At 71.9% G+C, this 56,126-nt stretch carries 54 protein-coding genes, 1 tRNA gene and 2 pseudogenes (2 of these 57 cut by a window edge); 25 read left to right on the top strand and 32 right to left on the bottom strand.

The features are described 5' to 3' along the window. A protein-coding gene (locus ACZ3ZD_RS17400) for a hypothetical protein (protein WP_467397836.1) crosses the window boundary here: on the bottom strand, positions 1-133 show its start. 137 nt of this gene lie to the left of the window's left edge; 133 of the gene's 270 nt are visible here — the first part of the coding sequence; its start codon is at positions 131-133; its stop codon lies beyond the left edge, outside the window. A 160-nt stretch (positions 134-293) separates the two neighbouring features. Here ACZ3ZD_RS17400 and ACZ3ZD_RS17395 point away from each other — a divergent pair. The 13 genes and pseudogenes from ACZ3ZD_RS17395 (at position 294) to ACZ3ZD_RS17335 (ending at position 12,153) form a co-directional block, all read left to right on the top strand. Then, positions 294-1,283 (top strand): annotated as a pseudogene (locus tag ACZ3ZD_RS17395) (IS630 family transposase). Between the two features lie 47 nt (positions 1,284-1,330). Beyond that, positions 1,331-1,753, top strand: coding sequence for a hypothetical protein (locus tag ACZ3ZD_RS17390; RefSeq protein ID WP_467397833.1), 423 nt, complete (start codon positions 1,331-1,333; stop codon positions 1,751-1,753). An 88-nt stretch (positions 1,754-1,841) separates the two neighbouring features. Beyond that, positions 1,842-2,441, top strand: a complete 600-nt coding sequence (locus ACZ3ZD_RS17385) for a hypothetical protein (protein ID WP_467397831.1) — start codon at positions 1,842-1,844, stop codon at positions 2,439-2,441. Positions 2,442-2,484: 43 nt separating this feature from the next. Continuing rightward, entirely contained in the window at positions 2,485-3,585 is a 1,101-nt protein-coding gene (locus ACZ3ZD_RS17380; protein WP_467397829.1) for a hypothetical protein, read from the top strand. Between the two features lie 107 nt (positions 3,586-3,692). Next, on the top strand, positions 3,693-4,529 hold the full coding sequence (locus ACZ3ZD_RS17375) for a hypothetical protein (protein ID WP_467397826.1): 837 nt from the start codon (positions 3,693-3,695) through the stop codon (positions 4,527-4,529). Continuing rightward, positions 4,516-6,927, top strand: coding sequence for a hypothetical protein (locus tag ACZ3ZD_RS17370; protein ID WP_467397824.1), 2,412 nt, complete (start codon positions 4,516-4,518; stop codon positions 6,925-6,927). The genes ACZ3ZD_RS17375 and ACZ3ZD_RS17370 overlap by 14 nt, the downstream gene beginning before the upstream one ends. Then, a complete protein-coding gene (locus ACZ3ZD_RS17365) occupies positions 6,920-7,171 on the top strand; it encodes a hypothetical protein (protein ID WP_467397821.1) in 252 nt (83 codons plus the stop codon). Before ACZ3ZD_RS17370 ends, ACZ3ZD_RS17365 begins: the two co-directional genes overlap by 8 nt. Further along, the gene (locus tag ACZ3ZD_RS17360) at positions 7,168-7,824 is read left to right on the top strand and encodes a hypothetical protein (RefSeq protein WP_467397819.1); all 657 of its coding nucleotides are present in this window, start codon (positions 7,168-7,170) and stop codon (positions 7,822-7,824) included. Before ACZ3ZD_RS17365 ends, ACZ3ZD_RS17360 begins: the two co-directional genes overlap by 4 nt. 107 nt (positions 7,825-7,931) lie before the next feature. Next, positions 7,932-8,777, top strand: coding sequence for a peptidoglycan-binding protein (locus tag ACZ3ZD_RS17355; protein WP_467397817.1), 846 nt, complete (start codon positions 7,932-7,934; stop codon positions 8,775-8,777). Between the two features lie 71 nt (positions 8,778-8,848). After that, a complete protein-coding gene (locus ACZ3ZD_RS17350; RefSeq protein WP_030342342.1) occupies positions 8,849-9,070 on the top strand; it encodes a hypothetical protein in 222 nt (73 codons plus the stop codon). Then, on the top strand, positions 9,067-9,321 hold the full coding sequence (locus ACZ3ZD_RS17345; RefSeq protein WP_030342341.1) for a hypothetical protein: 255 nt from the start codon (positions 9,067-9,069) through the stop codon (positions 9,319-9,321). Before ACZ3ZD_RS17350 ends, ACZ3ZD_RS17345 begins: the two co-directional genes overlap by 4 nt. Before the next feature lie 237 nt (positions 9,322-9,558). Further along, positions 9,559-11,040, top strand: coding sequence for an FG-GAP and VCBS repeat-containing protein (locus tag ACZ3ZD_RS17340; protein ID WP_467397814.1), 1,482 nt, complete (start codon positions 9,559-9,561; stop codon positions 11,038-11,040). A gap of 57 nt (positions 11,041-11,097) precedes the next feature. Continuing rightward, a complete protein-coding gene (locus ACZ3ZD_RS17335) occupies positions 11,098-12,153 on the top strand; it encodes a Yip1 family protein (protein WP_467397811.1) in 1,056 nt (351 codons plus the stop codon). Between the two features lie 82 nt (positions 12,154-12,235). Here ACZ3ZD_RS17335 and ACZ3ZD_RS17330 read toward each other — a convergent pair whose 3' ends face one another. The 3 genes from ACZ3ZD_RS17330 to ACZ3ZD_RS17320 form a co-directional block, all read right to left on the bottom strand. Next, positions 12,236-12,739, bottom strand: coding sequence for a phosphoribosyltransferase (locus ACZ3ZD_RS17330; protein ID WP_467397809.1), 504 nt, complete (start codon positions 12,737-12,739; stop codon positions 12,236-12,238). 13 nt (positions 12,740-12,752) lie between these two features. Further along, a complete protein-coding gene (gene dcd / locus ACZ3ZD_RS17325) occupies positions 12,753-13,328 on the bottom strand; it encodes a dCTP deaminase (protein ID WP_384464285.1) in 576 nt (191 codons plus the stop codon). 99 nt (positions 13,329-13,427) lie between these two features. Continuing rightward, positions 13,428-13,586 carry a hypothetical protein gene (locus ACZ3ZD_RS17320; RefSeq protein ID WP_467397806.1) on the bottom strand — a complete coding sequence of 53 codons (159 nt, stop codon included), beginning with the start codon at positions 13,584-13,586 and terminating at the stop codon, positions 13,428-13,430. A gap of 259 nt (positions 13,587-13,845) precedes the next feature. Between ACZ3ZD_RS17320 and ACZ3ZD_RS17315 the strand changes: the two genes are divergently transcribed. Both ACZ3ZD_RS17315 and ACZ3ZD_RS17310 read left to right on the top strand, forming a co-directional pair. Next, positions 13,846-13,919 (top strand) — tRNA-Gly (locus ACZ3ZD_RS17315). Between the two features lie 151 nt (positions 13,920-14,070). After that, positions 14,071-14,871, top strand: coding sequence for an inositol monophosphatase family protein (locus ACZ3ZD_RS17310; protein ID WP_467397804.1), 801 nt, complete (start codon positions 14,071-14,073; stop codon positions 14,869-14,871). 32 nt (positions 14,872-14,903) lie between these two features. Here the strand turns inward: ACZ3ZD_RS17310 and ACZ3ZD_RS17305 are convergent. The 8 genes and pseudogenes from ACZ3ZD_RS17305 to ACZ3ZD_RS17270 all read right to left on the bottom strand — a co-directional run. Then, positions 14,904-15,139 (bottom strand): annotated as a pseudogene (locus ACZ3ZD_RS17305) (IS630 family transposase); the annotation flags it as partial. Positions 15,140-15,476: 337 nt separating this feature from the next. After that, entirely contained in the window at positions 15,477-16,274 is a 798-nt protein-coding gene (locus ACZ3ZD_RS17300; protein WP_467397802.1) for a DUF1963 domain-containing protein, read from the bottom strand. A gap of 43 nt (positions 16,275-16,317) precedes the next feature. Continuing rightward, a complete protein-coding gene (locus ACZ3ZD_RS17295) occupies positions 16,318-16,665 on the bottom strand; it encodes a YidH family protein (protein ID WP_467397797.1) in 348 nt (115 codons plus the stop codon). A gap of 3 nt (positions 16,666-16,668) precedes the next feature. Then, positions 16,669-18,006, bottom strand: coding sequence for a DUF1254 domain-containing protein (locus ACZ3ZD_RS17290; protein ID WP_467397795.1), 1,338 nt, complete (start codon positions 18,004-18,006; stop codon positions 16,669-16,671). A gap of 346 nt (positions 18,007-18,352) precedes the next feature. Further along, positions 18,353-18,709 (bottom strand): MmcQ/YjbR family DNA-binding protein, encoded by a 357-nt coding sequence (locus tag ACZ3ZD_RS17285; RefSeq protein WP_467397793.1) that lies wholly within the window; start codon positions 18,707-18,709, stop codon positions 18,353-18,355. Next, on the bottom strand, positions 18,706-19,140 hold the full coding sequence (locus ACZ3ZD_RS17280) for a VOC family protein (RefSeq protein ID WP_467397791.1): 435 nt from the start codon (positions 19,138-19,140) through the stop codon (positions 18,706-18,708). Before ACZ3ZD_RS17280 ends, ACZ3ZD_RS17285 begins: the two co-directional genes overlap by 4 nt. Next, complete coding sequence (locus ACZ3ZD_RS17275) at positions 19,137-19,823, bottom strand: hypothetical protein (RefSeq protein WP_467397788.1); 687 nt, start codon at positions 19,821-19,823, stop codon at positions 19,137-19,139. Before ACZ3ZD_RS17275 ends, ACZ3ZD_RS17280 begins: the two co-directional genes overlap by 4 nt. Continuing rightward, positions 19,820-21,115 (bottom strand): APC family permease, encoded by a 1,296-nt coding sequence (locus ACZ3ZD_RS17270; RefSeq protein WP_467397786.1) that lies wholly within the window; start codon positions 21,113-21,115, stop codon positions 19,820-19,822. Before ACZ3ZD_RS17270 ends, ACZ3ZD_RS17275 begins: the two co-directional genes overlap by 4 nt. A gap of 129 nt (positions 21,116-21,244) precedes the next feature. Here ACZ3ZD_RS17270 and ACZ3ZD_RS17265 point away from each other — a divergent pair, with 129 nt between their 5' ends. The 3 genes from ACZ3ZD_RS17265 to ACZ3ZD_RS17255 all read left to right on the top strand — a co-directional run bounded on the left by ACZ3ZD_RS17265 (position 21,245) and on the right by ACZ3ZD_RS17255 (position 23,938). Next, entirely contained in the window at positions 21,245-22,252 is a 1,008-nt protein-coding gene (locus ACZ3ZD_RS17265) for a GlxA family transcriptional regulator (RefSeq protein ID WP_467397783.1), read from the top strand. Between the two features lie 79 nt (positions 22,253-22,331). Further along, on the top strand, positions 22,332-23,561 hold the full coding sequence (locus ACZ3ZD_RS17260) for a metal-dependent hydrolase family protein (RefSeq protein ID WP_467397781.1): 1,230 nt from the start codon (positions 22,332-22,334) through the stop codon (positions 23,559-23,561). 17 nt (positions 23,562-23,578) lie between these two features. Next, the gene (locus ACZ3ZD_RS17255; protein ID WP_467397778.1) at positions 23,579-23,938 is read left to right on the top strand and encodes a hypothetical protein; all 360 of its coding nucleotides are present in this window, start codon (positions 23,579-23,581) and stop codon (positions 23,936-23,938) included. Between the two features lie 67 nt (positions 23,939-24,005). Here the strand turns inward: ACZ3ZD_RS17255 and ACZ3ZD_RS17250 are convergent, their stop codons facing one another. The 16 genes from ACZ3ZD_RS17250 to ACZ3ZD_RS17175 form a co-directional block, all read right to left on the bottom strand. Then, the gene (locus tag ACZ3ZD_RS17250; protein ID WP_467397776.1) at positions 24,006-25,277 is read right to left on the bottom strand and encodes an MFS transporter; all 1,272 of its coding nucleotides are present in this window, start codon (positions 25,275-25,277) and stop codon (positions 24,006-24,008) included. Between the two features lie 6 nt (positions 25,278-25,283). Continuing rightward, positions 25,284-26,573 (bottom strand): ATP-grasp domain-containing protein, encoded by a 1,290-nt coding sequence (locus ACZ3ZD_RS17245; protein ID WP_467397774.1) that lies wholly within the window; start codon positions 26,571-26,573, stop codon positions 25,284-25,286. A 118-nt stretch (positions 26,574-26,691) separates the two neighbouring features. Further along, entirely contained in the window at positions 26,692-28,020 is a 1,329-nt protein-coding gene (locus ACZ3ZD_RS17240) for a cation:proton antiporter (RefSeq protein ID WP_467397771.1), read from the bottom strand. 1 nt (position 28,021) lies between these two features. Continuing rightward, complete coding sequence (locus ACZ3ZD_RS17235; RefSeq protein WP_467397769.1) at positions 28,022-29,794, bottom strand: ABC transporter substrate-binding protein; 1,773 nt, start codon at positions 29,792-29,794, stop codon at positions 28,022-28,024. Next, positions 29,794-30,120, bottom strand: a complete 327-nt coding sequence (locus tag ACZ3ZD_RS17230) for an avidin-fold protein (RefSeq protein WP_467397767.1) — start codon at positions 30,118-30,120, stop codon at positions 29,794-29,796. Before ACZ3ZD_RS17230 ends, ACZ3ZD_RS17235 begins: the two co-directional genes overlap by 1 nt. Then, positions 30,117-30,911 carry a dimethylargininase gene (gene ddaH / locus ACZ3ZD_RS17225; RefSeq protein ID WP_467397882.1) on the bottom strand — a complete coding sequence of 265 codons (795 nt, stop codon included), beginning with the start codon at positions 30,909-30,911 and terminating at the stop codon, positions 30,117-30,119. Before ddaH ends, ACZ3ZD_RS17230 begins: the two co-directional genes overlap by 4 nt. Positions 30,912-31,065: 154 nt before the next feature. After that, positions 31,066-32,340, bottom strand: a complete 1,275-nt coding sequence (locus ACZ3ZD_RS17220) for an ATP-grasp domain-containing protein (RefSeq protein WP_467397764.1) — start codon at positions 32,338-32,340, stop codon at positions 31,066-31,068. Then, positions 32,337-33,953: a class I tRNA ligase family protein gene (locus ACZ3ZD_RS17215; protein WP_467397762.1), complete on the bottom strand. Its 1,617-nt coding sequence runs from the start codon at positions 33,951-33,953 to the stop codon at positions 32,337-32,339. Before ACZ3ZD_RS17215 ends, ACZ3ZD_RS17220 begins: the two co-directional genes overlap by 4 nt. After that, entirely contained in the window at positions 33,950-34,318 is a 369-nt protein-coding gene (locus ACZ3ZD_RS17210; RefSeq protein ID WP_467397759.1) for a cupin domain-containing protein, read from the bottom strand. The genes ACZ3ZD_RS17215 and ACZ3ZD_RS17210 overlap by 4 nt, the downstream gene beginning before the upstream one ends. Positions 34,319-34,379: 61 nt before the next feature. After that, the gene (locus ACZ3ZD_RS17205) at positions 34,380-35,675 is read right to left on the bottom strand and encodes a SidA/IucD/PvdA family monooxygenase (protein WP_467397757.1); all 1,296 of its coding nucleotides are present in this window, start codon (positions 35,673-35,675) and stop codon (positions 34,380-34,382) included. A 110-nt stretch (positions 35,676-35,785) separates the two neighbouring features. Further along, a complete protein-coding gene (locus ACZ3ZD_RS17200; protein WP_467397754.1) occupies positions 35,786-36,046 on the bottom strand; it encodes an acyl carrier protein in 261 nt (86 codons plus the stop codon). After that, positions 36,039-37,922 (bottom strand): HAD-IIIC family phosphatase, encoded by a 1,884-nt coding sequence (locus ACZ3ZD_RS17195; protein WP_467397752.1) that lies wholly within the window; start codon positions 37,920-37,922, stop codon positions 36,039-36,041. The genes ACZ3ZD_RS17200 and ACZ3ZD_RS17195 overlap by 8 nt, the downstream gene beginning before the upstream one ends. A 27-nt stretch (positions 37,923-37,949) precedes the next feature. Further along, positions 37,950-38,978: a 3-oxoacyl-[acyl-carrier-protein] synthase III C-terminal domain-containing protein gene (locus ACZ3ZD_RS17190; RefSeq protein WP_467397750.1), complete on the bottom strand. Its 1,029-nt coding sequence runs from the start codon at positions 38,976-38,978 to the stop codon at positions 37,950-37,952. 219 nt (positions 38,979-39,197) lie between these two features. Then, on the bottom strand, positions 39,198-40,247 hold the full coding sequence (locus ACZ3ZD_RS17185; protein ID WP_467397747.1) for an NAD(P)/FAD-dependent oxidoreductase: 1,050 nt from the start codon (positions 40,245-40,247) through the stop codon (positions 39,198-39,200). Further along, on the bottom strand, positions 40,244-42,736 hold the full coding sequence (gene pepN / locus ACZ3ZD_RS17180; RefSeq protein ID WP_467397745.1) for an aminopeptidase N: 2,493 nt from the start codon (positions 42,734-42,736) through the stop codon (positions 40,244-40,246). Before pepN ends, ACZ3ZD_RS17185 begins: the two co-directional genes overlap by 4 nt. Positions 42,737-42,865: 129 nt before the next feature. Beyond that, positions 42,866-43,963, bottom strand: coding sequence for a ParB/RepB/Spo0J family partition protein (locus ACZ3ZD_RS17175; RefSeq protein WP_467397742.1), 1,098 nt, complete (start codon positions 43,961-43,963; stop codon positions 42,866-42,868). Between the two features lie 288 nt (positions 43,964-44,251). On the opposite strand from ACZ3ZD_RS17175, the gene ACZ3ZD_RS17170 reads away from it, so the two are divergent. Beyond that, positions 44,252-47,302: an FG-GAP-like repeat-containing protein gene (locus ACZ3ZD_RS17170; RefSeq protein WP_467397740.1), complete on the top strand. Its 3,051-nt coding sequence runs from the start codon at positions 44,252-44,254 to the stop codon at positions 47,300-47,302. A gap of 8 nt (positions 47,303-47,310) precedes the next feature. Here the strand turns inward: ACZ3ZD_RS17170 and ACZ3ZD_RS17165 are convergent, their stop codons facing one another. Then, positions 47,311-48,030 carry a DUF4232 domain-containing protein gene (locus ACZ3ZD_RS17165; RefSeq protein WP_467397738.1) on the bottom strand — a complete coding sequence of 240 codons (720 nt, stop codon included), beginning with the start codon at positions 48,028-48,030 and terminating at the stop codon, positions 47,311-47,313. A gap of 185 nt (positions 48,031-48,215) precedes the next feature. Here ACZ3ZD_RS17165 and ACZ3ZD_RS17160 point away from each other — a divergent pair, with 185 nt between their 5' ends. Continuing rightward, positions 48,216-49,577 carry a helix-turn-helix domain-containing protein gene (locus ACZ3ZD_RS17160; protein ID WP_467397736.1) on the top strand — a complete coding sequence of 454 codons (1,362 nt, stop codon included), beginning with the start codon at positions 48,216-48,218 and terminating at the stop codon, positions 49,575-49,577. Positions 49,578-49,600: 23 nt separating this feature from the next. Here the strand turns inward: ACZ3ZD_RS17160 and ACZ3ZD_RS17155 are convergent, their stop codons facing one another. Then, complete coding sequence (locus tag ACZ3ZD_RS17155; RefSeq protein WP_467397733.1) at positions 49,601-50,245, bottom strand: response regulator; 645 nt, start codon at positions 50,243-50,245, stop codon at positions 49,601-49,603. After that, positions 50,233-51,483 carry a sensor histidine kinase gene (locus ACZ3ZD_RS17150; protein WP_467397731.1) on the bottom strand — a complete coding sequence of 417 codons (1,251 nt, stop codon included), beginning with the start codon at positions 51,481-51,483 and terminating at the stop codon, positions 50,233-50,235. The genes ACZ3ZD_RS17155 and ACZ3ZD_RS17150 overlap by 13 nt, the downstream gene beginning before the upstream one ends. 175 nt (positions 51,484-51,658) lie before the next feature. Here ACZ3ZD_RS17150 and ACZ3ZD_RS17145 point away from each other — a divergent pair, with 175 nt between their 5' ends. The 3 genes from ACZ3ZD_RS17145 to ACZ3ZD_RS17135 all read left to right on the top strand — a co-directional run bounded on the left by ACZ3ZD_RS17145 (position 51,659) and on the right by ACZ3ZD_RS17135 (position 54,307). Beyond that, entirely contained in the window at positions 51,659-52,375 is a 717-nt protein-coding gene (locus ACZ3ZD_RS17145) for a hypothetical protein (RefSeq protein WP_467397729.1), read from the top strand. 143 nt (positions 52,376-52,518) lie between these two features. Continuing rightward, complete coding sequence (locus ACZ3ZD_RS17140; RefSeq protein WP_266518316.1) at positions 52,519-52,722, top strand: cold-shock protein; 204 nt, start codon at positions 52,519-52,521, stop codon at positions 52,720-52,722. Between the two features lie 181 nt (positions 52,723-52,903). Beyond that, positions 52,904-54,307: a DEAD/DEAH box helicase gene (locus ACZ3ZD_RS17135; RefSeq protein ID WP_467397727.1), complete on the top strand. Its 1,404-nt coding sequence runs from the start codon at positions 52,904-52,906 to the stop codon at positions 54,305-54,307. A 125-nt stretch (positions 54,308-54,432) separates the two neighbouring features. Here ACZ3ZD_RS17135 and ACZ3ZD_RS17130 read toward each other — a convergent pair whose 3' ends face one another. Continuing rightward, on the bottom strand, positions 54,433-54,807 hold the full coding sequence (locus tag ACZ3ZD_RS17130; RefSeq protein WP_467397725.1) for a hypothetical protein: 375 nt from the start codon (positions 54,805-54,807) through the stop codon (positions 54,433-54,435). Between the two features lie 306 nt (positions 54,808-55,113). Between ACZ3ZD_RS17130 and ACZ3ZD_RS17125 the strand changes: the two genes are divergently transcribed. Then, positions 55,114-55,452, top strand: coding sequence for a MerR family transcriptional regulator (locus ACZ3ZD_RS17125; protein ID WP_467397722.1), 339 nt, complete (start codon positions 55,114-55,116; stop codon positions 55,450-55,452). Between the two features lie 132 nt (positions 55,453-55,584). Then, positions 55,585-56,126 carry the beginning of an MFS transporter gene (locus tag ACZ3ZD_RS17120; protein ID WP_467397720.1) on the top strand. It continues 925 nt past the right edge of the window, so the window shows 542 of its 1,467 coding nt (coding positions 1-542); it begins with the start codon at positions 55,585-55,587; its stop codon lies off the right edge, out of view.

The following is a 56,126-nucleotide window of genomic DNA, read 5'->3' as shown; positions in this document are numbered from 1 at the left end:
AGACCACCTCGACCGAGCCACCGACCGAGACGGGAGGCCACTTGAACGGACCCACCGCGACCCGCATGGACCCTCCCTCGACGGAGAACTGCACCAACAACTCGGTCAGGCCGTTCTCATTCCGGGTCCCCACACATCTCGCCCGCGTCCGAATCCCGCGCGTCCGTAAGGCGCGCCCCCGCCAATAGATCCCCCACGAGAAGAAGAGTACAAACGCCGCAATCACGGCAACAGGAATCGCCGGCCCGCCCATACCGCCGCCCTCACTCACCCACGCCATGGCGCGTTGATTCGTGACCTGTTACGACCGAGGTCGGTTCCCGGCAAAGGCTACAGTGCCCGGCCCGGTGTCACGCAGGCTGCGGGTCACTCCGGACACGGTCCGCACCTGGCGGAGGCGCTTCCTCGAACGGGGCCTGGACGGCCTGTCCGACGAGCCGCGGCCCGGCGTCCCCGGAAGATCACCGACGCGGACGTCGAGCGGGCCATCGTCAAAACGCTGGAGGAGAAGCCGAAGAACGCGACCCACTGGTCGACCAAGTCGATGGCGGCGGCCACGGGCATGTCGAAGTCCGCGGTCTCCGCGGATCTGGCGGGCGTTCGCACTGGCGCCGCACCGGTCGCAGACGTTCAAGCTGTCCACGGACCCGCTGTTCATCGACAAGGTCCGCGATGTCGTGGGCCTGTATCTCGACCCGCCGGAGAAGGCTCTGGTCCTCTGCGTGGACGAGAAGTCCCAGATCCAGGCTCTCGATCGGTCCCAGCCCGTGCTGCCGATGGTTCCCGGCGTTCCCGAACGCCACAGCCACGACTAGGTCCGCGCCGGCACCACCACCCTGTTCGCCGCACTGGAAGTCGCCACCGGAAAGGTGATCGGCTCCCTGCACCGGCGCCACCGGGTCGTCGAATTCAAGAAGTTCCTGACCAAGCTCGACAAGGAAGTCCCCGCCGACCTCGATGTCCATCTGATCCTGGACAACTACGTCACCCACAAGACGCCCGCCGTCAAGCAGTGGCTGCTGGCGCACCCGCGCTTCCATCTCCACTTCACGCCGACGAGTTCGTCCTGGCTGAACCTGGTGGAGCGGTGGTTCGCCGAGCTCACGCAGAAGAAGCTCAAGCGAGGCGTCCACCGCTCCGTCCAGGCCCTTGAACGGGACATCCGCAGCTGGCTCGCCGACTGGAACGAACACCCCAGGCCGTTCATCTGGACGAAAACCGCCGACGAGAGCCTCGACAAAGTAGCCGCCTACTGCCGACGAATCTCCGACTCAGGTCACTAGCATGGCTTCGCCCGATGCACCGGCGTCGGACTGGAGGGGGAACGTCGATGGACAAACTGCCCGGCCTGGGGGCCCTGACGCTGATTCCTGCCGTGTTCTGCGTGGTCCTCGTCCACACGTACCGCAAGTACCGGGCAGCCCGGCTGCTCCAGGCCTCGGGGATCGAGACCACCGGTCTGTGCACGTTCTTGTCCTGGAACGAGGGCGAGGCCTCGGTGTCCTTCTCCTACACGCTGCCCGACGGTACGGAATACAGCGCGGACTCGGTCCACGTACGAAACGTGTCCGTAAGTCCCGGAGACACGGTCAGGGTCGTTTACGACGCCGCGTCCCCGGAGAAGGCGGAACTCGTGAGTCTGCTCGACACCGCCCTCCGCATCTACCGCAAAGCACTGATCGCTCTGGTGCCGACCACGCTCATCTTCCTGGGTGTGTTCCTGGCCGCCGTCGTCACCGTCATCACCGCATAGACGACGGACCACTGCCCACCCCTGTCCGGCTCCGGGCAGGGGTTTTTCCATCCGCCATCCGTCATGGCACGGATCACGAGGAGGTTCGATGGTTACGAATGCCACACCCTACGACCCTGGTCAAGCGCGCGCCGTGGCCGCACAGCAGGCACAGACGACCGCAACCGCCGTCATCAATGACTGGTTTCCCCGGCTGAAGGGGGAATGGATCAAAGACATCCAGGTCCAGGCCGTCTCCATGGGCAGCCAGTTTCTGAAGATCGACCACTCGCTCTTCAAGTGGGACGAGAAGGGGATCACCTTCGCAGGAAAGCCGGTGGGCCCCAGCTGGTTGGGCGCTAACGGCATCATCTACGGTCGAGAGAACGCAGCCAAGAAGGCCGCGGAAGCACAGTGGAAGAAGGACAGGGAAGAAGCGGAACTAATCTTCCGTACAACTCTGGATACCGTGCAGGAAAGCGCCCAGACGCTTGAACAGGAACTCACCCGACAGGTCAACCGCGCCAAGTCCACTTCCCGCGAGGCGCAGGAAACCGCCCGCAAGGCGCAGGTCGACGCCAAACGGGCCGACAACCTGTTGCAGAGCGCCAACAACAGCGCCCGGCTGGCAGCGAACAACGCGTCCCGCGCCAGTAAGAGCTTGGCATCGCTCGAACAACGGGTCAAAGCACTCGAAGGGGTCATGTGACCGTGTCCCGTTCCCCCGTGATCACTGAAGGAGATGATGAACCGTGGGTCTCGCAAGCGCACTGAATCAGGCGACCTCCAGCATCGGGCGTTTCCGCACAGCGCTGGGCCAGGCAGCCGGAAGCGTCGGCGGCCTGCGGCAGGCGACGGCCACCGCCGACACCGCCGTAGGCCGTATCAGATCGACCGCCGGCCAGGTCACCCCGGCTCTCGGCACAGTCAAGGCCGGCGCCGACCACCTGCACACCTCCCTCGGTAAGCTCAAGACCGCCGCGACCCAGGGTGGTGGTGGGCTCGACAAGGTGAAGTCGGCCTCGCGGGACGCCGACGGCGGGCTCGGCAAGGCGCGGACCGGTACCGACAAGCTCAAGTCGTCCTTCGACAAGCTCAAGGCCGCCGCCAAGGGGGCCCATGGTGAGCTGAAGAGCGTCAAGCAGCAGTCGGACGCCGTCGAGAAGTCCGTCGGCAAGGCCGCGAAGAACGCCGACCGGGGCGGCAAGTCCATGGGCGGCCTCGGCAAGGGGCTCAAGGGCGCCTCGCTGGCGCAGAAGGGGCTGAACCTGGCGATGGCCGCCAACCCCTTCGGCCTGGTGATGACGCTGCTGACCCCGCTCATCGCGCAGTTCATCAACATGGACAAGATCACCAAGCTGCTGCAGAAGGGCGTCTCGTACGCCATGAAGGCCATCGGCTCCGCGGTGGGCGGCCTGGTGCACAACGCCGGCCCCCTGCTGCGCGGCCTCGGCAACGCGATGCTCGCCCCGATGACCGGCCTCGCCAACGCGCTGAACGGCCTGCTCGGCGCGCTCGCCGGCATCCACATCAGCATCCCGGACTGGGTCCCGAAGTTCGGCGGCCGCTCCTTCGGCTTCCCCCGCCTGCACGTGCCGGTCCCGCACCTGGCCACCGGCGGTGTCGTCCAGGCCCGCCCCGGCGGCACGCTCGCCCTGCTCGGCGAGGCCGGCGAGAACGAGGCCGTCATCCCGCTGTCCAAGCTGGAGCGGATGCTCGGGCACGGCGGCGGCCTGCGCACCCTCGCCGCCGCGGTGGAACGGCTGGCCGACCGGCCCGTCGTCGTCCGGGTCGACTCGCAGGAGATCGCCCGCGCCGTGTTCCTCGGACAGCGGCAGCTTTCCCGGCGGTAGCACCGCCCCGCAGAAGTACGCCTCCGGTCGACGGCTCACGCCCGTCGGCCTTTTTTCATGCCCGCATGCCCGCATGCCTGCACGCCCTCATGCCCTCAGGAGTCCTCATGGGAAATCTCTGGATCGGCCCGCCCGGGGCGATGACCGAGATCGACCAGGCCGCCAAGTCCTTCGACCGCAGCGCCGACCTCGGCGTCACCGAGTTCAAGTCGCTCGGCGGCCGGGTCACCGTCACCCGCAACCAGACCCCCGTCCGTCGGCTGAAGCTGTCCTGGGACCTGCTCGCCCCGGCGCACGCGCGCGCCCTGGACCGCATCGCCCGCCGCGTCGACGGCCCCGGTCCGGTGTACGTCGTCGACCCCGCCGCCGGCAACGTGCTCGGCGCGTCCCAGGCCGCCGGCACCGGCGTCCCCGGCGCGGCGGACGTCACCGGCCTCGCACAGTGGTTCAAGACCTCCACGACCGGCACGGTCGCCGAGAGCACCACCGCGCCCGGCACCTTCGTCTTCACCGCCGCCGACGCCAACAGCGCGGTTGGCTGGCGCCACACCAGCACCTTCGGCAACTTCCCCGTCTCCCCCGGCCTCCAGGTGTCCTTCCGGGCCCCGGCCGCCCTGGCCGCGCTCGGCACGCTGAGCGTGGGCATCGACTTCAAGAAGGCCGACGGCAGCTGGCTCGCCTCCGCGACGGCCACCGGTCCCTACGTCACCGGCACCGTCCCGGCGGGCGCCGTGTACGCCACCCCCACCGCCAAGCCGGGCACCGCCGGCACCTACGCGCTCGCCGGTGCCTGCTTCACCTACGGCGGCACGGCGGAGGCCGGTGTCCCCGGCGACGGTCTGCCGCCGATGTCGGTCACCGGCTACAGCGACACCCCGGGCCGCCCGCTGCCCTACCGCAGCATCGGCCTCGACCTCGTGGAGGTGTCCGGTGCAGCCGGCTGACAACACCACGGCAGCCGCCCTGTCCGCCGGCGAGCGGACCACCCGGCACCGCACCCGGCTCGGCGGCAAGGACGTCTCCGCGCAGGTGCAGTCCTGGCAGCTGGAGCGGTCGTACGCCACCGACCTGCCGGCCGCGATGCGCGCCTTCTCCGGCTCCTCGGCGGCCCAGCTGCAACTGCAGCTGTCGGGCGCCGGCGGACGGACGGCTCCGCAGATGTACTCGCCGTGGGCCGACCGCGCCACCGGCGACGTCGTGCGGCCCGGGCAGTCCGTGGTCCACGAGGGCGGGGTCGGTGGCGCCACGCTGCCCGCGTTCCGCGGCACGGTCCGTTCCCGCTCCGCCGCCTCCGGCAGCGACGCCGTCCAGGTCACCGCGCTCGACGGGGCGGAGCGGCTGCGCGGCCCGGCCTGGCTGCCGAAGCCGTACGCCGGTTTCTACTCGAACCGGCCCGTCTCCTCGGCCACCTGGTGCGTCTCCGAACTGCTGCGCCAGGGCGGCATGTACGCCTGCCCGCCGGCCCGTTACCCGGACTTCGCCGACGGCAAGCCGCTGACCCTGGTGTACGCCTCCCTGCACGGCGGGTTCAGCACCCCCTACGGCCAGCCGGAGGTGCTGCCCGACCCGGAGACGTACACCTTCAGCCGGCAGGGGGCCCCACACGAGATGGCGCTGGTGCCCAAGCAGCCGCAGCTGCGGGCGACCTGGTTCCCGCGCAGCCGGGTCACCGTCCCCGGCAGCAAGCTGTTCGCCGAGGTGTGGGTCGACAACTCCGTCCGCTACGACAGCGACAGCGGCGACGACGGGATCGGCAACGGCGACAAGGTCGTCCTCCAGCTGGACCTGAACCGCAACGGCTCGGACGTCGGCTTCCTGAAGCTCATCGTGAACTTCGCGGAGCGCTGGGTGCGCATCGTCTCCAACGACCTCGACTCCGTCTGGTACTTCGAGTGGACCTGGTCCGCGCTCAACCAGCGGGGCGTCTGGCACCTCGGTTTCTGGGTCGACACCACGAGCGGCACCAGCAGCGTCTACCCGACCGTGCAGCCCCGGCTCACCGCGCCGGACGGCTCCCAGCTCCTCGGCAGCGAGGCGACCTTCTCCAACGCGAGCGCCCTGCAGTACGCCTCCGAGCTGTACCAGGTGTCCCTGTTCACCGACCTGCCGACCGAGTGCCTGCAGGTCACCAGCGGGCTGCCGGCCATCCCGACGACCGCCGAGTTCTCGCACACCGGCGCCTGGGCGTGGACGAAGAGCGTCGAACTGGACTACGTGGTGCTCCCGTTGTACGCGCTGCCCCGGATCAGCGGCTCCCAGTGGGAGGTGCTCTCGCAGATCGCCAAGGCCAGCATGTCCACGGCGGAGATCGACGAGCGGGGCGTGTTCCGGTGGCGCAACCACACCCGGTTCGCCACCCGGCCCACCACCCCCGATCTCACCCTCACCAGCACCCGGGAGATCGCCTCGCTGACCGCCACCGAGGAGATCGACGCGTGCCGCAACTACTGCGTGCAGCCGTACCGGGACTGGCGGGGCGTGGGGTACGACACGGGCGTGCGGACCCAGGACAGCGTGATCCGCACCCTGCCGGCCCGCTCGACGACCACGGTCAAGTACCTGCTGTCGAACGACGAGTACGACATCAGTCCGCCCACCACCGACGACGACTCCGTCGTCACCAGCGGCAGCAACGTCCGGTTCGGCACGGCGCCGACGGGCGGCACCGCCGTCAAGGGCATGGTGGACATGCTCATCCGCCGGGAGGACGGCTACCTGGTCGTCCGGTACACCAACCGCGACACCCGGACGCTCTACACCGTCACCACCGACGGAAAGCCGTCCCTCGTCCTGGTCACGCTCAAGCCGAAGTTCGACGCCGTCGACCGGGTGGCCGTCGCCATGCTGGACGACCCGGCGAACGACCCCAACGGCGTCGCGAGCGAGAAGTACTACGGCCGGCAGGAGTACACCGCCGACAGCACCGACTGGATGCAGGACGCCGCTTCCGCCGCGGCCCTGGCGAAGGCGATGCGCAACGCGGGCGTGCTGCCCGTACCGGTCATCGGGGACGTCGACGTGCTGTACGACCCGCGCATCCAGCTCGGGGACGTCGTCCGCGTCGTCGACGGCACCGGTGCCGCCCTCGACACCCTCGCCTGGGTCGTCGGCATCCGCACCGCGGCCACCGCGGACGGCGGCGTGCAGCAGACCCTGACCCTGCGCGGGGTCGATCCGGGCGCCCTGCCGGCCGACGCCGGGCTGACCCCGGACGCGCCGAGCAGCCCGGCGCCGGTGCCCTCGGTGACGTACGCGGCGGTCACCGCCGCCTACCCGAAGCTGTCCGATCTCACCGCGTCCGGCCTGACCTGGGCCGCGGTCAAGGGGGGAGCACGTGTCTGAGCCCGCAGCGGAACCGGTGCCGGCCGCCCCGGACGGCACGTCCGACGACCCCGTCGTGATCCTGACGCCCGTCGAGGTCACCGTCACGCAGCTGCCGTCCGAGGAGCCGCCCGCGCCCCCGGAGACCGACGAGGGCGCCGTACTCGCCGAAGCGCAGCCGGGCCCCGCCCCGTCCGTACCCGCCCCACCGCCGGACGGGGACCCGTCCGACCCCGACCTCAGTGAGGAGCCGAGCCCCGCATGACCGCCTACACCCCGCTCAGCGGCATCCCCTACCCCCAGCCCACCGACCCGGCGAACCTGCCCCAGCACCTGCAGAGCCTCGCCGAGACCGTCGACGCCCGCACGATCCTGCGCTACGCGACCGCCGCCGCCCGCGACGCGGCCGTCACCACCCCGGCCGCCGGCATGGTCGCCTGGCTGTCCAGCCCCGGCCAGCTGACGTACTACACCGGCACGGCCTGGCTGCCGGTGGCGGCGACGCCGGTGTTCCTCTACAACAACGACGCCGGTACGACCACCTCGACCACCCCGGCCGAGACCCTCTCGGGCGCGACCGGCGACCCGCTGGTCGGCGCGTTCACCGCCCCGCCCGGCGGCAAAGTGATCATCACGGTGGGCGCCTGGATCAACTGCTCCATGGCCGCGTCCGGCTTCATGGGCGCCACCGTGAAGAAGCTCTCGGACAACTCGGTGTTCCTGGCGTCCTCCATCGACCGCGCCTGCTCGGTCTACAACACCGACCGCATCTCCGCGTCGAGCCAGTTCGTCGTCACCGGTCTCACCCCGGGCACGGCGTACTCGGCCACCCCGACGTACTGGTCCTCCGTGCCCTCCTCGGGCACCAACACGGTCGGCTACGACAACCGGTTCATCCGCGTCGACCCCGTCCTCTGACCCGCCGTACCGAACACCCGCCGTACCGAACACCCCGGAGCCCCGGTGTGCCGTGCCCGTCACGGCCGCCGGGGCTCCGGCGTTCCCGCCCCACGAGAGGAACCCCCATGGCGACACCCCTGTCCGCCTCCGCCTTCCGCGCCGCGCTGCGCGCCGAGGGCGTCCGGACCACCGAGCACGGCACCTGGTCCACCCACAACCGCAACGCCATCGGCGCCTGGGGCCCGATGGCGGGCGTCATGCTGCACCACACGGTCGGCGCGGCCAGCGTCGACATCTGCCGTACCGGCCGCCCCGATCTGCCGGGCCCGCTGTGCATCGCGGTCATCGCCAAGGACGGCACGGCCCACCTGGTCGGCTACGGCCGCACCAACCACGCCGGCCGCGGCTCGCAGGCCGTCTACGACGCCGTCCGCACCGGCACCGCGCTCCCGGCCCGGCCGGGCCCGGACGCGGTCGACGGCAACGCCCACTTCTACGGCTTCGAGATCGAGAACTGGGGCAACGGACGCGACCCCTACCCCGAGGCCCAGCTGCTGGCCGTGGAGAGGATCGCGGCGGCGATCTGCCGGGCGCACGGCTGGGGCGCCGACCGCGTGATCGGCCACAAGGAGTGGACGACCCGCAAGATCGACCCCAGCTTCTCCATGCCGTCGATGCGCACCCGGATCGCCGGGCGGCTCGGCACGGGCACCGGCCCGGACCCGTACGAGCCGTTCCCGGGCCCGGCGTTCTTCACGGCCGGCCGGCACAGCGCGGTGATCACCGCGATGGGTCGGCGCCTGGTGGCGGAGGGCTGCGGCCGCTACGACCGGGGACCGGGCCCCGACTGGACGGAGGCGGACCGCCGCTCCTACGCGGCCTGGCAGCGCAAGCTCGGCTACACCGGCGCCGACGCCGACGGCGTCCCCGGCCGCACGAGCTGGACGAAGCTGCGCGTCCCGCGGGTGTGAGCGAGCCGACGACACCCGTGTGCGAGACCGACGAGAACCGATGAGAACCGACGAGAACGGAGCCGGCTGACATGACGGACTCGACCCGCAGGACCGTCCGTACGGCGGTCCAGACCCTGCTGGCGGTCGCGGCGGCCCTCCCGCTGCTGGCCGACGACCCCCGGCTGGCCGACCTGCCCGCGTTCGGTGCGCTGGTGACCGTGGCGGCGGCGGTCAGCCGGCTGATGTCGGCGCCCGCCGTGGAGAAGGCCCTGCCGCGGTGGCTGCGCAAGGGGGAGGAGGACGCACCGTGACGGGCCACCCGGGCGAAGGAGTCGCCCTGGAGCTGGAGCGGCTGCGCCGCTCGGTGGACGTCGGCTTCGCCACCACCCGCGGTGACCTGGCCCTCCTCCTGCAGCGCGCCGACCAGACCGACAAGACCCTCGGCGACCACGAGGACCGCCTCGACGCCCTGGAGCGCACCCGCTGGCCCCTGCCGTCACTGGCCGCGGTCGTCTCCTGCACGGCCCTGGCGGTGACCCTGTGGGAGGCGGCCGGCAGATGACCCGGCCGGGGGCTCCCCGCCCGCCGTCCGGGCGGCGGAGCCCCGCCCCGCGGCACACCGGCGACCGCGCACGGCACGGCACGGCAGCCCCGGGAACCCGTCGAACGCGCGTACAACCCTTCCCCGCCCCCGCGGGTCTCCTGATCGCCGGCCGCGCCGCCGTACAGGCGAGCGGCCCGCCCCCATCGTCTGCGGACGCCCCGCCCGGGGCGTCCCCCGCATGCAGCAGGAGACCGCATGCACGCGTACTCCCGACTCGCCCTCGCGACGGCCGCGGCCGCCGCTGTGACGGGCGCTCTGCTCACCTTCGCCGCGGCGCCGGCCACCGCCGCCGACTCCACCCGGGTCGCCAGGGCCGACTTCAACGGCGACGGCATCGGCGACATCGCCACCTCGGCCGCCACCGCCTACGTCGGCGGCCACAAGGACGCCGGCCAGGTCGTCGTCCTGTACGGCACCTCCACCGGCGTCTCCGCCGCCAAGCGCACCACCCTCAGCCAGAACTCCGCCGGCGTGCCCGGCACCGCCGAGACCGGCGACCAGTTCGGCTACGACCTGGCGTACGCCGACTTCAACCACGACGGCTTCGACGACCTCGCCGTCGGCACCCCGCACGAGAAGGTCGGCACCGACACCAACGGCGGGGCCGTCACCCTCCTGTGGGGCTCCAGAAGCGGTCTGACCGGCAAGGGCGTGGAGATCCCCGACCCGGCCGCCGGCTCCCACGACTACTGGGGCCTGAACCTGGCCGCCGGCGACTTCGACGGCGACGGCAAGGCCGACCTGGTCGTCGGCAGCTCCGCCGCCACCCTCTACCTCTACAAGGGCGGCTTCACCGGCACCGGCACCCCGGGCAGCCGCACCACCGTCAAGCCGCCCATCGAGCCGGGCACCAACGACTACCCGTACGGGCCGATGAACCTCACCGCCGGCGACGTCAACGGCGACGGCCGCACCGACCTCGTCGTCGACGGCTACGAGACGAAGACCTCGTCCCACTGGAACACCAACTACTGGCTGCCGGGCACCGCGAACGGCCTGAGCACCGCCTCCGCGAAGGCCCTCAAGTCCGGCATCGTCACCGGCATCGGCGACATCAACCACGACGGCTTCGGCGACATCGTCACCGGCGCCTCCTGGGACAACAGGACCAGCGACGGCCACACCGTCCCGGACTCCGCGAAGGGCGGCCGCATCAGCGTCACCTACGGGTCCGCCGCCGGCCCCGCCGGCGTCAAGCTCATCAACCAGGACACCGGCAACGTGCCCGGCAGCTCCGAGACGGGCGACGGCTTCGGCTGGGACCTCGACCTCGGCGACGTCAACGGCGACGGCTGCCAGGACATCGTCGTCAGCTCCCCCAACGAGGACATCGGCGGCGTCACCAACACCGGCCAGGTCACCGTCCTGTACGGCTCCCGCACCGGTGTGAACACCACCTCCGGCGCCCAGGCCTTCGCCCAGTCCACCGCGGGCGTCCCGGGCGGCGACGAGAAGAACGACCTCTTCGGCGCCGACGTCAAGCTCGACGACGTCACCGGCGACGGGAAGGCCGACCTGGTGATCGGCTCGTACGAGAACGGCGGCGACGGCGCGATCACCTTCCTGCCGTCCGACGGCAGGAAGATCACCACGTCCGGCTCGCGCGCCTTCGGCGTGGACACCGTGGGCGTCTCGGCCTCGGGCAGCCCGCAGCTCGGGGCGGTCTTCGCGGACTGAGCACGGGGGGGGATCCCCGAGGAACCCCGAGGCCGGCCGCTGAGGGCCCCTTAGGGGATGTCACAGGTCGGCAGCAAAGCCGGGCCCGGACCACCGGGCCCGGCGCATCGGCCGCCAGGACCAGGTACGTTCGATGACGTGGCTGGATTCAGGATCGGACGCGGGGGCCGGGACAACCGCACCCCCCAGGGACAACAGGCGCAGCACGGACCGTCGTACGGGCGTGGGCACGGCCCGGCTCAGCCCGGAGGACCGTCGTACGGTCAGCCGCCGTACGGCCGGCCGGGCGCCCCGGGCCACTCGGGCGCTCCGGGCCCCTCGTACGGCTACCCGTCGGCGCCGCAGCCGCCGTACCCGCAGCAGGGACGGTCGTACGGGCACCCCGGGCCCGGCGACGACGGACCGGAGTACTTCGGCGACGGCGGCTACCCGGGACCGGGGCCCGGCGCGCGCGACCCGTACGCGGCCGACAACCCGGGCCACACCCAGGCCTTCTCCGTCGACGAGGCCGCCGGTTACACCCAGGGCTCGACCTACCAGGCCGGTGCCGCCGCGCCCGCCGCGCCGCTCGGGCCGCCCCTGCACTGGAAGGAACTGCTCAAGGGGATCGTCCTGTCCCCGAACGAGACGTTCCTGCGCATGCGGGACTACACGATGTGGGTCCCCGCCGTCGTCGTGACGTTCCTCTACGGCCTGCTCGCGGTCTTCGGCTTCGACGGCGCCCGCCAGGACGCGATCAGCGCGACGCTGGCCAACGCGGTGCCGATCGTGCTGATCACGGCTGTCGTGATGGTGCTCGGCCTGTTCGTCCTGGGCGTCGTCACGCACACCCTGGCCCGCCAGCTCGGCGGTGACGGGGCCTGGCAGCCGACGGTGGGTCTGTCCATGCTGATCACGGCCCTCACGGACGCGCCCCGCCTGATCGTCGCCATGTTCTTCGGCGGCGACGCCGGCTTCGTCCAGCTCCTCGGCTGGGCCACCTGGATCGGCGCGGGCGCCCTGCTGACCCTGATGGTCTCCCGCTCCCACGACCTGCCCTGGCCGAAGGCCCTGGGCGCGTCGGCGATCCAACTGATCGCCCTGCTGTCGATCGTGAAGCTGGGGACGTTCTGATCTCCCGGAGAGAGAGGAAGGGGCCCCGCCGGGCCCCTTCTCTTTATCTCCGTACCGGGTGTCCGGTCTCCGCGCGCCCGGTTCAGGCGTCGAGAACCTGGCCGGTCCGCTGCACGACGGGCGGTTCGACACTCCACGGGAAGTTGATCCAGTCGTCGGTCCGCTTCCACACGTACTCGCATTTCACGAGGGAGTGGGACTTCTCGTAGACCACCGCGGAGCGCACCTCGGCGACGGTGTCGAGGCAGAAGTCGCGCACCAGCTTGAGCGTCTTGCCGGTGTCGGCGACGTCGTCGGTGATCAGCACCTTCTTGTCCGAGAAGTCGATCACGTTGGGTACGGGGGCGAGCATGACCGGCATTTCGAGGGTCGTTCCCACACCGGTGTAGAACTCCACGTTGACGAGGTGGATGTTCTTGCAGTCGAGGGCGTAGGCGAGTCCGCCCGCGACGAAGACCCCGCCCCGGGCGATGCTCAGCACGATGTCGGGCTCGTACCCGTCGTCGGCGATGGTCTGCGCCAACTCGCGGATGGCGGTCCCGAACCGCTCGTAGGTCAGGTTCTCCCGCACGTCTGCGCTGCTCATGCTGTCGTCGCCCTCACACCTGGGTCCGATGGAAATTGAGGAAGGACCGCGAGGCGGTCGGCCCGCGCTGCCCCTGGTACCGGGAGCCGTAGCGCTCACTGCCGTACGGGTGCTCGGCGGGCGAGGTCAGCCGGAACATGCACAGCTGCCCGATCTTCATCCCCGGCCACAGCTTGATCGGAAGCGTGGCGAGGTTGGACAGCTCCAGGGTGACGTGCCCGCTGAAGCCGGGGTCGATGAACCCGGCGGTGGAGTGCGTGACCAGCCCGAGCCGCCCGAGCGAGCTCTTGCCTTCGAGACGGGAGGCGAGGTCGTCTGGGAGGGTGATCACCTCGTACGTGGAGGCGAGCACGAACTCCCCTGGGTGCAGGATGAACGGCTCGTCGCCCTCGGGCTCGACCAGCCGGGTCAGATCGGCCTGCTCGATGGAGGGGTCGATGTGCGGGTACCGGTGGTTCTCGAACACCCGGAAGTACCGGTCCAGCCGTACGTCGATGCTCGACGGCTGCACCATGGATTCGTCGTAGGGATCGATCCGTACCCGCCCGGCGTCGATCTCGGCCCGGATGTCCTTGTCTGAGAGAAGCACGTAGCGAGGATACGCAAGGCGCGCGGAGCCGTGGCAATCACGACAACTCCGCGCGCTCGCTGTGACAGTCCGGCTACGGCCGGTTCCCTTGCTCCCTGGTCACCGCTTCGCCATGACGACAGGCACGGCACTGCGCAGCCGGGCACAGCGCGGGCACCGGACCAGCCGGCCGGGGCCGAGCCGCTCGGCCTGCTGCATCGGGAACGAAGTGGTGCTGAAGACGTGCCCGTCCGCGCATCGGACGACGGTGCGTTCCATCAAGTCCCTCAAGTCCCTTCCCCAAGAGCCGCGTCCGGCGCTGCCAGCCGGACGACAAAAGCCACATTACGGGATCAAAGAGACGAGTCTCCAGGCGGCACTCCGGCCCTCTCCCGGGCCTCCCCCGGCCCTCCACGGTACGCCCCAACTCCGGCCCCACCCGCAGCCGGATCCCACTCGGTCCGACCATCGGGGCCCTGCGATGATGTAGAGTGAGCACCGTCCGGACCGGCCCCTCGGGGACCGCTTCCGTACTTACGCGGGTGTAGTTTAATGGTAGAACATCAGCTTCCCAAGCTGAGAGCGCGAGTTCGATTCTCGTCACCCGCTCCATGAGAAACCCCCAGGTCAGCGGCCTGGGGGTTGTTTGTTGTCTGGGCCTGTGGGTGGGCTTCGCACCACAACCGCACCGTAAAGGCGCGGCTGGTGCTCTGACCGGGAGGGTTCGCCGGGGCGGTAGCTCCGCGTCGATAGTCTGCTCGGCGTGATCGACTCATACGCGCGTTCCGACGATGCCGCAGTCGCGATAGCCGGGGCGCGGGCTGGCGCGGACGTGGTCCGCACCATGTACGGCCGGCGGCTCAACCGCATCGACAAGGGTGCCGGGGACTTTGCCACCGCCGCCGATGTGGAAGCCGAGAAGGCGATTCTTGGCGTCATCCGTTCCGCACGGCCCGATGACGCGGTGCTCGGCGAGGAAGGCGGGCAGCAGGGCGCCGCCGACGCGGTGCGCCAGTGGTTGGTGGATCCCCTGTGCGGCACGCTGAACTACGCCGTCGGAAGCATGCTGGTGGCCGTCAACGTGGCGCTGCGCGATGGGGTGGCGGCGGTGGCCGACCCGTTCAGCGGCGAGGTTTTCTTCACTGACGGGGAGGCTGCCTGGGTGCGGAATGACGGGGCGGATGACGCACTGCTGACTCCCTCGCCCGCTACCCGGTTGGTGGACGTCAACCTGGATCCGCCGTTCCCGAGTGCGCCCGGATTCCGGGCCGTGGATCTGCTGGCTCACCCTGCGTTCGTCGAACGTTTCCGGCCGCGCGTCGTATCCACGACGCTGGCGTTGGCCTGGGTCGCTGCCGGCAAGCGCGCCGCATATGTCACCGATGGCGGCGACCTCTCCGGGAGCGTGCATTTCGCGGCCGGCATCGCTTTGTGCCGGGCTGCCGGCTGTGCTGTCACCGGGATCGACGGTGCCCCGATTGGTGAGACAGGTCGTGGGCTTGTGGTCGCCGCCGACGACGAGACCCACGGGCTGCTGATGTCGATGATGCGCAGCCGAGGCTAGTGCTGTGACCGCATGGGTTTCAGCGGGCCGGGTCAGGTTGCGACTTGGAGGGGCCTGACGCCCCAGCGGATGCCTTTCTCGCTGCGGATCCGGGCACGTTCACGGCGTTGGGCTGTGAGGACGTCTGGGTGGCGGGTGTTGGCGTCGCGCCAGCGCAGGTGGGCGTGAAGGGCCCGCGTTCGGGCGGTGTGTTGCGGTGGTTGGAGTTGGCGACGGTGAACTGCCGCAGCGGTCCGAAGGGGGCTTCGATCGGGTTGGCCCAGGACGCGTCTCCTGCGGCTGGTGATCCGCAAGGGGTCTCCGGTCGGCTCAGCTGATAACAGCTGGCTCGCGCGCCTTCCGTGCCTCAAGATTCTCGGCGTGACAGACACGGGATCCACCGGAGAAGAGACGCCGGACGGGCTGCTGGGCTGGTGCCTCGTGGCATCCCGACGGGCTCTACGTCACCCTCCTGCAGTGGCAGGCACCGAGCCAGGACGCCCCCTCGACCCGTGCCACGCCGCTGCTGACACCGGCCCAACTGCGGGCCATCGCGACCAGTTCGCGGTGGCGGTGACTCCCGCCGCGCTCTTGCGGCGGCCCGGCACCCCGTTCTCCGTGGGTGGTCAGGACATGTCGACGTAGCCGTGCACCCGGTCGAAGCGCAGGGCTGCCAGGTCGTCGCGCCGGATGACCCAGTGGATGACGCCCGCGTCCAGTTCCGTGACGTCGTCGCCGCACCTCCAGGTGGCCAGGAGGTTCCAGTCGTCCTCGGCGTCCGGCGTGGAGTGGCGAGCCCAGTGGACGGGGTCGTTCTGCAGGACGATGGGGTGGCCGCCGATCTGGAGGTCCCAGGGGGGCCGCCCGCCCCCGGTACGCGACCAGGCGTTGTCCAGTTCCTCGGCGAGAGCGTACTGGACGTCGTCCGGGTCCCCCCAGTGGTCCTCGGCGAAGCTGGCGTCGGTCTTGGGGCACACCTGGTGCCAGAGCGTGTGCAGGTGCCTCGGCGCGTAAGGCTCGCGCCGGCTGTCTGCGGCAGGCCTCCTGGTGGTGGGTGTGCCCGCGGGGACGTACATCACCGCGTCGGGCACCGGGCCCTCGAAGTCGTCCGCATCCGGTGCGGCGAAGAGCAGCAGGTGCCCGTCGGAGGGGAGCGGGAGGCGCCCGTCCGCACGCGCGGGGAGGGCGGCGAGGTCGACGCAGGCCACGAAAGGCAGGCGCGGTTCCGGCACGCCGTGCGGCAGGACCGGGTCGCCGCCCAGCCGGGCTACGAGCGGTCCGTCACCGCCCTGCGCCATGTACACCGCCGGCAGGACGCTGCGGATCCACTCCTCCACGGCCTGCGGCGGCAGGCCCCGGGACGCGGCCTCGGCACGGAAGCGGTGCAGTCTGTCCGTTGTCTCGTCCGTTGTCTCGTCCGTCACGGCACCACCCTAAGTCCGGTCGGTGAGCGACGAGTTGGGCCGGTCAGAGGAGCACGGTGATCGCGAGCAGGGCGAGGAGGGTGATCAGGGTGGCGGCCGTGACGAGGCCGGAGCGTGCGGGGGCGTAGAGGCCGGCGTCGAGTTGCCGGCCGACGGTTCGGTAGCGGTATGTGCCGTAGCCGCTGATGAGGAGCCCGGCGAGGAGGAGGATGCCGCCGGAGACGACGGCGTGGATTCCTCGGTGGGGGGCGAATTTGGCGATGGCTACGCCGAGGGCGGCCATGCTGATGCCGGTGCGGAGCCAGGCGAGGTAGGTGCGTTCGTTGGCCAGATGGTCCCGGGCGCGGCTGCCGGTGTTCGGTGACGCGCCCTTGGGCGGCTCCGGGCTCACGGTTCAGCTGGTTCGTTGGAGCGGCGGCGGGGTCCATGCGCCGGTGAGGGCGGCCTCCTCGGGCCAGTACAGGCGCAGGAAGACGTTGAAGTCGCCCTCCGGTGCGGGGAGCCAGTTGCTCTCGCGGTCGGCGTCGGGGTTGTCGTGCTGGAGGTAGATGTCCAGGGACCCGTCGGGGTTGCTGCGCAGGCCGCTGCGGTCACCGATCGCGTAGCGGTTCAGCGGGTTGTCGACGAACAGTTGCCGGTCGTTCATCATCGTCAGGGACCAGAAGCCCCGGGCGGGCGGGGTCTGCCCCGCTTCGAAGTGCAGGACGTAGCTGTGGGAGCCGTGCAGGGGCCGGCCGTCGGCGTCGGTGGTGGCGTGCGGGTAGAGGGCGTCGACGTCGAGGTTGGCGCCGTAGCCGACCCAGGTGACGATGGCGCGCTTGGCGTAGTCGGTCCCGTAGTTGCCGAGGCCCCGGTGGATGGTCCATCCGTCGACCTGGTTCCCGGCGGACTCGGACTGGTTCATGAGGTCGCGCAGCGTCCTGGGGCCGAGGGCCGCTCCGGCATCCAGGGCGGCGACCACGTCCGCCGGCCGGCCGTCGAGGTCGGCGCCGGGGGCGATGCCGAGCCGGGTCAGACGGTCGAGGAAGGCGGCGTCGGCGGGGGCGGGCGGGTTGTCGACCATGAGCTGGTTCAGGCGCGCGAAGTACTCCTGGCCGCTGAGGCGGTCGACCTGGCCGACCGGAGCGGTGGTGGTGTCGACTCCGCCGGCCACGGGGACGTCGCCCGGCGGGGTGTAGTCGTCCGGGTTCCCGGTCCACTGGGAAAGGGGGATGAGCCGGGTACGGTCCTGGAGCCGGTGAACGGCGGGGAAGTCGGCGGGGCCACTGGTGGCGTACCGGGCGATGATCCAGTTCACGGCGGTGGGTGAGGTCAGCACCGTCATGCCCTGCGGGGCCTGCCCCGACCAGGACGGACCGGCCAGGAGGAACGGGCCGGCGGTCGAGCCGTGCTGGCGCTTGCCGGGGACGGCGAAGACATCGGACCAGGCCGTGAGGATCGGCACCATCCAGAACCGGTCCCCGAAGTCGGGCAGGCTGAGCACCAACGGCTCTTCCGAGAGGTCCAGCCAGGCACTGGAGTACAGCGTGTCGGCGTTCGGGGAGACGACCTCGGTGAAAGAGGCGTCCGGGGTGCGGCGCATGTAGCAGAACTGGTTGACCGGGGCCTTGCGCGCGTCGTCGTCCCGGGCCGGAACCGCCGTCATCACGTCCTTGGTCACGGCCGCCGTCACCAGCGGATACCCGTACAGCCACGCTTCCGTGGCCAGTCGCTCCAACTCTTCGTCCGCCATCGGCGTCTCCCTCACACTCCTCCGGGTCTCCCTCGCCCCCGACGCTAGAAGGGCCGCCTCCGGCCCGCAGCCCGGACCGGCCCAACGGGTGAACTGGTGTTCATACGGACCGGCGCTCCGATGTGCATGCGCTGATCTCCAGCAGGGACGCGGTCGGCCTGGAGACGGACGACGGCCCGCGAGCGGGGTGGCATGCTCGCGGGCGGCGGCCCGACAGCGGCCTGCGGAGGTGCCGTCAGGCTTCCTCCCACCGCGGCCGGCGAAAGGAGCCGTCAGGCTTCCCCCGACCGCGGCCGGCGAAAGGAGCCGTCAGGCTTCCCCCGACCGCGGCCGGCGAAAGGAGCCGTCAGGCTTCCCCCGGCAGCGACTCCAGGTACGCCGCTCCGACCGACCTGGGTACCGCCATCAGCCAGGCGTCCAGGACGAGGGCGGGCAGTTCCTCGGGAGGGAATGCCGGCATGCGCAGCTGGACCCAGTTGTAGCGCAGGTCGGAGGCGCGGGGGAGCTGGAACCTCTCGGGCTCGGAGGAGATCAGGGACTCGCGTTCCTCGCGGGGGAAGGCGAAGCCCATCGTCGTCTCGTCCGGGGAGACCGACGCGTACACGATGCGGCCCACCTTGAACTTGACGTACTCCCGGACCAGGTGTTCCTCCGTGCGGGGCAGGTGCAGCGCCGCCGCGCGGACGTCGTCGAGGGTGATCACGCGGCACGCCCCCGGTCCGGGGCGTAGTGGACGAGTTCGATCAGCAGGCCGGCCGGTGCCGGGGCGTACAGGAAGGCCACCGTCATTCCGTCGTGCGCGCCCTTGCAGGGCTCCGCGTCGACCGCCGTGAAGCCCTGGCCGCGCAGCCGGGCCGTCTCGCTCTCCAGGTCGTCGACCTCGAAGGCGATGTGGTAGAGCCCGGGGCCCTGGCGCTGGAGGCGGCCGCTGATGGCGGAGCGTTCCTGGGTCGGGGAGACGATCTCCACGGCCGGGTTGCCCAGACCACCCCCGAACTGCCAGAACTCGCAGGCCACTCCGTAGTCGTCGGCATGCCCTTCGTCGTACTTGCGCATGCCGAGCGTGGTCATGAAGGCGGCAACACCATCGGGGTCCTCGGTGGCCAGCCCGATGTGGTCAATGCGAAGGATCACCTTGTGTCCGATCGGGTCAATGTGAGGTACGCGTAGTCGTCCAGCATCTTGGCGAGCGGCCGTCCGGGACACCGGTACAGGACGGCGAGTTCCGCCTCCTCCAGGCCGCTGTCGGCCAGGATGCGCCGGGCCCAGTCCCGGTTCAGCCGCTGGTGGGCCACGTAGGCCGCGGCGTCCCGGGCGCCGTGCAGCCTGCGGGCGATGGCCTCGTCCCAGGGGACGAGGGTGCGCGGGCGCAGGCCGTGGAGGAGTTTCGCGGCGGCGGTCGCGCCCAGGGTGCGGGGGCGGTCCGGTGGGCCGACGCGGAGTGCGGACAGGTCGGTGTAGCACTCGCCGAGGGGCGCGATGGCGTCGTCGGTGAGTTCGCCGAGCGGGGTGCCCGGGTCCGGGAGGAGCGGGTACCAGCGCGCTGTCCACGCGCGCAGTGCGGGGCCGAAGACGTCCGGTTCCCCGGGTCGCGGGTAACGGAGTCTGCACCCCCAGGAGTTCAGCCACTTCAGGGCGGCGGGCGGGTCGTCGTGGGCCAGCGGTTCGTACGAGGCCGTCACCGGCGGGGCCGGCACGTCGACGTCCTGCCCCAGGAAGGTGGCCACCGCCCGCTGCAGGCTCTGCACGGTCGGGGGCGACCAGGCGGGGGGTGGGGTCGCGGAGGGTGCGGAGGGCGGGGTCGCGGGAACGGTCACGACGCCGCTTCCCTGGTGTCGGAGGCCGGCTCCAGCGGCGGTGGCGCGGGGACCTCGGCCTGCGCGGGAGTCGTGCCGCGGCCGCGGTTCAGCCGGAGGTAGAGCAGGGCCGCGCCGGCGACGACCAGGGGCCAGAGCAGGTAGAGGCCGGCCATGATCAGCAGGGCCGTGACGGCGACGCACGCGCCCAGCGCGGAGGCGCGGCCCTTGGTTCCCCTGGGGAGCAGCCGTACGGCGGCGGCCACGCCGATCGCGTAGACGGCCACGAACGAGCCGGTGGTGAGCAGGACGAGCGGCTCGGTGCCGAGGCCGGTCAGCTCCACGGCGAACAGGGCCAGGAAGGACAGGGTGGAGACGACCGCGAGGCTGCGCCGCGGGACCTCTCCGGCGACGCTGCCGCGGGACATCCAGCCGGGCAGCGCGCCGTCGCGGGCGAGGGCGGCGCCGAGGTTGGCGGCGCCGGCGTAGTAGGCGTTCATGGCGCCGGTGGTGAGCAGCAGGGCCGCGCCCGCGGCGAGGTAGCGGGCGTTGCCGCCCAGGCCCCGGGCCATCAGGTCACCGAGCGGGGCGTCGGAGTGGGAGGCGCTGTCGCCGAGGACGACGATGACCGCGAAGGCCACCAGCAGGTACAGCGCGCCCACGATCACCACGGCCGAGTAGGTGGCCCGGGGCAGGTCGCGCGCCGGGCGCCGGAACTCGCCGGCCAGGTGGGTGATCGCCTCCCAGCCCGCGAAGCTCCAGACCAGCAGCGCGGCCGCCGGTACGACCGCGGACCAGCCGTGCGGGGCGAAGGGTTCGAGGTTGCCCGTGTCCGCCTTGGGCAGCGACAGCGCGACGGCGAGCAGCAGCAGCGTGACGAGCAGCCCGGCCAGCATGAACTGGAACCGCCCCGTCACGCGCAGGCCCATCGAGTTGGCGGCGGTGACCACGAGCATCAGCCCCGCGGCGGTGAGGGTCGTGGTGGTGCTGCCGCCGCCCACGGCGGAGGACACGTAGGCGCCGCCGAAGAGCGCGGCGGCGGCGGCGCCCGGCGGTACGGCGAGGTAGAAGCACCAGCCGACGACGGCGGAGGCACGCTCGCCGAAGGCCTTCCTCGCGTACGTCGAGACCCCGCCCGCGTCGGGGTACCGGGCGCCCAGAGCGGCGAAGGCGGCGGCCAGCGGAGCCGACAGGACGACGAGGGCCAGCCAGGCCAGCAGCGACGCGGGGCCGGCCTTCTCGGCGGCGAGCGCGGGCAGGGCGATGACACCGGTGCCGAGCACGGCGCCCACGTACATGGCGGTGCCCTGCATCGCGCTGAGGGTTCCCCCGGACGGTGACCCGGAGGGGTCTGACGTTGCTTCGCTCATACCGGCCAGCATCGCCCGGCCGCGTCCGTCCGCACCATCGGCTGTTTTGACATCGTGCGCTAAATTACCGACATGCGTCCCCACGTGATCGCGATCGCCGTTACGGATGCCACACCGACGTTCGAACTGGCCGTGCCGTGCGAGGTGTTCGGGACCGACCGCTCCGATCTCGTCGACCCCTGGTACGAGTTGCGCATGTGCGGGGACTCGTCCGGGCCGCTGCGCACGGCGGCGGGCCTCCAGGTGAGCACCCCCTACGGCTACGACGACCTGCTCGACGCCGACACCATCCTCGTCTCGGCGTGCGCCCGGCCCGTGCAACTCGACCCGCCCGCACGGCTGGTGGAGGTGCTGCGCGAGGCGCACGGCAGGGGCAGGCGGATCGTGTCGATCTGCACCGGCGCGTACGTCCTGGCGGCGGCGGGGCTCCTGACGGGCCGTACGGCGACCACGCACTGGATGAACGCCGGGGACTTCGCGCACCGTTTCCCCGACGTCGACTTCGTGCCCTCCGCGCTCTACACCGACGAGGGCGACATCCTCACCTCGGCCGGCACCGGCTCGGCCATCGACCTGTGCCTGCACCTGGTGCGCCAGGACCACGGCGCGGCCGTCGCCAACGAGGTGGCCCGCCGGATGGTCGTACCGCCGCACCGGGAGGGCGGCCAGTCGCAGTACACCAAGCCCATGGTGCGCGCGGAGGCCAGCGACGACCTCGCGCCGGCGCTGCAGTGGGCGCAGGAGCGGCTGCACGAGCCGCTGACCGTGCCGCAGCTCGCGCGCGCCGCGCATCTGGGTGAGCGCACGTTCGCGCGGCGGTTCCGGGACCGGCTCGGCATCACCCCGTTGCAGTGGCTTTTGCAGCAGCGGGTGCGGCTGGCGCAGGAGTTGCTGGAGACCACGGACGAACCGGTGGAGCACATCGCGCGGCGCACCGGGTTCGGTACGGCCGCCAATCTCCGCTACCACTTCGGCCGGGTCACGACCGTGTCCCCGCAGACGTACCGGCACGTGTTCCGGCACCGGGCCGCGCAGCAGGCGCGTGTCTCCGTGGACGCGCAGGGCGTGTTGACACCGTGAACGGAGTGCGGCCGTAGGGGGCAACTAGCGTTCCCGAACACCGGTTGTCAGGGGAACACCCCTTTGGTTTGCTCCCTGCATGTTGCAGCGAATCGAAGCGGAGCAGTTAATTCCCGGTCGAGGCGAGCCGGTCCGGAACGGCGTGGTCGTGTTCGACGGGAAGACGATCGATTACGCCGGGCCCGCCGCCGAGGCCCCCGCCACCCCGCGGGCGGACACGGTCCGGGCCCGCACGGTCATGCCGGGACTGTGGGACTGCCACGGCCACTTCATGGGTCTGCGCTCGGCCGACCTCACCCTGCTGCCCCAGGAGCCGGTCGCGCTGCGGGCGGCGCGCATCACCACCGACCTGCGGGCCGCGCTGAACGCCGGGGTCACGTCCGTACGGGAGACCGGCGGGCTGGGCATCCACCTGGTCCGCGCGATCGAGGAGGGCACCGTCCAGGGCCCGTCGGTCTATCCGGCCGGCACCACCCTGTCCACCACCGGCGGCCACGCCGACCTGCACAGCTACCCGACGTCCTGGGTGGAGGACTTCGGGCACCTCGGCGGTGAGCTGCGGCTGGCCGACGGGCCCGCGGAGTGCGCACGCGCGGCACGGGAGCAGCTGCGCCGCAACGCCAAGCTGATCAAGGTGTGCGCCTCCGGCGGCGTGCTGTCCGAGGTCGACCACCCGGTCCACCAGCAGTTCACGCACGCCGAGTTGCGGGCGATCGTGGAGGTCGCGGGGATGGCGGACCGGATCGTCGCCGCCCACTGCCACGGCAAGCCGGGCATCATGGCCTCGCTGGAGGCCGGGGTCACCACCATCGAGCACGGCACGTACCTCGACGAGGAGGCGGCCGTGGCCATGCGCGAGTGCGGGGCGATCCTCGTCACCACGCGCACCATCTTCCAGGAGCTCCTCGACAACGGCCACATGCTGCCGGAGTACGCGCTGAAGAAGCTGCAGGCGACGGCCGGGCGGCACGCGGAGGCCCTCACCCTCGCCCGCGAGCAGGGCGTGACGATCGCCGCGGGCACCGACATCGCGCTGACCGGCACCGAGCTGCCCGACTCGTGGGGCCGCAACGGCCGCGAGCTGCCGCTGCTGGTGAAGACGGGCATGACCGCGCTGGAGGCCATCGAGGCCGGCACCGCGACCGGCCCCGCCACCCTGGGACCGCAGGCGCCGCTGTCCGGGCAGCTGCGCGCGGGATACGACTCCGACGTGCTGGTCCTCGACGAGGACCCGCTCGTGGACATCGAGGTACTGGCGCAGCCCGAGCACATCACCGGGGTCTGGAAGGCCGGAGTCCGGGTCAAGTGACCAGCTGGAGGGACGACATGAACGACGCGGGTGCACCATGGCTGCTGGAGATCCGGCTGTTCACCGTGAAGCCGGGCGTTCGGGAGGAGTTCCACCGCATCAGCAGGGACGGCACGATCCCGCTCATGCGCGACTGCGGCATCACGGTGGTCGCCCACGGCCCGTCCCTGAACGACGAGGACGGCTACTACCTGCTGCGCGCCTTCCGCTCCGAGGAGGAGCGGGTGGAACTGTCGCAGGCCGTGTACGCCACCGACGTGTGGCTGCGGAAGTACGACGACGTGGTGCCGGGGATGATGGCGAGCTACCAGACCTCGGTGGTGCCTGTACCGGGCCCGGCGCTGGAGGCGTTCGCCCGGAGCCTGGACATCGGCTGACGGACGGCACGACGGCCGCCGTCCCCTGCGGGGCGGCGGCCGTTTCGCGGGTGCGGACGTGTGGCCTCTAGGCCTCGGCCGGCTGCGCGGCCACTTCGTCGGCCGGCTCGGTACGCTCCGGGGCCGGTGTGCGGACGGCGGCGACGCCGAGGGCCGCCGCGGCCAGGCCGATCACGCCGAGCAGCGGCCAGACGCCGTGGCCGAGCCGGACGAACAGCAGGCCGCCGAGGACGGGGCCGATGGCGGTGCCGAGCGCGTGCATGAACTGGAACGCGCCGATGTACCGGCCGCGCAGGTGCGCGGGGCCCGCCGTCGCCGGGTGGGCGAAGATCGCGGGGCCGCCGATGATCTCACCGAGCGTCCAGACCAGGGTGGCGCCGATGATCACGGCGGCCCCCATCGGCATGCCGTACAGGGCCACGCCGAGGCCCACCAGGGCGAAGGACACCCCCACGGTGATCTTCGTCCGCCACCGCCCGGTCACCTTCGTGAGCGGCAGTTCGAAGGCGATCACCATGAAGCCGTTGAGGGAGACCGCGGCCGTGTACCAGAACAGGTCGAAGTGGTGGGCCTCCACGTCCAGCGGCAGCGTCGACAGGTACTGCACATAGATGAGGGCGTTGAACAGGGTGGCCGTCAGGTACAGCACGTACCGGCGGTCGCGGAGCATCGCCCGGTAGCCGCCGGCCGTGCTCTCCTCCTCGGGCGCGGCCGGGTCCGTCGCGGCCGGCGCGGCCCGGCGGGGCAGGACGACCGCGGCGACGAGGGCGTAGGCCAGCGCGATCACCGCCTCGCCCCAGAACAGCAGGGTGTAGCTCTCCCCGCCCAGGTGGTAGAGGGCGAGGCCGACCATGGGCGCCGCCATGGCCCCCACGTTCAGGCACCAGCGGTACATGCCGAAGACGACGACCTGACTGCTCCCGGAGGTGAGTTCGGAGAGCAGGGCGGCCGCCGCCGGCCGGTACAGCTGGGCCATGAGGCTGGCCAGGACGACCGCCACCACGAGGGACGGGTAGTTGGGGAGGTGGAGCAGCGACGCCGTGAGGACCGCGGTGCCGGCCATGCCCACGATCGTGGCGTTGCGGGCGCCGAGGCGGTCCGCGAGGGTGCCGCCGAGGAGCACGCCGGCCACACCGCCGGCCCCGTAGGCGCCCAGCGCGTAGGACGCCTCGCTGTCGGAGTACCCGCGGTAGGTCAGGTAGAGCACGATGAAGACGTTGAGGAATCCGCCCAGCTTGCTGAGCAGCACGCCCGCGAGGATGGTCTTCACCGCCGCCGACGAGTTCCTGAACGTGGCCCAGATCGCCGCGTTCTCGTCCTTCTTCTCCTCAGTTGCCATGCACGTTCAACTCATCTCTCGCATGGGGGCGTCTTGATCGCTTCGTACGTCCAGTGCCGACTCGGCGGCGTCCAGGGCCGCGCCGCACTCCTCGACGGAGTCGCCGGTGGCGATGGCGAAGGCGATCCGCCCCCAGACCGTGCCCTTCGGCGGAGGTGACACGACGGCACCGGGCCTGGCCACGGCCACGAGTTCCGCGACCGTCGCGGGCAGGCCCGTCTCGCGGAACGTCACGGAGGCGATCCGCGTGTCGTCGTGCTCGACGTAGAAGAAGCGGATGCCCGCGACCCGCCGGTGGGAGGGGGTCGTGTCGGGGGTGATGCCGCAGGCGGCCCGCGCGGCCGCCAGCCCGGGGTCGATGCCCGTGGCCAGCATGCCCAGGTAGGGGATCATGTCGCCGCCGAGCCGGCCGTTGACCTCGATCAGCCGCGGTCCGGCGGTGGTCAGCATGAACTCGCTGTGGGTCCAGCCGTCCCGGAAGCCGAGCGCGGTGTGGGTGTCCTGGAGGGCGTCCAGCAGCTGCGGATCGGTGAGCAGCGGATCGGCACCGTCCACGAAGTGGCCGGTCTCCTCCGCGTACGGCGGGTAGCCCACGACCTTGCGGGCGATGAACAGGGGGGTCACCTTGCCGTCCTGGACGACCGCGTCGACGCTGATCTCGTCACCGGTCACGCACTCCTCGACGAGGACCGGCTGGTCGGTGCTGTAGCGCAGCGGCTCGGGGTCCGGCCCCTTCATCCCGGCGGTGAACGCGAACCTCTCCGCCAGCTCCGCGGCCCCGTCGACGCGCACGACACCGAGGCTGGCCCCGAGTCCGCGCGGCTTGACGATCACCGGGTAGCCGATCCGGCCGGCCGCGGCCAGGGCCTCGTCGAGCGTCTTGACCGGCACGGACCGGGGCTGCGCGACACCGGCGGCGTCCAGGGCCGCACGGGTCTGGCCCTTGTCGCGCAGCCGCCAGATCACGTCCGGCTCCCCGCCTCGCAGCCCGAGCGCCTCGGCCACGTAGGAGGCGGCGTGGATGCGTCCCTCGTCCCAGCACAGCACGCCGGCGACGGGCGTGTCCGCGTGCAGTCCGCGGGCCGCGTCGGCCATCGCCGGGCCGTCCTGGGTGCTGGTGAGGACCGTCCAGCCGGACAGGTACTCCTTCTCCCAGGTGGGCTCGTCCACATGGAAGAGGTGGATGTCGAACTCGCCGCTGATGGAACGCAGCAGATACTCGCGGTACGTCCGTATGCCCGTGGCCACCACGAGCAGCAGCGGCCGCTGGCCCGTCGCCGGCTGCACTTGTGTCATCTTGCCTTTCCTTCCAGGAGGTTGGGGCCGAGCACGCACGCAGGTGGACGGGTCGGCCTCACGCTAGTGCCGGATCCGAGGGGGGAGTCCGGAGCGTCGGAAATTCGTCGCGTATGCGTCAGGAATTCGACTGCAGCACCGGGCCGCCGGTCATCGTCCGCTCCCGCACCCGTTCCTCGTGCGTGAGGGGCATCCGGCGTACGGCGACGCGCAGCAGGGGTGCGGCGATCACGGAGGTGACGACCGCGACGAGGACGATGATCGTGTACATCTCCGTGGTGAGGATCCCGAGCCGCAGCCCGACCATCGCGATGACCACCTCGATCACGCCGCGGGAGTTCAGTCCCGCGCCGAGCGCGAGCCCCTCCCAGTGGCCGAGCCGGGCCGCCCTGGCCCCCGCGTACGCGCCGGCGAACTTGCCGGCGACGGCGACGCACAGCACGAGCAGGGCCGAGCCGGCCACCTCGGGGCGGCCCAGGGCGGTCAGGTCGATCCGCAGGCCGGCGGTCGCGAAGAACAGCGGGGCGAGGACGGTGACGGCGAAGACCCGCAGGGGTGCCAGCCGTTCCCGCTCGGCCTCTTCGCAGGAGCCGATCAGGACACCGGCGAGGAAGGCGCCGATGACCGCCTCCATGTGGAGCGCGTGACTGGCCACCGCCCCCAGCACGATCAGGACCGTGCACACGGCGGCCAGGGACTCGCCGCGCCCGGACCGGCCGGACCACCGCAGGAGGCGGCGGACCAGCGGCCGGCCCGGGAACCGGGCCCCGGCGAGGAGCCCGGCGAGCCCCAGCAGGGACCAGGCGAGGTCCGGGCCGTGCACGCCGGTGGTGGCCATCGCCGAGACGACGGACAGCAGCAGCCAGCCCGCGATGTCGTCCACCACGGACGCGCCGACGATGAGCTGCCCGATGTCGCGGTGCAGCAGCCCCAGGTCGAGCAGGGTCCTGGCGATGACCGGCAGCGCGCTGACGCACAGCGCGACGCCCGCGAACAGGGCGAAGACGGTCCGGTCCACGCCGTCGCCGGCCAGCGCGGCCGGGATCGCCAGGGCGACCGCCAGCCCGCCGGCGAAGGGCACGACCAGGCCGCCCGCGCTCACCAGCACGGCGGCCCTGCCCCTGCGGCGGACCAGCCCCAGATCGACGTTCATGCCGGTGATGCCCACCAGCAGCAGCACACCGAACTGTCCCACGGCGTCGAGCAGGTGCATGGGCTCCGGCTGCCGGGGCAGCAGCCAGGCCGCGAAGCCGGGGGCCAGCGGTGTGAGCAGGGACGGCCCGAGCACCACGCCCGCGAGGAGTTCGCCGGCGACGGCGGGCATGCCCACGCGCTGTGCCAGCCGGCCGAGGAGGACGGCCGTCCCCAGCAGCACCCCGACCTGGAGCAGGAACATCAGCAGCGCGTGGGCGCCCAGGGGGGCCACGGGCGAGGCGGACAGGGTCACGTCACGTGTCCTCGCGGTAGTACCAGTTCTCGGGGTTGATCATCCCGAACGGGTTCACCGGCCCGAATCCTCCGAGGTCGTTCGACACCTCGAAGAGCCTGATGGGGAAGTTCGGGGTGAAGATGACCGGTACCTGCTCGGCGATGAAGTCCTGGTAGGTGTAGAGCGCCTCCAGGTCGTCCGAGGTGACGGACGCCTCGATGAGCCGGTCGGCCCGGGGGTCGCTGTAGTGGCCGAAGTTGCCGCCCGCGCCGGTCTGGAAGAGGATCTCGCCGCTCGGGTAGTGGTAGGCCCAGCCGCCGTTCCAGCAGGTCATCTCCCACAGGCAGTCGGGTCCGGCGGTGCAGGGCGCGTCCTCGGCGACGAGCACCGAGCCGTACACCTCCTCCATGCGCAGCTCGATGCCGGCGGCGGCCGCGTCCTTGCGGTACTTCTCCATCAGCCGGGTCAGCGCCGGGCGCCCCTCGACGTAGCGCAGGGAGAAGCTCAGCTTGGTGCCCGCCGGGATGCCCTCGCCGGCCTGGCCGGGTCCGGTGCCGGGGTTCACGCAGACCGCGGGGGTCGTGGTGGTGTCCCAGCCGTTGGCCGCCAGCAGTTCACGGGCGTGGTCGACGTCGAACGGCAGCGGCCAGGCTCCCCCGCGCTGGCGGGGGGAGACGAGGTCGGTCGCGGGGACCATCGGCACGGGACCGTTCTGCCGGTAGGCGTAGCCCTGGTAGATGTCGCGTACGGCGGAGTCCTGGTCGAGGGTGCTCTGCAGCGCCTGCCGGAAGTACGTCTGCCGGAATATCCTCCCGGCCACCGTGGGGTTGTTGTAGTTGAGGCAGAAGTAGCGGATGCAGAAGGCGGCCTGCGGCACCAGGGTGTAGTTCTCCGCCAGCGGGTTGGGGCCGCCCACGGTGGGGTCGGTGGCCGGTTCGGAGGCGAAGCTCAGCGGCAGGTAGCCGACCTGGATGCCGTTCTCGCCGTGCGGGCCGGCCTTGAGCAGCTCGTACTCCTCGTCGTCCGAGAACGTCGGCACCTGGCGGAACTCGTCCAGGTAGGGCTTGTCGGGCCCGGAGTAGTGCGCGTTGGGCACGAAGGTGACCAGGCCCTCCAGCGTGTAGCTCTTCAGCCGCCAGGGTCCGCTGACCACGCTCCAGATGGGGCTGTCGGCCCACCGGGTGCGGTGCTCGTTGCCCTCGTCGACGATGTCGCCCTGCTCCGCCATCAGGTAGTCGTAGACGGCGGGTACGTCGGCCAGGCCGCCGGAGGCGTCGGCGGGGCCGTCGGCGGTGCGGTCCCAGGCCCTGGGCAGCGGGGTGATGGTGCTGAGCTGATTCATCAGCACCCACTTCTTCGAGTAGGCCTTGTCGAAGGTGAAGTAGACCGTGTCCTCGGCGAGTTTGCCGTACGAGGTCAGGTTGTCGGGGAAGTACCCGGGCACGTACTCGCCGTACCGGTCGCCCTTGACCTTCATCAGGTTGACCCAGAACAGCACGTTGTCCGCGCACAGGGTCTCGCCGTTGGACCACTTCCACGGCTTGACCTTCACCGTGACGGTCAGCCCGTCCTCGCTCCACCGCGGCGGCTCGCCGATGCTCTGGTCGTAGTCCACGTCCGGGGTGCCGCGGCTGCCGAAGTAGTACAGCGGCCGGTACATCAGCATCTGGAACTCGTAGATGTTCCGGGTCCCCATCCGCTCGGCGGGGGTGAAGGGGAAGATCACCGCGGGCGGGAACCCGGGGGCGCAGGCCCAGGTCACCGTGCCGCCCTTCCTGGGGGTGGACGACATCACCTGACCTCCTTCAGGTACGACACGCCCCGGGCCGCGTGGGCCCCGTACCGCTCCCACTCCTCGCGCAGGTCCACACCGCCGTCCTCGCGGATCTCCGGGGTGCTGCGGCAGCGCCCGGAGACGACCTCGCCGTCGTCCAGGACCATGGAGTACGCGAAGTCGAGGGAGCCGTCGGGGGCGCAGACGCCGGTCAGCGAGCCGCGCCGGGCGCGTCCGCCGGAGAACGTGCCCCACAGCAGGTCGCCCTCCTGCCGGTAGACCGCCGTGCGTCCCTCGGCCTCCGCCTCGGCGGGACGGAACCGGCGCCCGTCGTAGTCGATCATGCGTCGGCCCTCGCCGCCCGGTCGCGGATCTCCAGCGTGCAGCACTTGGAGCTGCCGCCGGACTTCAGCAGCTCGGACAGGTCCACGCCGATCGGCACGAAGCCGCGGCTCCACAGCGCGTCGATGAGGTGGGTGGCCTGCTCGGGCAGCAGCACGTGCCGGCCGTCCGACACCGCGTTCAGGCCGAACACCGCCGCGTCGTCCTCGGTCGCCTCGATCGCGTCCGGGTACAGCTCGCGCAGGGTGCGGCGGCTCTCGGCGGTGAAGGCCGCCGGGTAGTACATGATCTCCTCGTGGTCGAGCACGGCCAGGGCGGTGTCGAGGTGGTAGAAGCGCGGGTCGACCAGGTCCAGGGTCACCACCGGGCGGCCGAGGAAGCGCTCCGCCTCGGCGTGCGAGCGCCGGTCGGTGCGGAAGCCGGTGCCGGCCAGGATCCGGTCGCCGGTGACGAGGTAGTCGCCCTCGCCCTCGTTGACGTGGACGCCGTCGTGGACCTCGTACCCGCGCTGCCGGAACCAGTCGGCGTAGGCCGGGCCCTCGTCGGTCCGCTGGGGATGGCGGAACCGGGCGGCCAGCACCCTGCCGTCGACGACGGTGGCGCCGTTGGCCGCGAACACCATGTCGGGCAGGCCGGGGACCGGGTCGATCAGCTCGACCTCGTGGCCGAGGCCGAGGTAGAGGCTGCGCAGCCGCTCCCACTGGGCGACGGCGAGGGCGGTGTCGGTGGGCTTCTCCGGCTCCATCCACGGGTTGATGGAGTAGACGACGTCGAAGTGGACCGGCGAGCACATCAGGTAGCGCCGGGGCCGCACCGTCCGGACGGGGCGGCCGCCCCCGGCCGCGGTGGCGGCGGTGGCGCGGCGTGCGGACGTGGTGTCTTGCTGCACTGTCGGTTCTCCTTGCGCGAAGGGTGGGGGCGGGGCCGCCGGGCGGCGGGGTGCGGGGTCAGGAGGCCGCGGCGGAGTCCTGCAGCACCGGCCGGCGGAACGTCACCTTGATCCGGGAGGCGAGGTCGGTCATCGTGCGGAACGCCTCCTCCTGGGAGTCCCCGGTCGTCCCCAGGAAGCCGAGGATGGTGTTGCCGTCCGGGGGCCGGCGGATCACGTCGCCCGGCCGGGCGGTGATCTTCAGCAGGAAGACCCGGTCCGACTCGGCGACCTCCGGCGGCACCTCCACCCGGTCGACCACGCCGGCCTCGCTGATCAGGCACATGGCGGTGATGTGGACCCCGGTCGGCCGGAAGTGCCGTACGTCGGGGCGCACCCCGCGTCCGATGTCCACGACGGCCCTGATGGGGTCGTGGTCGGCCGTCTTGCGGGCGATCAGGTCGAGGCCGCCCCCGCCGACGCGGGCGGCGATCTCCAGCAGGTGGGGCTCGCCGTCGTGGTACCTGACCTCGGCGTGCAGCACACTGCGCCGCAGCCCCTGGGCGTGCGCGCCGGCCAGGACGGCCCGGCGGACCTTCTCGATCTCCTCGGGCCCGAGCGAGGTGGGCGCGTGGTGGACGTCGTCGTCGAAGGTGCCGCCCTCGGCGGTGATCCGGTCCACCACCGAGCCGAGGTAGACGTCGTCGTCCCACACGACGGCTTCCATCAGGTACTCGCGGCCGTCCAGGAAGGACTCCACCAGCAGGCCGTTCGGGCCGAGGTCCACCCCCTCGGCCTCGGAGTTGACCCAGAACAGGTCGCGGATGCCCTCTGCCGCCTGGGTGTGCCGTACGGCCATCTCCTCGGGGGTGTCGACCCGGAAGACGAAGTGGCTGCCCGCGCCGAGGGTCGGTTTCAGGATGACCGGGTAGCCGAAGTCGGCCGCCGCCTCCAGCGCGTCGTCCAGGCTCTCCACCAGCCGGAACGACGGGATCGGGGCGCCCGCCCGGGCGTAGGCCTGCCGCATCAGGAACTTGTTCCTGCTGCACACGGCGGCCGGTACGCCGATGCCCGGCAGGCCCAGCGCCTCGGCGACCGCGGCGACGGTGATGACGGAGGACTCGGAGAAGGTGATCACTCCGTCGAAACGTTCCTTCGCGTGCCACTGCCGGGCCATGGCGACGATGTCGTCGATCTTCCGGGAGCCGGCCGTCCGGTAGCGGTCGGCCCGCCAGAAGTCGTCCGTGCCCTCGCCGTTGAGCACGTAGAGGTCGACGCCCAGGTCCTCCACCTGCCGGTAGCGGCCGTGATAGTAGGTCAGGTACTGCACCGTCTCCAGCGTGAGCAGCTTCATGCCGCCACCTCCGTGCGTCCGGCGCCGTCCCGGACCGTCCGCGGCAGCCGCGGCAGGGTGAACGGCGTGATCTTCTCGGGCTGTTCGGCGTCCAGGGCCAGCTCCACGCCCGCGGCCGCCGCCTCGGCGGCCGCGTCGACGAGCAGCGGGGCGGCGCAGGCCAGCAGCGCCCGCACCTGGAGCAGCAGGTCACCGGCGGTGAGGGTGTCCTCCCCCGCGCGCACCCGCTCGGCCAGCGACGCCAGCCGGTCGAGTGACGCCGCGAGGTTCTCGGCGCTGCGGCCCAGGCTGAACGCCTCCAGCTCGTAGGTGAGGCGGAACCGCTCGATGATCCCGGCGGCCCGGTCCCGGCCCGCCGCGGTGGTCGGCAGCGGGCTCGCGGAGCCGGCCGGGGCGAGGGCGACGAGCACCTCCGACAGCCGGTTCCAGGGCCCGGTCAGCCGCCGCTCGGTCACCTCGGCCAGGGCCGCCGTGCTGAAGTTCGTGCGCTGGAACTCCGGTGCGGTCAGCGCCAGATAGAAGCGGACCAGGTCCCTGGGCACCTCGGCCAGCAGGTCCGCCGACCAGATCAGGTGGTTGCGGCTGGTGGAGAACTTCTCGCCCTCCAGGTCGTAGAACTCGTTGCTGATGTTGGCCTCGGGCAGGACGTACCGCTCGCCGTGCGCCATCAGCAGCACGAGGTCCATCAGACCCCAGTGGTAGACGTTGTCGAAGCCGTGGAAGTAGACCAGCTCGGTCCCGCTCCCGGCACGCCACAGCTCGTCCACGGTGCCGGGGGCCTCGCCGCGCCGGGCGGCCGACCACCAGGTGCTGTACATGACGGCCGGCATGGCCTCCACCCACGGGTAGAGGATCTGCCCCGGTGTCTCGGGGAAGGGCGCCTCGACGCCCCGGTCGCCGGGGACCGTCACGGGTATCTCCGGCAGCGGGCGGCCCAGCAGTTCGCGCACCAGCTGGGCGGCGTGCGGCCGCCAGCGGGCGAGGCGCTCGGCGAAGTACGACGTCAGCCGCTCCCGGTACTCCTCCATGGGCAGCACCAGGATGGTCGCCTCCCGGGTGGTGACCGGGGAGTCGGGGTCCAGGACCGAGCGTGGGCCGAGCAGTTCGTCGGCGTTGTTGGGATGCCCGCACCCCTCGCACACGCCTCCGCTGCTGCCGGTCAGGCAGACGGGGCAGTGGCCGGTCATCAGGCCGTCGTACAGGTACCGGCCGCTCCTCTCCTCGTACGGCAGCCGGACGGTGCGCTCGCGCAGGCGGCCGGCCTCGTGCAGCCGGGTGAAGAACTCCCGTACGGTGGCGCGGTAGCGGTCGTCGACGGGCGGCAGGCCCTGCATCGACAGGCCCATCGCGGTGATGGTCCGCTCGATCTGCGCGGTGGACGTGGCGCACAGCTGCTCGGGCGGTACGCCGAGCCGGCGGGCCGTGGTGGTGACGTAGGTCTGGCTGTCGTCGGTGCAGGTCGTGTAGATGACGTCCCGGCCGTCGGCCGCCAGATAGCGGCTGTAGACGTCACCCGCGAGGTAGGGGCCGGCCATGTGGCCGATGTGCAGGTCGCCGTTGGGGGTGGGGGTCGCCGCGACGACGACGGCACGGCGCTTGCCGCGCGCGCTCATGCCGTCTCCTCCTGGTGCCGGGCGCTGAACCGCTCCGCCAGCTCGGCGTCCCACCAGACCGCGTACATCTGGAAGTCGGCGGTCCCCTCGTTGACGACCTGGTGCCGGGTGCCGGGCTGGAAGTGGGCGACGTCACCGGCGGTGAACGGCACCTTCCTGCCCTCGCTGACGATCGCCGCCTCACCGGTCATGGCGATCCACACCTCGTACTCGTGGTGGCTGTGCGGGCCGGACTCCGCGCCGGGCGGTACGACGCACCAGGAGCCCTCGAAGGGCGCGTTCAGGGCCGGCCAGGGGAACAGGCGCTGGGCGCGCAGGCCGTTGTCGGGTGCGAGGTTGTCCCGGTCGAGCTCTCGGATTTCCACGTTCGTCTCCTTAACCGCTGCGTGCGGCCGCTGGGTGCGCTGACGGTTCGGCGGGCCCCGCTCACAGGGCTGTGGCGAGCAGCGCCTCGTCGGAGGCGGCGCCGCGGCGGGCCAGCAGGTCGGTCACGATGTCCTTGGAGCGCATGGCGAGCACGCTGAGCAGGGAGTCGGCGATGCCGTGCGTGGCCTCGTTGACGCCCTGGAGGTAGCAGTTGGCGGTGTACGACTCCGGCAGCCGCATCCGGTAGTTGCGGTCGACGGCGGCCTCGCCGGCGCCGGTCGCGGCGGCCAGCTCCCGTACCATCGCGGGCATCTCGCGGACGAAGCCGGTGCCGAGCAGCACGAGGTCGCAGCGCACCTCGGCACGCTCGCCGGACCTGCGGTCGACGGTCTCCAGGACGACCTCGTCACCGTCCATGCGGGCGCCCGCCACGTCGGTCAGGGTGCGCATGCGCAGGCGCTCGGTGCCCTGCAGCCGCTCCTGGTACATCTCGCGGTAGAGCGTCTCCAGCATGGCCGGGGCGAGCCCCGCGTAGTTGGTGACGTGCATCTCGCGCAGCACCTGCCGGCGCGTCTCGGACTGCGTCGCGTAGAAGTCGTCGATGAACGAGGGGTAGAACAGCTCGTTGGTGAACTTGCTGGTCTGGTAGGTGTTCAGCCCGATCGAGCGCATCAGCATCGTGCACTGCGCCTCGGGGAAGCGCTGGTACGCGGCCCACAGCAGCTCGGCGGCGCTCTGCGCGCCCCCGATCACCACGATCCTGCGCGCCTCGCCCGGGTCGACCTGCTCGATCCGCTCGGAGTAGCGCGTGCTGTGGATGACGCGGTGCCCCGGCAGCCCGGTGAGTTCGGCGGGCACGTAGGCGTCCCGGCCCGCGCCGATCACCAGGTTGCGGCTGGAGATGACGGAGCCGTCGGCGGTCCGCGCCAGCCAGTGGGAGACCTCACCGCCCCGGGCCGGGGCGGGCTCGATCGACACGCACCGGCGGCCGTACTCGACCCGCACCTCGCGCAGGGAGGAGGCCACCCACTGGAGGTATCCGGAGATCTCCGAGCGGTACGGCGTGAACGTGCCGAGGTTGATGAACTCGTCGAGCCTGCCGATCGAGTACAGGTAGTTGACGAAGGAGAACTCGCTGCGCGGGTTGCGCAGGGTCACCAGGTCCTTGAGGAACGACACCTGGCTCTGCGTCCAGGGCAGCAGCATGCCCCGCTGCCAGACGGTGTCGTCGTGCTGCTCGATGATCAGTGTGCCGGCGGCCAGCTCCTTGGGGGCCAGCTCCTCCAGCGCGATGCCGAGCGCGAGGTTCGCCGGGCCGGCGCCTATGGCGAGAACGTCGACTTCTTGGTGCCGCAATTGGTCCTCCCTGAATTCCTGCCGTGCATGCCCTGCCGTAATTGCCGTGCCGAAACTGCCGTGCCGAAACCGTCCTGCCGGGGATTCCCTGCCGAGACGGGGGTGTTGTGTCACGGGCGGTGCGGCGCACCGGCCCGGATCTTCTCGACCAGCGCGACCATCTCGGTCACGGTGTAGGCGGCGTGGAAGGACCGCAGGTCGAGGCTGACGGAGAACTGCTTCTCCAGGCGCACCAGCGCCTCCATCGAGTTCATGCTGTCCCACCCGAGGGTCGCGAGAGCCGTGTCCGCGGGGATCTCCGCGGGGTCGGCGCCCAGCACGTCGGCGATGATCTCGGTCACCGACTCCTCGATCGAATCCGGTTCACTCATGCGGGGACCCGTTCCTTTCGTTCAGTGCGATCCATTCCGGTGTGATCCCCGCCGCGGTGTCCGCGTCGAGGGTGAAGACCCGGGTGTCCTCGGTGGCCGTCTCCTCGGCGGAGGCGGCCGGGGTGAAGCCGGCGGTGGTCCAGAAGTCCGCGGCCACGCCGTTGCGGTCCGAGCGCCGGAAGCGGCCCTCGACCGTGCGGGCACCGGCCTTCGCGGCCTCGCCGGCGAGCCAGCCGACGGCCGCCCGTTCCACGCCGCGGCTGAGCACCCGGCAGCTCAGGACGAGGTTGAGGACCCGCCACACGTCCGGGGTGCGCTCCACCCACAGGGCGCCGACGATGCCCTCGTCGCCGAACCGGTCGGTGACCGACACGGACAGCACCAGGTGGCCGTCGCCCTCGCTCATCCGCCGGGTGGCGGCCTCGTCGTAGCGGATCCCGGTCAGGTTGAACTGGTTGGTGCGGGCGGCGAGCTGGGAGATCCGGCTGATCGTGTACTCCGTCGCGGGCGCCACCTCGACGCCGAGGTCCAGCGCCCTGAGGAAGTCCTCCGAGGAGTCGAACCCGGACGAGAAGTCGCCGCGCAGCGCACGGTTGCGGTACAGCTCGGGCCGCTTGCGGTCGGTGTCGGTGAGCGCCACGACGTCGAACCAGCCGTGCCGCAGCAGCGAGTCCACCAGGTACGCCGGGTCGCCGGCGGCGGAGACCACCGCGACCTCCGGCAGTTCGCCGGCGACCTGCGCCCGCTCGAAGTCGGAGTCGTCCATGAAGACGAACGACTCCGTCGACAGGGACAGCGTCTCGGCCGCCCGGCGCAGGTTGCCCGCCTTGGCCGACCAGTCGACCATCCGCACGGAGAACGTGTCGGGCCGCAGCACCACGTCCGGGTGCTCGGCGAGCACGCGGTCCACCTGGTCCTGGTCGTTCTTGCTGGCCAGCACGAGGATGACGCCCTGTTCCCGGAGCCGTGCCACGGTGCGCTGCAGCTCCGTGTAGCAGTTGCCCGGGTACAGGCCGCCCAGCTGGACGCCCTGGGCGCCGACCTCCCCGAGCACGCCGCCCCACAGGGTGTTGTCCAGGTCGAGGGCGAGCACCTTGCGGGACAGCCCCGCCCGGGCCTGGGCGACCCGGCGCACCAGGCGGGCCAGCAGCAGCAGGGCGTCGTCGCCGTAGGGCAGGTCGCCGTACCGGTACAGCCGTACGTCACCCGCCTGGACCGGGGTCTCGGCCAGCTCGCCGACGAGGTCGACGGCGACCACCTGGGCGTGCTCCTCACCGAGGGCGAGGAGGGCCGCGTTGAGCTGGTACCAGGCGCGGACCACCTGGGACCGGGCGCGCACGCTGATGATGCCGTGCCGCACCTGCGCGGGCAGCGGGACGGTGTGTACGACGACGGTGGCGGCGGTGTGCTCCAGGGCGCCGGCCAGCAGGGTGCGGAACTCCTCCAGCCGCGTCCCGACGTGCTTCTCCAGGACGTCGGGCTCGGCGGCGCTCCAGTCCCCCGGCAGGAAGTACCCGGCGTCCAGCAGCAGCGCGACAAGGCCGGGGTCGCCGTCGCGGGTGAACGACCCGGTGGCCAGGGTCATGTCGAAGGTGCCGTAGTCCGCAGGCCGCAGGGTGGGCAGCAGTCCGGCGCCCACCAGCTGGGTCCGCAGCAGCGGCTCGAACGGGCCGACGGTGCAGGTGGCCAGCACGGCCACCTCGACCTCGCGGGGCCGGTCCCCGTCCACGGCCAGGGTCTTCAGGATCCGGCCGGCCTGCCGGGCCAGCGCCGGGTCGTCGCTCTGGAGCAGTGCCCGGCGGGTGCGGGGGCCGGGCATACGCCGTTCCCGTACGGCCGCGCGCAGGGCGCCCGTCGGGTTCTCGCTCTCGCTCACGATCGGTGCCTTCCTGTCGGCCGCGGGTCAGGCCCGGACGAGGGAGCAGTACCAGCGCATGCCGATGGAGATCCCGGTCAGCGCGACCAGGTCGCCGGGGGCCACCACGCCCTGCCCGATCAGCTCGCCGAGCGCGGTGAGCTGGTCGGCGGAGCCCATGTGCCCGTGCGCCCGGGCCAGTTCGGAGTTGGTGCGCTCCAGGGGGATGCCGAGCGGCTCGGCGACGTCGGCGATGCCGTCCGGGTCGTTGATGTAGATCAGGTGCGTCACCTCGTCGCGGCCGACCCCGGCCCGCTTGCACGCCCCGTCGACGACGTCGAGGGTGCGGGTGACGGCCGCCCGGCCGAACTCGCGGAGCCGGGCGGGCTCGCGCCGGAAGTGCTCCTGCACCCGCACGTGGCCGGCCGGGGCCGTCTTGCTGGACCAGCCCTCGGGAGGCAGCGGGGCGACCGCGCCGCCGTAGTCGGTGCGGAACCAGTCGCACAGTTCCGGGACGGTGAACTGGTCGGTGGACAGCCAGGCGTTGCGTTCGTGACCGCGCCGCAGGACCGCGGCCACGGCACCGTCGCTGTGCACCGCGTTGTTGACGGTCATCCGGTTGCGGTGGAACTCGCTGACCCGGTTCACCGCGACGAACAGCACGGTGTTGATCTCCGGCTGCACGGCGAGGACGCCGGCCACGATGCCGAGTCCGGTGACGCCCGAGGCACAGCCCTCGTTCAGCAGCAGGGTCTGCCGGCTCTCCATCCCCAGGGCCCGGCCCAGCGCCGCCGAGCCGTCCCAGTGAGGGTATTCGGGGTGCTCGGAGGTGGCCAGCACCAGCAGGTCCACCTCGTCGGCGTCGACCGAGGTGCGGGCGAGGGCGTCGCGCGCGGCCCGTGCCGCCAGGTCGGTCGTGGTGACGTCGTCGGGGGCCCGGTGAAAGGTGTGGTAGCCCCACTGGAGAATGCGTTCCGGATCGGGGACATAGGTTCCCGCTACTTCTTCGACATTCTGGTCCACCCCGAACGAGTAACCGAAACCGGTAATTCCGAAGCCATGCGAAAGCTGCGCCATGGATATCTCTCTCTCGCTGCGGTTCTGCGGCCGCATCGAATCTTCGCCGGTCTCCAAGACCGAATCAACAGTCGGTCGCCGGGCCCGAGTTGAACGAAAAAGGCCAAGTTGAACGCGCATAGAACGGCCGAGTTGAACACGCACGGGAAAAACGAGTGCGGGCCGGGAAATATCCCGGCCCGCACTCGTTGCGAAAATCTGTCGAATGGCGTACGGCTGTCAGGCCAGCAGGGCGGCGGCCGCCTTCCTGCTCGCCGAGACCACGGTCTTGGCCGCGCCTCCGCTGCCGCCGGTGAAGGTGTGCAGTCCCGGTCCGAGGGAACGCAGTTCCAGGCCCGCCGGATCGTGATAGCAGTCGCTGGAGGCGACGGTACGGCCCACGGAGACGGCGACGCCGAAGACGTGCCGGGCGCGCTCGGCCAGCCGCGCCGCCAGCGCCGTGTCCGCTGTCACGGCGTCGGGATCGACGCCCCACCGCTCGCTCGGGAGGCCGAGCAGGAACCGCCCGCCCTCGTGGGGCCGGCCGTAGAGCCCGGAGTTCTCCTCGACGAATGGTCCGAGCCCCTCCAGGGGTGCCGTGCACAGGCTGTACTGGATCTGCTTGGTGGTGAGTCCCGCCGGCGGCAGCCCGCTGCGGGCCAGCAGCCCGGGTGTCCAGGCGCCCGCCGCGAGGACGACCCGGTCGTAGCGCAGCGTGCGGCCGTCCGCCGTCCGCACGGCCGGGTCCCGGGTCACCGCGTCGACCGCCGTCTCGTGGACGGCGGCCCCCGCCCGCGCCGCCGCCGCCAGGGCCGCGGTGCGCAGCCGGTGCGGGGAGATGTGCCCGGCGTACCGCTCCACCACGGCGACGCAGTCGGCGGGCAGGTCGCGGAAGGGGTAGGCGCGGACCACCTCGTCGCGGCCGACGATCTCGGCCGAGCCCGGCAGACGGGCCTGGACGACGTCGGCCGGCTCCTGTGCGGCGGCGCCGCCGGGCAGCACGTACAGCGCCCCGGTCTCCCGGTATCCGGACCACTCGCGCAGCACGTCGCTGCCCCTGATCTCGGCGAGGCTCTCCGCCGCCGCCGCGGCCGCCGCCGCGGTGGGCTCGAACCCCCGGACCAGCCCGCCGGAGGCCCCCGACGCGTCCGCCCGCCCGCCGGCGCCCGCGGTGAACAGGGCCACCGACGCCCCGCCGGGTGCCCGGACGGTCCGCCAGGCGAGCAGGGCGCCCGCGACCCCGCCCCCGATGATCGCGATCCGCGGGGAGCGCCCGGCCGCCCCTGTCACTCCGCCTCCGCCCAGGCCGCCCGGGCCGCGACCACCCGGCGCAGATCATGGGTGTGGTCCGCCGCCCGGCGGCGCAGGGTCACCGGAAGTCCGTCGAGGGCGAGCATCCGCTTTGCCGCCGCGATGGTTTCGGGGGTGGCGGCGTAGCGCGGGTAGAGGAAGCGCAGCAGCAGATCCAGCACCAGATCGCCGCGGTGGCGGGCGGCGGCGGGCATCTCCGTGAAGAACCGCTCGACGTACGGCTGTGTCAGCGCCGTCTGCTCGGGCTGCCAGAACCCCTCGGCCAGGGACCACAGTTCGTAGTTGGACAGGTCGGCGCCGTGCATGATCGAGGTCCACGCCGCGTCCTTGGCGCTCGCCTCGGGCAGCGCCGCCCGGCACTTCGCCGCGAACTGCTCGGCCACGGCGCCCGGCCCGGCCTCCAGGGCGGTGGCGATGTCGGCGGTGTCCATGCCGCCGAGCACGGCGAGCCGGTAACGGATGCGCCAGCTCACGTCGGTGTCCAGGACCAGTCCCGGGGGCAGCCCGTCGCCGGCCAGCCAGCCGGACAACTCCATGGTGTCCGAGGTGAAGTCGACCAGGCCCCGGAACAGCGTGATCATCCGCTCGTCCCGCGCGTCGGTGCGGGCGAGCCTGCCGCGCAGCGCCTCGGCGACCCGGGCCATCGCCGCGGGCCGTTCCTCCGGTGCGAGGAACCGGTCGGCGACGTCGTTGCGGGCCTGTTCGAGGACCTCGGCCAGGATCGACAGCTCGTTCTCCTCCCGGACCATCCGGCTCACCAGGTCCAGATGGGCGGCCGCCGGGTACGTCCCGTCCTGCACGCCCAGCAGCAGGGCGCACCACACCATCGCCCGGTTCAGCGGGGAGAGCCCGGGCAGCGCCTCGGGCAGCGCGGCCCGCGAACCGGGGTCGAAGCCGATCTTGGCGTAGGTGAGGTCGCCGTCGTTGAGGAGGAGGAACGAGGGCGCCGGACGGCCCACCAGTTCCGGCAGTTCGGTGCGCTCACCGTCGACGCGGACCCGGACGGTGGTGCTGTGGTCCGGGTAGTACAGGCCCACGTCCATGGTGTGGGTGCGCAGGACCGGGTGGCTGTCGGGGGCGCCCTGGAGGACGGCGGCGGTGGTGATCCGCCCGTCGGCGACGGTGAACTCGGGGGTGAGTGTGTTCACGTTGGCCGAGTGCAGCCACGCGTCGGCCCAGTCGGTCAGGTCGGTACCGGCCGCCTCGCTCATCGCGGCGAGGAAGTCCGCGAAGGTCGCCGTGGAGTAGGCGTGCCGGTCGAAGTAGGTGCGCAGTCCGGCGCGCAGCGCCTCGTCGCCGACGTGCGCGGCGAGTTGGCGCAGCGCCGAGTGGCCCTTGAAGTACGAGATCCGGTCCAGCTCCAGCTGCACCGTGCGCACGTCGGGGCCCTCGATGCTGACCGGGTGGGTGGAGGGGCGCTGGTCGGGCACGTACGCCTGGGCCTTGCGGCGGGCGGCGAACGTCGTGGGCGGTCCGGGGAACCGGGTGGCCTCGCTGGTGACGCGGTGCGCCATGTAGTCGGCGAGCGACTGGCCCAGCCACAGGTCGTTCCACCAGGTGTTGGTCACCAGGCCGGCCAGCCACAGCAGGGAGATGCCGTGGGCGAGGACGACGGCCCTGGTCTCGCGCTCGCTGTCGGTGGCGGCCGAGCTGAAGAGGTACTGCTCGCGCAGCAGCACACAGCCGGGATGGTCGAGCGAGAGCACGCTGAACTCGGGCACGAAGACCTGGTCGAGCTTGGCGAACGGGTGCCCCACACCGAAGAGTTCGGTGTAGGCGTCCAGGCACTGGGCGGTGATCTCGAAGACCTCGTCCAGGTCGGTCTTCAGGGAGTCCGCGAGCGAGGCACGGCAGTGCAGCCCGAGGGGGATGCCCTGGTGCTCGGACCGGAAGGAGGCGTACGGCCCGGCGACGAGCGCGGTCAGATAGGTGGCCAGGGCCGGCGACTCGGTGAGCTTCCACCGGCCGGGCCCGGTGCGCACCGCCTCGCTGTTGCCGAGCACCTGCCAGGTCTCGGGCACCCGCAGGCCGAACTCGTACGGGGCCTTCAGGTCGGGCTGGTCGAAACAGGCGAAGACGCGGGGCGCGTTGTCGACGTAGACGAAGGAATACACGTAGGTCTCGCCGTCGGCGGGGTCGACATAGCGGTGGAGTCCTTCGCACTCGTGCGAGTAACCCATGTCGGCGACCACGACGAGTTCGTTTTCCGTGGCGAGTCCGGTGAGCGGGAACCGGCCGTCCCGCAATGCCGTGACATCCAGCGGCCGGCCGTTCAGCGTGATCGAGCGGAGTTCCTTCGGCTGGATGTCCAGGAAGGTTTCCGCCCCGGTTTCGCGGGCGTCGAAACAGACCTTCGTCGTCGAGCGGAACGTGTCCGGTCCGGTGGTCAGATCGAGGTCGACACAATAGGAGCGGACCTGGAGCAGGGCACCGCGTTCCCCCGCTTCCTCACGGGTCAGACTTGGCATACGACCTTCCTTTCGCGAGAGGCCAACGAATCGTCGTACGCCGGGGTTTGAGCGTCAAGGAGAGCATGGGAATGCCGGCGGCCGGGAACCTATTCGCCCCCGGCCACCGGCATTGCCCCCGGCCACCGGTCAGAACTCCTGCCGTTGACCTTCCAGCTCTCTTGCGATACTCAGCCAGATTTCCCCGCAGGAACGGGCCACGGCGGCGATCTCCTTGATCCAGTGCGGCGGCACCCCGTCGACGCCCGCCGCCACGTCCTGCGTGCCGATCGTGTGCGTGTCGTACCAGCGGAACAGGGTCCGGCCCGACTCCGAGTACCGCAGCAGCGGGTCCTGGAGGAGCTTGGCGCGCAGTGCCGACCAGTCGGCGGTCTCGTAGCCGGCCGGCCGCGGGCGTACGGGCGGCTGTTCACCGGTCGCGCGTTCGACGGGCGGGTCCGGTGTGTCCGCCCTGCCCGGCCCGGTGTCCTGCGCGGCCGGGCGCAGCTTCGGCGGGAGCGGGTCGGCCCCGCGTTGGATCCGTTGCCGGACATCGCGCGCGGTGGCGACGGAAACCCCCGCCTGACGTGCCACTTCACGCAGCGGCATCTCCGGGTAGGCGGTGACCACCTCGCTGGCGCGCAGCCGTCCCTGGCTGTAGTTGACCGGCCGGTACCGGCCGTCCCTGCCCAAACGCACGTTCAACTGCGCCGGGTCCGCAGTCGAACACTCCATGATGGTCCTGCGAAGAGAGGCCACGGTTCGCGCTGCCAGGCCGGTCACCGCGGCGACCGCCCGGTCGGACCAGAGGGGCTGCGCGGCGAGCACCCGGCGCGCGGCCGCCTCGCGGTCGGCCCGCGTCAGCGGCAGGCCGTGCGTGACGTTCTCCCGGACCGCGATGAGGAAGGTGAGTTCCCCGGGGCCCTCGAAGAACCGGACGTCGATGGTCTCCCGGCCTTTCATCGACGCCGCCATGAGCCGGTGCGACCCGTCGATCACGCGCATCGTCTGGCGATGCACGATGATCGGCGGCAGCGGATGGTCGACATTCGCGAGTATCTGGGCATGCGAGTGATCCTCCCCGTCGAGACGAGGAGAGTCGCCGGGCATTATCGACACGATCGGAACGGTCTCGACCGGACTCAGCTCCGCGGCTAATCCATGATATTCCCCGAGCTGCTCGCCGGGGATCTCGTCACTGTTCTCTCGAACTTCTCCTACGGCAAGGACGTCCCCCGCGTAATCCACCCGCAATCCCTTCCCGAGAAATCACCAACGCTCCGACCTGCGCTGTTCCTAGGAATACGGATCCTCACTCGAGAATTCCGCTGGACCGTTGAGGAGGCTACTACCTCGTGTGCTTGGTGTCACGCCTGATGACATTTACCCGTGCGTTGTGACGCGGACATGCGAACAACGCGGGATGCACTTTGCGAGTGCGAGTGATCCGGATGTGAACGGCCCTGTGAACGCCCGCGTGTTAGCATTCGCCCGCTTGTTCGGGGGGGTGGGGCCCTCCGCGGGGAGGGGAAGCAAGTGACGCGTCGTACCGCCCTGCGCGGCTGTGTCGGTACGCTCATCGGGTTGGCGCTCTGCGTGCCCGCCGCGCCGGCCGCGTACGCGGACACCGCGACGGAGATCGTCATCCCGGCCACGATGCGCACGGCTCCGCGCACGGCGTCCCTGCAGAGCGCGGGGGCCTCCGGTTTCCTGGAGTACCGCTCCACCGCCGGGAGTTCGGGCCTGTGGTGGACCGGCTACGACGGCAGCCGCAGGCCGGTGGAAGGCGGCGAGCGGCTCCCGCCACGCACCGCGGGTGCGTACGGCACCGGTTCGGACGTCGTCGCCCTTCCCCCGTCCCAGAGCAGTGGGGGGCAGGTGCTGCTCCGGGACATGGCGGCCGGCACGAGCCGGACCGTGACCGTCCCGCCGGGCCAGAGTTATCTGCAGACGTACGGACACACCGTCCTGACCAACACGTCGACAGACGGGGAACGCACCCGGCTGTTCCTGCTGCGCGACGAGGACGGCGGCACGGTGCACAGGCCCGTGACCGGACTTCCGGACGGGGTGGTCTTCCCCTTCTCCCCCAGGGGTTCCGCCACCGGCATCCTGGTCGGCTACCACGGCCCCGACCGGACCCTCCGGTACGCCTGGGTGGACACGCAGACCGGTGCCGCCACCCCCCTGCCCGCCCAACTGGCGGGCCAGGACAGCGTGGTGGGGCCCGGCTACCTGGCCGGCTGGTACGGCACGTCCCGGGTGCGGGTGTACGCCGAGGGCGCGTGGGACGCGCCCGCGCACGAGGTCGCGTTCCCCCGCACCGCCGACAACCGGATCCTCGGCGTGGTCGGTGACGCGCTCGTCGTCGCGCGGCGCGACGGCTCCTCCCTCTGGAGTGTGTCGGCGCTGCCCTTCGACGGCTCCGCGGAACGCCCCCTGTTCCGGCGGGCGGACCCGGCCGCCCTCGCCACCCCCGACGGCGGCCTCCTCCTCGCCGGCGGGGAGTCCGCCCAGGACTACGGCATCGCCAAGGTCGAAGCGGGGGACGGCGGTTCGCTGCGGGCCCGCCGGATCGTGGGCCTGCCGCCCGTGCCCCTGGGCGTCGAGTCGCTCGATCTGAGCGGCGGCGAGCTGATGACCTACGAGTCCGGTGACGGGTCGACACACCTGTACAGCCGCTCGACCATCACGGCGGGGACCCTGGCGGTGGGCCCGCGCGCCGACCGGGGCGCGACCACGCGGTGCGGGGTCATGGCCGGGGACTACGGCGACTGTCCCGACCTGAGGGGTACGGGCGACGGCCGGGCGGTCGTCCGGGACACGGCCGGGGAGGTCTCCGTACTGGACCGGGACCGGCCCCTTCCCGGCGCCGTGGTGACCTCCGGGCTCCGGGACGGCCAGGGCCTCGTGGGCGTCGCGGGCCGGTACGCGGCCTGGCGCGGGCCCACGCCCGCCGGGGACGGTCTGGTGGTGGAGGACCTGGACGCCCGGAAGGCCGTACGCACCCGCACGGGCGCGGCCGGTGCGCTGCCCTCCGCCCTGTGGGGCCGGACGCTGTGGGCGGCGGCCGCGGACGGCGGTGTCGCGGCCACGGAGATCCGCTCGGACACCGCGATCACGTCGTTCCGCGTGGGCGCCGGCTGCCGTCCGGACGGACTCCAGGCGGTGGGACGCTGGGTGTACTGGTCCGGTTCCTGCGCCTCCGCCCAGGGGAGCGCCCGGAAGGCCTTCGTGTACGACACCCGCGGCAGGACGCTCGTGGCCGTGCCCACCGGCGGGGAACCGCACCTGGGCGACGGCTTCCTCGTCACCCGTGACTCCCCGTCCGGAACGCTGACCCTCACCGATGTCACGCGCGGCTCCGCGGTGCGCCGGACCCTGGCCACCGGGACCGGGAAGTGGGACCTCGACCCGTACACCGGCCTGGTCGGCTACGTGGACCCCGCCTCCCAGGACATCCACGTCCTGCGCGCCGGCGTCCCCGCCACGGACCTCGCGGTCCTGGGGGCGCGGACGGAGTCCTCGGTCGACCTGGCGGACCCGTCGTCCTCGTGGGACGGCACGTGGTGGCTGTCGAGGCCGGCCGCGTCCTGGACGCTGGTGCTCAGGAACAGGGCGACCGGGGCCACCGTGCGCACCCTGTCCGGTGGCGCCGCGCCCGACGCGGTCCAGGCGTCCTGGAACGGCAGGACGGCGACGGACGCGTACGTGCCGAACGGCACGTACGGCTGGACGCTGACGGCGGCCCCGGCCGACGGGCACGGCGCGCCGGCGACGGCGTCCGGCACGCTGAGGCTGACCGGCGGCGCGGCCGTGAGACGCGACCACGTCGGCTCCGACGGCATCGGCGACCTGCTCACGCTCACCTCAAACGGCGAACTCTCCTTCCAACGGGGCGACGGCTCGGGGAGGTTCCCGACCAGGACCTCCGCTGCGGGATGGCCGTCCTCGGTCACCGCGGTGCCGTTCGGCGGCCTGAACGGCGACCGCTGCGACGACGTACTGGTGCGGTTCGCCGGCGGTGCGCTGCGCGCGTACCGCCCGGGGTGCGGCAAGGCCCTGACGACGTCCACGCCGTACACCACGCTCGGGACGTCGGGCTGGAACCAGTACGACGTGCTGACCTCCCCCGGCGACCTCACCGGCGACGGCCGGGCGGACCTGGTCGCCCGCCAGGCGTCCACCGGTGACCTCTACCTGTACAGGGCCACCGGCGCCGGCACGTTGTCGGCACGGGTGAAGCTCTTCGCCAAGTGGTCCGGGTACAAGAAGGTCGTCGGCGCCGGCGACCTCGACGGCGACGGCGTCGGCGACCTGCTGGCACAGGACACGAACAACAGGCTGTGGCGGTACGCGGGCACCGGGACCGGTGGCTTCGGGGCGCGGGTGAAGGTGGCCGACGGCTGGGGTGCCTCATACGACGCCGTGGTCGGCGTCGGCGACATCACGGGGGACGGGAAGGCGGACCTCGTCTCCCGTGACACCTCCGGCAGGCTGTGGCGCACCGACGGCGACGGCAAGGGCTCCTTCGGACCGCGTACCGGCATCGGCACGGGGTGGCGGGGCTACCAGGCCCTGTACTGAGCGGCCGGTCACCACTGGACGGCGTCGTCCATCGACTGCTGCCAGTAGGTGACCTTGAGGGAGTCGTCCACGTAGACGCCCTTCGCCGGCAGCGAGGGGTGCGCGCCCGTGCCGGCGCTCCCGGTGCCGGAACGGCCCTGGAAGGAGACGGTCAGGGACGTCACGGTGTGGCCGTTCGAGCCGCTGCCGTCCGTGGCGGACAGGTTCACGGAGGCGTAGCCGGACTCGCCCGGCCGGAGCGTGACGACCGCCTGCGGCTGCGAGGCCTCGATGACCGGGGGCACCGACTGGGCCTCGCCGAAGCGGACGGCCGGGTAGCCGTAGAGGTGGCACGTGCGGTGACCGGTGTTGGTCACCGTGAGCAGCATGTGGTTCACCGGGCGGTTCAGGGGGGCCGCGACCGTCTTCGTGTTCGACCCCTCGCACGTGACCGGTGTGCCGGAGGGGGCGCCCGCCTTCGCCGTGGACGTACCGGCGGTGGCCCGTGCCGTGCCCGCGGTGGCCCGTGCCGTACCGGTGGCGGGCCGGCCCTGCGGGGCGGCGGAGTCGGTACCGGTGCCGGGCGGCGCGGTGGCGGGGGAGTCGGCGGTGGCGGTGGTGGCCGCCGCCGGCGTGCCCGAGACATGGACACCGGTGCCGTCCTGGCACGCGGTCAGGGAGAGCGCGGCGAGTACGGCGGTCGTGGCGGCGCCGGCGAGACGGGTGCGGGTGGTGCGGAGGCTGGACATGCGGCTTGCCCCTTCGGTGTTCGGGTGGGGGTGGTGATTGGATGACCGAAGCGTGCGAGGTGATCCGTGCCGGCCGCCACGACCGGCGGGCAGTTGGGGACGCTGGAACGCCGAAACACACGCTGACCAGGGGAGACACGGGGACCCTGGAACGAGCGGCTGGGACACGAGGGGACGGGGAACGGGTGTCGGGGACGACGGGGAACGGCGGAACGGAGGCGTTCGCCCGGCTGCTGCGAGAGCTGAAGGACCGCTCGGGACTCAGCTACGGGACGCTCGCCAAGCGGCTGCACATGAGCACGTCGACACTGCACCGCTACTGCAACGGCACGGCGGTACCGGTGGAGTACGCACCGGTGGAGCGCCTGGCGAGGGTGTGCCGGGCGACCCCCGAGGAGCTGGTGGAGCTGCACCGGCACTGGATCCTGGCCGACGCGGCACGCGGGAGCAGGGCGTCGGCGACGGGCGTGGCGCAGGCCACCGGTGCGTCCGGTTCCGCCGGTACGGGTGACGCCCGGCGGACGGCTGACGCGCGGGAGACGCCGGACCCGCCGGTGAGCCGGGATCCCGCCGCACCGGACGGGCGGGACGGAGGCGGGGACGGTGAGCCGGTGGTCGCCGACGGGCCGCGCGACCCGTCGCCGTCGCGTCGTCGCCGTACCGTGCTGATCGCCTGCGCCGCCGCGGCCGCCGTGCTCGGCGCCGTGGTGCTCGCCGTCCGCCCGTCGGGCGGCGGGTCCGACACGGCGGGCCGGCAGGCGCCCGGTGTCACCGTCACGCCCACCGGCACGCCGGTGCGGGAGAAGCCGTCCGCCCCGCCGTCCCCGAGCGCGAAGGGACACAAACCGTCCGCCTCCGCCTCCCCCACCCCGAGCGGATCCCCCAAAGGCGGCGCTTCCGGGGAGGGCGGCCCGGGCGGGCACCCGCGCACCGACGGCGGTGCCTCCGACGCCGTACCGCTCACCGTCGGCACCCGCCCCTACGTCTACGACAGCCCGTGCAGCCAGCACTTCCTGGTCGACAGCGAACCCGCGCAGGTCGGTCCGCCGGCGAGCGAGCAGGACGCCCCGCGCTGGGCCGCCGCGTACGGCGCGGTGTCCTCGGGCGAACAGCGGGTCGCCCTCACCGTCCAGGGCACCGGCGAGGACACCGTCGTCCTGGAGGCGCTGCATGTGCGCGTCCTCACCAAGGGCGCGCCGCTCGCCTGGAACGACTACTCGATGGGCGTCGGCTGCGGCGGCGGTGTCGACACGAAGTCGTTCGACGTCGACCTCGACGACGGCAGCCCCACGGTCACCGCCGGGAACGGCCAGCGCGACTTCCCGTACAAGGTCAGCGAGTCCGACCCGGAGGTCTTCTACGTCACCGCCCACACCAGGGCGCACGACGTGCGGTGGGACCTCACCCTCGACTGGTCGAGCGGCGGCCGCCGCGGCACCGTCCACGTCGACGCCGACGGCACCCCGTTCCGCACCAGCGCCGACACGGGCCGCCCGGGGTACGACTACCCGCTGGGGGGCAACGAGTGGATCGCGCGGGGCGGCTGACCCGACGTCGGGGACGCCCGGGCTCAGGACACGCCGAGGAACCGCAGGACGGCGAGTACCCGGCGGTGGGCCGTGTCCGTTTTCGGGAGGTCCAGTTTGGCGAGGATGTTGTTGATGTGTTTGGCCACCGCGCTCTCGCTGATCACGAGCCGACCGGCTATGCCGGCGTTGGACCGGCCGCTCGCCATCAGTTCGAGGACCTCGCGCTCCCGGGGGGTGAGCCGGTCCAGGGGGTCGCTGTGGCGGCGTACCAGGAGCTGGGAGACCACCTGCGGGTCCAGTACGGTGCCGCCGGCCGCGACCCGGCGCAGTGCGTCGGCGAACTCCTCGACGTCCGCGACCCGTTGCTTGAGCAGATAGCCGATACCCGAGGTGTGCGCGGCCAGCAGGTCGGCCGCGTACCGCTCCTCCACGTACTGGGAGAGCAGCAGGACCGCCGTCCCCGGTGACTGCTGCTTGATGACCAGCGCCGCGCGCACGCCCTCGTCCGTGAACCCGGGGGGCATGCGGACGTCCACGACCGCGAGGTCCGGCCGGTGCTCCTCGACCGCCTTCAGCAGCGTCCCGGCGTCGCCCGCCTCGGCGACCACCTCGAACCCGGCCATCTCCAGGACCTTGACGACACCGATCCGGAGCAGTACGGAATCCTCGGCGATCACGGCACGCACGGCAGCTCCACGGTCATCACGGTCGGCCCCCCGACGGGGCTGTCGACCGACAGCGTGCCATCCACCGCGGCGACCCGTCCGGCCAGGCCCGCGAGACCCGTGCCGCCGGCGGGGTCGGCGCCGCCCACGCCGTCGTCGCTGACGACGACCAGCAGGGTCGGCCCGAAACGCTCCACGGTGACCTCGGCCCGGGACGCCTCGGCGTGCTTCACCACGTTCGTCAGCGCCTCGGAGACGACGAAGTAGGCGACGGCCTCGACGGTGGGCGACGGCCGCGACGGCAGGTCCGCCCGTACCCGTACCGGAATCGGGGCCCTCGCCGCGAGACCCGAGATCGCCGCGTCGAGGCCGCGGTCCTCCAGGACGGCCGGGTGCAGTCCGCGCACCAGACCGCTCAGCTCCTCTATCGCCTCCTTCGCCTCCCGGTGCGCCTCGTCGATCGCGTGCCGGGCGCCCTCGGGCAGGTCGCCGAGCGTCGCCCGGGCCAGTCCCAGGTTGACCGCCAGGGAGACCAGCCGCTGCTGGGCGCCGTCATGCAGGTCCCGCTCGATGCGCCGCCGTTCGGCGTCCACGGCGTCCACCAGGCCCGCCCTGCTCTCGGTCAGGTCCTCGACCCGGCGGGCCAACTGCTCCTCCCGGCTGGGCCCGAGCAGGACGGTCCCGACGCGGGTGTCGAGCCGGGCCAGGGCGCCGGACAGCCAGGCCGCCAGGTACAGCAGGGCCGCGCCCGCCGCGGTGACGTAGGCCGCCCACGTGGTGTAACCGGGGTGGTCGGCGCGCCAGTCGAGGGGCACCAGCCAGAGCCACACGTAGACCGAGGCGGCCACGCCGGCCACGGTCCACGTCAGCAGGACGAGGGCCGCCGCGAGGGCGAGGAGCGGCCCGTCGAGCAGGTGGTACAGCAGCTGCCGCCGTCCCGCCGGGCTCCGCGGCCACGCGAGCGGCCCGGGCCGCCGCCCCGTGTACGGCGGGGGGATGTCCACGCCGAGCCGGGAGCGGAAACGGCCGTGCTGCGCCGCCGTCAGGAGCGGCCAGGCCAGCGCGACGGCGGCCGTCGGGACGAGCACCGCGAGGAGGACGGCCCACATCGCGGTCGGCACGAAGAGCATCCAGGGCAGTGCCAGGACGAGCAGCGGGCCGAGCTGGATCAGGACACCCGTGGCGAGGAACGCGACCGGGCGTCCGACTCCTCGGAACGGCTGGGTGATGCCGCGCCGCAGGCGGGCAGTCGTATGCATGGGAAGACGGTATAGGCCGAGGTCAGGGGTGATCCATGGCATGGGCATCCGCTCCGGGGGTGTACCTGGTGCCACCCCGGAACGGGCGTCCGCGTTACTGACAGTGATCGCCGCCCGGCCGAGGCTTGAGGCCGTGAGGAAGAGCCGCAGCAGCGAACGCGAGGGGACGGATCCTATGAGCGCGCCGAGTGACCGCCGACCGCAGCGGGCCCCGCACCGGCCGGCCGGCGGCGGGATCCGCCACCGGTACCGCGTCGAACACCTGCTGATCGGCTGCGGGTTGGCCCTGCTGCCGTGGCTGGTCGCGCTGGCCTGCGGCCTGCCCCCGGCCGGTGTCACCGGGGACCGGCGGATCGTCTGGGCCGGCCTGGACACCCTGGAGTCCCTGGGGCTGCTCACCACGGGGCTGCTGGCCAGGCACGGCCACCGGCTGCACCGGCTGCACCCGCTGACGGCGACCGCCACCGCGACGCTGCTGGTGGTCGACGCCTGGTTCGACACCATGACGGCGGCCCCGGGCGCCGATCTGGTCTCCGCGGTGGCGATGGCGTGCGGCGCGGAGCTGCCGCTGGCGGTGGTGTGCGTCGTCCTCGCGGCGAGGGGCGCCCGCGCGCCGGGGCCGGGGCAGGAGCCGGCGGGGCCGCGTCCGAGCCGTCCGGCCGTCCTGTGGCCTTCGTCTCCCTCCCCGGGGCCGGGCCGGGTCGCCGGTGTTCCGTCCGCCGAGGGCGGCCGCGGGGCCGTGGGGACCGTCGTGGGAGGTCAGAGCGGTGCGCCCGGAAACGCTCGATGCGGGGCTGTTCCACCGGAAGGCAATATCTGTGGTGGCGACACAAGAAATCGACGCGGCGCACAACAACTATTCCTGCGACCGCGGCCGGCCTGGAATTCCTGACCGCGCAGGGCCGAGATCCACGTGCTACTGTCGTCATCAGTTGCAGTTGTGGTTGCCAGAAGGTTTTTCCGACGGCCGATCATCACGGCGACACGGAATACGCACAGGGCGTGTTCCTGAAACCGTCTCCGAAGGGAAACAACATGGCTACCGGCACCGTGAAGTGGTTCAACGCGGAAAAGGGCTTCGGCTTCATCGAGCAGGACGGCGGCGGCCCCGACGTCTTCGCCCACTACTCGAACATCGCCGCCTCCGGCTTCCGTGAGCTGCAGGAAGGCCAGAAGGTGTCGTTCGACATCGCGCAGGGCCAGAAGGGCCCGACGGCCGAGAACATCGTTCCCGCCTGACGCACCGGCACTGCCGCATACTTCGCAGCTGGGGCCCGCACCTTTGGGGTGCGGGCCCCGGCTCGCTTTGTTTCCAGGGCGATCAGGCCCTGTTGCCTCCGGCCCGTTCTCGCGATTCTCTGCGCCGCTCTTCATGCTGCGGAAATTCCTTGATACGCGCCCGCATCGAGGAAGGTTCCGCATGAACCGCACCCGCCCCACCCACGCCCGCGCCCGCATTTCCCGTGAGTTCGCACTGCCGAAGACGGTCACGCCCGCGTCGCCCGCCGTCGAGTCGTTCGCCGAACTCGCCATGCCGGCGCCGCTGCTGGCCACACTCCGGCACGAGGGCGTGACCGTGCCGTTCCCGATCCAGGCGGCGACCCTGCCGAACTCCCTGGCCGGCCGGGACGTACTGGGCCGCGGCCGCACCGGATCGGGCAAGACCCTCGCCTTCGGCCTGGCGGTACTGGCGCGCACGGCGGGACGGCGCGCCGAACCGCGCCGGCCGTCGGCCCTGGTCCTCGTGCCCACCCGTGAGCTGGCCCAGCAGGTCACCGACGCGCTCGCCCCCTACGCCCGCTCCGTGGGCCTGCGCCTCGCCACCGTCGTCGGCGGCATGTCCCTCGGCAGGCAGGCCGGTGCGCTGCGGACCGGCGCGGACGTGGTCGTGGCGACCCCCGGCCGGCTCAAGGACCTCATCGACCGGGGTGACTGCCGGCTCGACGACGTCCGCGTCACCGTGCTGGACGAGGCCGACCAGATGACGGACATGGGCTTCATGCCCCAGGTCACCGCCCTGCTCGACCAGGTGCGCCCCGACGGCCAGCGGCTGCTGTTCTCCGCCACCCTGGACCGCAACGTCGACCTGCTCGTCCGCCGCTACCTGACCGACCCGGTGGTGCACTCCGTCGACCCGTCGGCCGGCGCCGTCAGCACGATGGAGCACCACGTGCTGCACGTCCACGAGACGGACAAGCACCGTACGACCACCGAGATCGCGGCCCGGGACGGCCGGGTCATCATGTTCCTGGACACCAAGCACGCCGTGGACCGGCTGACCAGGGACCTGCTGAACAGCGGTGTCCGCGCCGCGGCCCTGCACGGCGGCCGGTCCCAGCCGCAGCGCACCCGGACGCTGGCGCAGTTCAAGGACGGTCACGTCACCGTCCTGGTGGCCACCAACGTCGCCGCCCGCGGCATCCACGTCGACAGCCTCGACCTGGTCGTCAACGTCGATCCGCCCAGCGATCACAAGGACTACCTGCACCGTGGCGGCCGTACGGCCCGCGCCGGGGAGTCCGGCAGCGTCGTCACACTCGTGACCCCGGCCCAGCGGCGCGGCATGACCCGGCTGATGGCCTCGGCCGGCATCACCCCGCGCGTCACGCCGGTCCGCTCGGGCGAGGCGGAGCTGAGCCGCATCACGGGTGCGCAGGCGCCCTCCGGCGTCCCGGTGGTCATCACCGCGCCCGCCGTGGAACGTCCCCGCCGGGCGTCCTCGCCGTCCCCGAGCCGCCGGGGCCGCGCGGGCCAGGGCCGGCCCGCCGGCGCGGAGGCGCGCCGCAGGGCGCCGCGCCGGTCCGGTAACGGCTCGGCCGCCTAGGCTTTCCGGCGGATCAGCCCGGCCCGGTGGGGCCCTGTCGACGCGCGTCGGCAGGGCCCCACCGCCGTGTCTCCGCCGCCCGCTCGAAGACGGCTACCGGCCGGCCCGGGGGCGAGGCCGGCGGCTCACTGGTCGAAGTAGCTCAGATCGCCCACGGTCCAGGCGCTGACGTCCTTGATCGCGACCCGGTACATGCCGCCCGTCTCCGGGATGCCGAGGCTGCCCTGGAGGATGCGGGCGAGGTGGAAGTGCAGATGCGTGGGCGGCTCGCCGCGCCCCGCCCCGCCGCCTCCCGGCCCGCGGGCGAAGACGTCCGAGAACGGGCCGAGACGGTCGGAGTCCTTCAGGACCTCCGCCACCCGCTCCCGCCAGACGGCCTCGGGAGCCAGCCTGCCGGTGATGACGGCGCCGCCGACGACCACGGTCAGCGACATCTGATTGCTCCGCTCGGACTCCACCGCGGCGGAGATGGCGACGAGCAGCTCATCAGGGTTCGACATGACAGCAGAGCTTATGCGGCCCGGCCGCGTCCCGGACCCGCGAGGGTCGGTCACGACAGGGAGCCTGCTCCACCGGAGGAGTGAAATCTTCTCCTGTCACTGTAGATTTTCGCTCCCGACGTGGGTACGCTTCTTCACGTAGACAAGGTCGAGCGACACCCGCCAGACACGATGGGATGGTGGTCCCCGGTCACGGATACAGAAGGTCGGCACCGCAGTAGGGCCGACAGATGGTGTTGAATTTCCTTCGGGGCCCTGGTGCCGTACGGCACCGGGGCCCCTCGACGCGTTGCACAGCGAGGTGACATGACATCGGACAATCCACTGAATGATCGTCTGGACGACGACGACTACCCCGCGTACACGATGGGCCGGGCGGCCGAGATGCTCGGCACCACCCCCGCCTTCCTGCGAGCCATCGGTGAGGCCCGGCTGATCACCCCGCTGCGCTCGGAGGGCGGCCACCGCCGGTACTCCCGCTACCAGTTGCGGATCGCCGCGCGCGCCCGCGAGCTGGTCGACAAGGGCACCCCCATCGAGGCCGCGTGCCGCATCGTCATCCTCGAGGACCAGCTGGAGGAAGCCCAGCGCATCAACGCCGAGTACCGCCGCGCCGCCAGCGAGTCGGCGGGCAGCGCCGGCTGAGCACGCGGACGCGGACGGCGGCGCACCGGCGCTTCCGACAGGCGATTGAAGTAAACATACGGTCGTGCGTATTCTGAACGGCGAGCCCGGGTCCCCGGGCCCGTGCGTCTTGCCGTGAAAGGGATACGCCCCGTGTCGAATGCAGGTCACACACTCAAGGCGGCGCACCGCGCGCAGCCCGGGCCGCGGGACGCGGTGCCCTGGGCCGCGCTGTCGACCGTCATGGTCGGGATGTTCATGGCGGTCCTCGACTCGTTCATCGTCGTCGTGGCCGGCCCGGCCATCCAGAGCGAACTGAAGGCCACCGCGGGCGAGCTGCAATGGGTCCTGGCCGGCTACCAGTTGAGCTACGCGGTCCTACTGATCACCGGCGGCCGGCTCGCGGACCTGTACGGCCGCAGACGCGTCTTCGTCACCGGTACGGCCGTCTTCACGCTGTCGTCCGTCGCCTGCGCCCTGGCCGGCGACCCGGGCGTGCTCATCGGCGCCCGCATCGTCCAGGGGCTCGGCGCGGCACTGATGGTCCCGCAGGTCTTCGCCGTCATCACGCTGACGGTGCCTGAGCGGGGCCGGCACCGGGTCTTCGGTGTCCTCGGGGTCGTCGTCGGCATGGCGTCGGTCAGCGGTCAGCTGGTCGGCGGCCTCCTGATCGGCGCCGACCTCTTCCACTCCGG

The sequence above is a fragment of the Streptomyces sp. NPDC023481 genome (assembly GCF_055560195.1).
Note: the sequence above shows the minus strand (reverse complement) of the source record. Positions and strands in the feature narration are given on the sequence as shown.

Coding starts and splice junctions, on each gene's coding strand:
- ACZ3ZD_RS17390 (WP_467397833.1), top strand. CDS start 1,331: ATGGACAAACTGCCCGGCCTGGGGGCCCTGACGCTGATTCCTGCCGTG.
- ACZ3ZD_RS17385 (WP_467397831.1), top strand. CDS start 1,842: ATGGTTACGAATGCCACACCCTACGACCCTGGTCAAGCGCGCGCCGTG.
- ACZ3ZD_RS17375 (WP_467397826.1), top strand. CDS start 3,693: ATGGGAAATCTCTGGATCGGCCCGCCCGGGGCGATGACCGAGATCGAC.
- ACZ3ZD_RS17360 (WP_467397819.1), top strand. CDS start 7,168: ATGACCGCCTACACCCCGCTCAGCGGCATCCCCTACCCCCAGCCCACC.
- ACZ3ZD_RS17355 (WP_467397817.1), top strand. CDS start 7,932: ATGGCGACACCCCTGTCCGCCTCCGCCTTCCGCGCCGCGCTGCGCGCC.
- ACZ3ZD_RS17350 (WP_030342342.1), top strand. CDS start 8,849: ATGACGGACTCGACCCGCAGGACCGTCCGTACGGCGGTCCAGACCCTG.
- ACZ3ZD_RS17340 (WP_467397814.1), top strand. CDS start 9,559: ATGCACGCGTACTCCCGACTCGCCCTCGCGACGGCCGCGGCCGCCGCT.
- ACZ3ZD_RS17335 (WP_467397811.1), top strand. CDS start 11,098: ATGTCACAGGTCGGCAGCAAAGCCGGGCCCGGACCACCGGGCCCGGCG.
- ACZ3ZD_RS17330 (WP_467397809.1), bottom strand. CDS start 12,739: ATGAGCAGCGCAGACGTGCGGGAGAACCTGACCTACGAGCGGTTCGGG.
- ACZ3ZD_RS17320 (WP_467397806.1), bottom strand. CDS start 13,586: ATGGAACGCACCGTCGTCCGATGCGCGGACGGGCACGTCTTCAGCACC.
- ACZ3ZD_RS17290 (WP_467397795.1), bottom strand. CDS start 18,006: ATGGCGGACGAAGAGTTGGAGCGACTGGCCACGGAAGCGTGGCTGTAC.
- ACZ3ZD_RS17270 (WP_467397786.1), bottom strand. CDS start 21,115: ATGCAGGGCACCGCCATGTACGTGGGCGCCGTGCTCGGCACCGGTGTC.
- ACZ3ZD_RS17265 (WP_467397783.1), top strand. CDS start 21,245: ATGCGTCCCCACGTGATCGCGATCGCCGTTACGGATGCCACACCGACG.
- ACZ3ZD_RS17260 (WP_467397781.1), top strand. CDS start 22,332: ATGTTGCAGCGAATCGAAGCGGAGCAGTTAATTCCCGGTCGAGGCGAG.
- ACZ3ZD_RS17255 (WP_467397778.1), top strand. CDS start 23,579: ATGAACGACGCGGGTGCACCATGGCTGCTGGAGATCCGGCTGTTCACC.
- ACZ3ZD_RS17250 (WP_467397776.1), bottom strand. CDS start 25,277: ATGGCAACTGAGGAGAAGAAGGACGAGAACGCGGCGATCTGGGCCACG.
- ACZ3ZD_RS17245 (WP_467397774.1), bottom strand. CDS start 26,573: ATGACACAAGTGCAGCCGGCGACGGGCCAGCGGCCGCTGCTGCTCGTG.
- ACZ3ZD_RS17235 (WP_467397769.1), bottom strand. CDS start 29,794: ATGTCGTCCACCCCCAGGAAGGGCGGCACGGTGACCTGGGCCTGCGCC.
- ACZ3ZD_RS17230 (WP_467397767.1), bottom strand. CDS start 30,120: ATGATCGACTACGACGGGCGCCGGTTCCGTCCCGCCGAGGCGGAGGCC.
- ddaH (WP_467397882.1), bottom strand. CDS start 30,911: ATGTGCTCGCCGGTCCACTTCGACGTCGTCTACTCCATCAACCCGTGG.
- ACZ3ZD_RS17220 (WP_467397764.1), bottom strand. CDS start 32,340: ATGAAGCTGCTCACGCTGGAGACGGTGCAGTACCTGACCTACTATCAC.
- ACZ3ZD_RS17215 (WP_467397762.1), bottom strand. CDS start 33,953: ATGAGCGCGCGCGGCAAGCGCCGTGCCGTCGTCGTCGCGGCGACCCCC.
- ACZ3ZD_RS17200 (WP_467397754.1), bottom strand. CDS start 36,046: ATGAGTGAACCGGATTCGATCGAGGAGTCGGTGACCGAGATCATCGCC.
- ACZ3ZD_RS17190 (WP_467397750.1), bottom strand. CDS start 38,978: ATGGCGCAGCTTTCGCATGGCTTCGGAATTACCGGTTTCGGTTACTCG.
- pepN (WP_467397745.1), bottom strand. CDS start 42,736: ATGCCAAGTCTGACCCGTGAGGAAGCGGGGGAACGCGGTGCCCTGCTC.
- ACZ3ZD_RS17165 (WP_467397738.1), bottom strand. CDS start 48,030: ATGTCCAGCCTCCGCACCACCCGCACCCGTCTCGCCGGCGCCGCCACG.
- ACZ3ZD_RS17150 (WP_467397731.1), bottom strand. CDS start 51,483: ATGCATACGACTGCCCGCCTGCGGCGCGGCATCACCCAGCCGTTCCGA.
- ACZ3ZD_RS17145 (WP_467397729.1), top strand. CDS start 51,659: ATGAGCGCGCCGAGTGACCGCCGACCGCAGCGGGCCCCGCACCGGCCG.
- ACZ3ZD_RS17140 (WP_266518316.1), top strand. CDS start 52,519: ATGGCTACCGGCACCGTGAAGTGGTTCAACGCGGAAAAGGGCTTCGGC.
- ACZ3ZD_RS17135 (WP_467397727.1), top strand. CDS start 52,904: ATGAACCGCACCCGCCCCACCCACGCCCGCGCCCGCATTTCCCGTGAG.
- ACZ3ZD_RS17130 (WP_467397725.1), bottom strand. CDS start 54,807: ATGTCGAACCCTGATGAGCTGCTCGTCGCCATCTCCGCCGCGGTGGAG.
- ACZ3ZD_RS17125 (WP_467397722.1), top strand. CDS start 55,114: ATGACATCGGACAATCCACTGAATGATCGTCTGGACGACGACGACTAC.